Annotated in this window: 50 protein-coding genes (2 of these 50 only partly in view); 26 read left to right on the top strand and 24 right to left on the bottom strand. The window is 71.7% G+C overall.

Annotated features, from left to right (window positions below; translation table 11 throughout):
• From ctaD to AMK26_RS15245, 5 genes are all read left to right on the top strand, one after another.
• A protein-coding gene (gene ctaD, locus AMK26_RS15225) for an aa3-type cytochrome oxidase subunit I (RefSeq protein ID WP_073755155.1) crosses the window boundary here: on the top strand, window positions 1–375 show its end. It extends 1,353 nt beyond the left edge of the window; the window shows 375 of its 1,728 coding nt (coding positions 1,354–1,728); its start codon lies off the left edge, out of view; its stop codon occupies window positions 373–375.
• On the top strand, window positions 375–728 hold the full coding sequence (locus AMK26_RS15230) for a hypothetical protein (RefSeq protein WP_073755156.1): 354 nt from the start codon (window positions 375–377) through the stop codon (window positions 726–728). The genes ctaD and AMK26_RS15230 overlap by 1 nt, the downstream gene beginning before the upstream one ends.
• A 225-nt stretch (window positions 729–953) precedes the next feature.
• Window positions 954–1,769, top strand: coding sequence for a hypothetical protein (locus AMK26_RS15235; RefSeq protein WP_073755157.1), 816 nt, complete (start codon window positions 954–956; stop codon window positions 1,767–1,769).
• Window positions 1,756–2,679, top strand: coding sequence for a phosphorothioated DNA-binding restriction endonuclease (locus tag AMK26_RS15240; RefSeq protein ID WP_443333161.1), 924 nt, complete (start codon window positions 1,756–1,758; stop codon window positions 2,677–2,679). The genes AMK26_RS15235 and AMK26_RS15240 overlap by 14 nt, the downstream gene beginning before the upstream one ends.
• Before the next feature lie 100 nt (window positions 2,680–2,779).
• Complete coding sequence (locus AMK26_RS15245; RefSeq protein WP_241837905.1) at window positions 2,780–3,241, top strand: hypothetical protein; 462 nt, start codon at window positions 2,780–2,782, stop codon at window positions 3,239–3,241.
• Between the two features lie 17 nt (window positions 3,242–3,258).
• Here AMK26_RS15245 and AMK26_RS15250 read toward each other — a convergent pair whose 3' ends face one another.
• Entirely contained in the window at window positions 3,259–3,498 is a 240-nt protein-coding gene (locus tag AMK26_RS15250) for a hypothetical protein (protein ID WP_073755159.1), read from the bottom strand.
• Window positions 3,499–3,737: 239 nt separating this feature from the next.
• On the opposite strand from AMK26_RS15250, the gene AMK26_RS15255 reads away from it, so the two are divergent.
• The 3 genes from AMK26_RS15255 (at window position 3,738) to AMK26_RS15265 (ending at window position 11,372) form a co-directional block, all read left to right on the top strand.
• On the top strand, window positions 3,738–4,343 hold the full coding sequence (locus AMK26_RS15255) for a hypothetical protein (RefSeq protein WP_073755160.1): 606 nt from the start codon (window positions 3,738–3,740) through the stop codon (window positions 4,341–4,343).
• Window positions 4,344–4,392: 49 nt separating this feature from the next.
• On the top strand, window positions 4,393–6,408 hold the full coding sequence (locus tag AMK26_RS15260; RefSeq protein ID WP_073755161.1) for an SPFH domain-containing protein: 2,016 nt from the start codon (window positions 4,393–4,395) through the stop codon (window positions 6,406–6,408).
• Window positions 6,409–6,491: 83 nt separating this feature from the next.
• Entirely contained in the window at window positions 6,492–11,372 is a 4,881-nt protein-coding gene (locus AMK26_RS15265) for a DNA repair ATPase (protein WP_073755162.1), read from the top strand.
• 111 nt (window positions 11,373–11,483) lie between these two features.
• Here the strand turns inward: AMK26_RS15265 and AMK26_RS36985 are convergent, their stop codons facing one another.
• The 7 genes from AMK26_RS36985 to AMK26_RS15295 all read right to left on the bottom strand — a co-directional run bounded on the left by AMK26_RS36985 (window position 11,484) and on the right by AMK26_RS15295 (window position 16,954).
• Entirely contained in the window at window positions 11,484–11,627 is a 144-nt protein-coding gene (locus AMK26_RS36985; RefSeq protein WP_158071119.1) for a hypothetical protein, read from the bottom strand.
• A 306-nt stretch (window positions 11,628–11,933) separates the two neighbouring features.
• On the bottom strand, window positions 11,934–12,128 hold the full coding sequence (locus tag AMK26_RS15270) for a hypothetical protein (RefSeq protein ID WP_073755163.1): 195 nt from the start codon (window positions 12,126–12,128) through the stop codon (window positions 11,934–11,936).
• 46 nt (window positions 12,129–12,174) lie between these two features.
• Entirely contained in the window at window positions 12,175–13,155 is a 981-nt protein-coding gene (locus tag AMK26_RS15275) for a TIGR03557 family F420-dependent LLM class oxidoreductase (RefSeq protein WP_073755164.1), read from the bottom strand.
• A 579-nt stretch (window positions 13,156–13,734) separates the two neighbouring features.
• Window positions 13,735–14,142, bottom strand: coding sequence for a peptide-methionine (R)-S-oxide reductase MsrB (gene msrB / locus AMK26_RS15280; RefSeq protein WP_073755165.1), 408 nt, complete (start codon window positions 14,140–14,142; stop codon window positions 13,735–13,737).
• A 10-nt stretch (window positions 14,143–14,152) separates the two neighbouring features.
• Complete coding sequence (gene murC, locus AMK26_RS15285; protein WP_073755166.1) at window positions 14,153–15,559, bottom strand: UDP-N-acetylmuramate--L-alanine ligase; 1,407 nt, start codon at window positions 15,557–15,559, stop codon at window positions 14,153–14,155.
• 44 nt (window positions 15,560–15,603) lie between these two features.
• Window positions 15,604–16,086, bottom strand: coding sequence for an indole-3-glycerol phosphate synthase (locus AMK26_RS15290; RefSeq protein ID WP_073755167.1), 483 nt, complete (start codon window positions 16,084–16,086; stop codon window positions 15,604–15,606).
• A gap of 106 nt (window positions 16,087–16,192) precedes the next feature.
• The gene (locus AMK26_RS15295) at window positions 16,193–16,954 is read right to left on the bottom strand and encodes a pyrimidine reductase family protein (RefSeq protein WP_073755168.1); all 762 of its coding nucleotides are present in this window, start codon (window positions 16,952–16,954) and stop codon (window positions 16,193–16,195) included.
• A gap of 52 nt (window positions 16,955–17,006) precedes the next feature.
• On the opposite strand from AMK26_RS15295, the gene zapE reads away from it, so the two are divergent.
• The 3 genes from zapE (at window position 17,007) to AMK26_RS15310 (ending at window position 20,024) form a co-directional block, all read left to right on the top strand.
• Complete coding sequence (gene zapE, locus AMK26_RS15300) at window positions 17,007–18,062, top strand: cell division protein ZapE (protein WP_073755169.1); 1,056 nt, start codon at window positions 17,007–17,009, stop codon at window positions 18,060–18,062.
• A 53-nt stretch (window positions 18,063–18,115) separates the two neighbouring features.
• A complete protein-coding gene (locus AMK26_RS15305) occupies window positions 18,116–18,541 on the top strand; it encodes an OsmC family protein (RefSeq protein WP_073755170.1) in 426 nt (141 codons plus the stop codon).
• A gap of 124 nt (window positions 18,542–18,665) precedes the next feature.
• Window positions 18,666–20,024, top strand: a complete 1,359-nt coding sequence (locus tag AMK26_RS15310; protein ID WP_198944084.1) for an alkaline phosphatase PhoX — start codon at window positions 18,666–18,668, stop codon at window positions 20,022–20,024.
• 45 nt (window positions 20,025–20,069) lie between these two features.
• Here the strand turns inward: AMK26_RS15310 and AMK26_RS15315 are convergent, their stop codons facing one another.
• Window positions 20,070–21,293: a cytochrome P450 gene (locus tag AMK26_RS15315; RefSeq protein ID WP_073755172.1), complete on the bottom strand. Its 1,224-nt coding sequence runs from the start codon at window positions 21,291–21,293 to the stop codon at window positions 20,070–20,072.
• Window positions 21,294–21,405: 112 nt separating this feature from the next.
• Between AMK26_RS15315 and AMK26_RS15320 the strand changes: the two genes are divergently transcribed.
• Both AMK26_RS15320 and AMK26_RS15325 read left to right on the top strand, forming a co-directional pair.
• Window positions 21,406–22,293: a polysaccharide deacetylase family protein gene (locus AMK26_RS15320; protein ID WP_079277597.1), complete on the top strand. Its 888-nt coding sequence runs from the start codon at window positions 21,406–21,408 to the stop codon at window positions 22,291–22,293.
• A gap of 67 nt (window positions 22,294–22,360) precedes the next feature.
• On the top strand, window positions 22,361–23,395 hold the full coding sequence (locus AMK26_RS15325; protein WP_073755174.1) for an aldo/keto reductase: 1,035 nt from the start codon (window positions 22,361–22,363) through the stop codon (window positions 23,393–23,395).
• On the opposite strand, the gene AMK26_RS15330 is transcribed toward AMK26_RS15325, so the two are convergent.
• Both AMK26_RS15330 and AMK26_RS15335 read right to left on the bottom strand, forming a co-directional pair.
• Window positions 23,392–23,592, bottom strand: a complete 201-nt coding sequence (locus AMK26_RS15330) for a hypothetical protein (RefSeq protein ID WP_073755525.1) — start codon at window positions 23,590–23,592, stop codon at window positions 23,392–23,394. The two genes, AMK26_RS15325 and AMK26_RS15330, sit on opposite strands and share 4 nt — an antisense overlap.
• Before the next feature lie 55 nt (window positions 23,593–23,647).
• Window positions 23,648–24,325, bottom strand: a complete 678-nt coding sequence (locus AMK26_RS15335) for an AIM24 family protein (RefSeq protein ID WP_073755175.1) — start codon at window positions 24,323–24,325, stop codon at window positions 23,648–23,650.
• 70 nt (window positions 24,326–24,395) lie between these two features.
• Here AMK26_RS15335 and AMK26_RS15340 point away from each other — a divergent pair, with 70 nt between their 5' ends.
• From AMK26_RS15340 to AMK26_RS15365, 6 genes are all read left to right on the top strand, one after another.
• A complete protein-coding gene (locus AMK26_RS15340) occupies window positions 24,396–25,064 on the top strand; it encodes a peptidyl-tRNA hydrolase (protein ID WP_241837906.1) in 669 nt (222 codons plus the stop codon).
• 66 nt (window positions 25,065–25,130) lie between these two features.
• Window positions 25,131–25,895 carry a DUF4142 domain-containing protein gene (locus AMK26_RS15345; protein WP_179166825.1) on the top strand — a complete coding sequence of 255 codons (765 nt, stop codon included), beginning with the start codon at window positions 25,131–25,133 and terminating at the stop codon, window positions 25,893–25,895.
• Between the two features lie 107 nt (window positions 25,896–26,002).
• On the top strand, window positions 26,003–27,478 hold the full coding sequence (locus tag AMK26_RS15350; RefSeq protein WP_073755178.1) for a DUF692 domain-containing protein: 1,476 nt from the start codon (window positions 26,003–26,005) through the stop codon (window positions 27,476–27,478).
• Window positions 27,475–28,458, top strand: coding sequence for a TIGR04222 domain-containing membrane protein (locus AMK26_RS15355; protein WP_241837907.1), 984 nt, complete (start codon window positions 27,475–27,477; stop codon window positions 28,456–28,458). Before AMK26_RS15350 ends, AMK26_RS15355 begins: the two co-directional genes overlap by 4 nt.
• Before the next feature lie 104 nt (window positions 28,459–28,562).
• Window positions 28,563–29,138 (top strand): DUF4142 domain-containing protein, encoded by a 576-nt coding sequence (locus tag AMK26_RS15360; RefSeq protein WP_073755179.1) that lies wholly within the window; start codon window positions 28,563–28,565, stop codon window positions 29,136–29,138.
• A gap of 44 nt (window positions 29,139–29,182) precedes the next feature.
• Entirely contained in the window at window positions 29,183–29,941 is a 759-nt protein-coding gene (locus tag AMK26_RS15365; RefSeq protein WP_073755180.1) for a TIGR04222 domain-containing membrane protein, read from the top strand.
• Between the two features lie 175 nt (window positions 29,942–30,116).
• Here the strand turns inward: AMK26_RS15365 and hemQ are convergent, their stop codons facing one another.
• Window positions 30,117–30,830 carry a hydrogen peroxide-dependent heme synthase gene (gene hemQ, locus AMK26_RS15370; RefSeq protein WP_073755181.1) on the bottom strand — a complete coding sequence of 238 codons (714 nt, stop codon included), beginning with the start codon at window positions 30,828–30,830 and terminating at the stop codon, window positions 30,117–30,119.
• Between the two features lie 4 nt (window positions 30,831–30,834).
• Window positions 30,835–32,283 (bottom strand): protoporphyrinogen oxidase, encoded by a 1,449-nt coding sequence (gene hemG / locus AMK26_RS15375; RefSeq protein WP_073755182.1) that lies wholly within the window; start codon window positions 32,281–32,283, stop codon window positions 30,835–30,837.
• Between the two features lie 139 nt (window positions 32,284–32,422).
• On the opposite strand from hemG, the gene AMK26_RS15380 reads away from it, so the two are divergent.
• Complete coding sequence (locus tag AMK26_RS15380) at window positions 32,423–33,340, top strand: DUF4349 domain-containing protein (protein ID WP_073755183.1); 918 nt, start codon at window positions 32,423–32,425, stop codon at window positions 33,338–33,340.
• Between the two features lie 10 nt (window positions 33,341–33,350).
• A complete protein-coding gene (locus AMK26_RS15385; RefSeq protein ID WP_073755527.1) occupies window positions 33,351–34,745 on the top strand; it encodes an FAD-dependent oxidoreductase in 1,395 nt (464 codons plus the stop codon).
• A 2-nt stretch (window positions 34,746–34,747) separates the two neighbouring features.
• Here the strand turns inward: AMK26_RS15385 and hemE are convergent, their stop codons facing one another.
• On the bottom strand, window positions 34,748–35,812 hold the full coding sequence (gene hemE / locus AMK26_RS15390) for a uroporphyrinogen decarboxylase (RefSeq protein WP_073755184.1): 1,065 nt from the start codon (window positions 35,810–35,812) through the stop codon (window positions 34,748–34,750).
• A gap of 91 nt (window positions 35,813–35,903) precedes the next feature.
• On the opposite strand from hemE, the gene AMK26_RS15395 reads away from it, so the two are divergent.
• The 5 genes from AMK26_RS15395 (at window position 35,904) to AMK26_RS15415 (ending at window position 43,089) form a co-directional block, all read left to right on the top strand.
• Entirely contained in the window at window positions 35,904–36,581 is a 678-nt protein-coding gene (locus AMK26_RS15395; protein WP_073755185.1) for a DUF3000 domain-containing protein, read from the top strand.
• Window positions 36,582–37,520: 939 nt separating this feature from the next.
• Window positions 37,521–38,183 (top strand): helix-turn-helix transcriptional regulator, encoded by a 663-nt coding sequence (locus tag AMK26_RS15400; protein ID WP_073755186.1) that lies wholly within the window; start codon window positions 37,521–37,523, stop codon window positions 38,181–38,183.
• Between the two features lie 78 nt (window positions 38,184–38,261).
• Window positions 38,262–39,557 carry a ribonuclease D gene (locus tag AMK26_RS15405; RefSeq protein ID WP_073755187.1) on the top strand — a complete coding sequence of 432 codons (1,296 nt, stop codon included), beginning with the start codon at window positions 38,262–38,264 and terminating at the stop codon, window positions 39,555–39,557.
• A 191-nt stretch (window positions 39,558–39,748) separates the two neighbouring features.
• A complete protein-coding gene (locus AMK26_RS15410) occupies window positions 39,749–40,963 on the top strand; it encodes a thiolase family protein (RefSeq protein WP_073755188.1) in 1,215 nt (404 codons plus the stop codon).
• On the top strand, window positions 40,960–43,089 hold the full coding sequence (locus AMK26_RS15415) for a 3-hydroxyacyl-CoA dehydrogenase NAD-binding domain-containing protein (protein WP_073755189.1): 2,130 nt from the start codon (window positions 40,960–40,962) through the stop codon (window positions 43,087–43,089). Before AMK26_RS15410 ends, AMK26_RS15415 begins: the two co-directional genes overlap by 4 nt.
• Window positions 43,090–43,655: 566 nt before the next feature.
• Here the strand turns inward: AMK26_RS15415 and recQ are convergent.
• The 10 genes from recQ to ngcE all read right to left on the bottom strand — a co-directional run.
• Window positions 43,656–45,512 (bottom strand): DNA helicase RecQ, encoded by a 1,857-nt coding sequence (recQ, locus tag AMK26_RS15420; protein WP_073755190.1) that lies wholly within the window; start codon window positions 45,510–45,512, stop codon window positions 43,656–43,658.
• Between the two features lie 82 nt (window positions 45,513–45,594).
• Window positions 45,595–47,079: an amino acid permease gene (locus AMK26_RS15425; RefSeq protein WP_198944073.1), complete on the bottom strand. Its 1,485-nt coding sequence runs from the start codon at window positions 47,077–47,079 to the stop codon at window positions 45,595–45,597.
• Window positions 47,080–47,261: 182 nt separating this feature from the next.
• On the bottom strand, window positions 47,262–49,181 hold the full coding sequence (dxs, locus tag AMK26_RS15430) for a 1-deoxy-D-xylulose-5-phosphate synthase (protein ID WP_073755192.1): 1,920 nt from the start codon (window positions 49,179–49,181) through the stop codon (window positions 47,262–47,264).
• A gap of 163 nt (window positions 49,182–49,344) precedes the next feature.
• The gene (locus tag AMK26_RS15435) at window positions 49,345–50,628 is read right to left on the bottom strand and encodes a sugar ABC transporter permease (protein WP_073755193.1); all 1,284 of its coding nucleotides are present in this window, start codon (window positions 50,626–50,628) and stop codon (window positions 49,345–49,347) included.
• Window positions 50,625–51,419: an ATP-binding cassette domain-containing protein gene (locus AMK26_RS15440; RefSeq protein WP_073755194.1), complete on the bottom strand. Its 795-nt coding sequence runs from the start codon at window positions 51,417–51,419 to the stop codon at window positions 50,625–50,627. The genes AMK26_RS15435 and AMK26_RS15440 overlap by 4 nt, the downstream gene beginning before the upstream one ends.
• A gap of 713 nt (window positions 51,420–52,132) precedes the next feature.
• Window positions 52,133–53,236, bottom strand: a complete 1,104-nt coding sequence (locus AMK26_RS15445) for a substrate-binding domain-containing protein (RefSeq protein ID WP_073755195.1) — start codon at window positions 53,234–53,236, stop codon at window positions 52,133–52,135.
• 122 nt (window positions 53,237–53,358) lie between these two features.
• A complete protein-coding gene (locus AMK26_RS15450) occupies window positions 53,359–54,558 on the bottom strand; it encodes an ROK family transcriptional regulator (protein WP_073755196.1) in 1,200 nt (399 codons plus the stop codon).
• A gap of 206 nt (window positions 54,559–54,764) precedes the next feature.
• On the bottom strand, window positions 54,765–55,700 hold the full coding sequence (locus AMK26_RS15455) for a carbohydrate ABC transporter permease (RefSeq protein WP_073755197.1): 936 nt from the start codon (window positions 55,698–55,700) through the stop codon (window positions 54,765–54,767).
• An 11-nt stretch (window positions 55,701–55,711) separates the two neighbouring features.
• The gene (locus AMK26_RS15460; protein ID WP_073755198.1) at window positions 55,712–56,635 is read right to left on the bottom strand and encodes a carbohydrate ABC transporter permease; all 924 of its coding nucleotides are present in this window, start codon (window positions 56,633–56,635) and stop codon (window positions 55,712–55,714) included.
• 58 nt (window positions 56,636–56,693) lie between these two features.
• Window positions 56,694–57,671 carry the 3' portion of an N-acetylglucosamine/diacetylchitobiose ABC transporter substrate-binding protein gene (ngcE, locus tag AMK26_RS15465; protein WP_073755199.1) on the bottom strand. It continues 474 nt past the right edge of the window, so 978 of the gene's 1,452 nt are visible here — the last part of the coding sequence; its start codon lies off the right edge, out of view; its stop codon occupies window positions 56,694–56,696.

Genomic DNA, 57,671 nt, shown 5'->3' on the forward strand with positions numbered 1-57,671 from the left:
CCGCGCCGGTACGCCGACTACCTCGAGGCCGACGGATTCACCGCGCTCAACACCCTGTCGTCGATCGGCTCGTTCCTCCTCGGCCTTTCCACACTGCCGTTCCTCTACAACGTCTGGAAGACCGCCAAGGTCGGGAAGCGGATCGACGTCGACGATCCGTGGGGCTACGGGCGCTCCCTCGAGTGGGCCACGTCGTGCCCGCCGCCACGGCACAACTTCCTCGAAATGCCGCAGATCCGCTCCGAGTCCCCCGCCTTCGACCTGCACCACCCGGCGATCAGCGCCTACGACCAGGCCGTGAGCGCCGGCCGCCGGGACGTCGTCGAACCGGGCAAGGGTGCGGCCCCGATGCCCGGAGGCAGGGACGACACCTGATGGAGGCACCCTTTCCCACCGAGCGGGAGACCGCGGCCGGGATCAACCGCATCGAGGGCTACCTGCTCTGCCAGGCGGAGCTGCGCAGGGCCCGCATCGAAGGTGAGGCTTTCGCCAGCCGCATGCCCTGGCTGACCCGAGCCCAGCACGAAGAGGTGGCGCACCTCTACGCCCAGGACCGGATCGAGCTTTCCCAGAAGGTCCTGCGCGCGATCGCCGACCGCTGCGTCGAACTGCAGGAGCAGTACACGGCCCGGTACGAGTCCCTCCGCCAACGGCTGGTCTGCCTGAGCGTCGCCGCCCTGGCGACCTCGGCCTGCCTGTACGCGGGCGCCTGGCTCGCCTTCCGGTGAAGCGCCCGTGGTGACGGGGGGCCACGCCCGTGAAGGAGGCGAGGGCCGCCACGACGTGTCCGTGCACGGCGAGCGCACCGGAACAGCCCTGTCAGGCAAAGCGGTTGGGCCACCGTGGTGGATCTGCGGGAGACTGGGTCCGGCAGGTTCGGCAGCGTTCGACGGGGGCGAGGGACCATGGTCGTATCCCGCTGGGGACAGTACCGTCCCCTAGGGGGCCCGAGTGTGCTCGGTTGCTTCCCGTGGACGGTCCTCGCGGTCGTGATCGCCCTCGCCTCCGGGCTGGTGTTTCTCAGCCGCAGCAGCGACGAACCCCGTAGCCAGGAGACCTACGCCGAGGAGATCGGCCAGGCCCGCCGGCAGCTCTTCACGGGCCGGCTCATCCACACGGACGCGAGATCGCTCGGGCTTGTGGCGGGTGCGGAGCCGCGCCCGTTCAGAGTCGAGGTCATGGGCAGTTGGGGCCGCGCCGGCAGGCCGGGTGAAACCCAGTCCCCGGTGAGCGCGGGCGCGCAGATCGGGGCGAAGCTGCACTGCTCAGGGGCGGGAGTGACGTGCACGCCGCTGTCGTCCGAGCGCCAGAACGTCCTGTCCAGGAACGACCGGGCGACCTGGGTGTGGGACGTGAGCGCGCAGCGTGCCGGGAAGGTCGGCATCGCCCTCACCGTGACCGCGTACATGGGTGAGGGCGACACGGTGCTGGTCGAGAAGCCGCCTGTGACGTCGCGCGTCGACGTGGCGGCGCCGCCCGGCGACCACGGCCCGCTCTCCTGGGCCAAAGGCCTGTGGCGGTGGCTGAACGGTGTGGCCACGAGCCTGGGCGGACTCGCCTTGTCCGTGAGCGCCGTCATCGCCCTGGTCCTCACGGTGATCCGCTGGAGGTCCCCGGCTGCCGACGCCGACCGGGTGGGCACCACCGAGGGCGTACGCGGCGCCGGCCGGCGGATCCGGGAACGGCCGGTGCGGCACAGCCGTTCCGTACTCGGCCGCCGCACGCGACTGGCCGTGGTAAGACGTCGGAGATCCCGTGACACGAGATGAACTGATGAGCACGCTGTCCGCGCTGCGCCGGGCACAGACGGGCGGGCGGCGGGCGCCGCACAAGCCGCTGCTCGTGCTCTGGCTCCTGGGCCGGTTCGCCGCCTCGGGCAGCACCGCGGTGGCGTACGAGGAAGCGGAAGAGCCCGTCAGCAGGCTGATCAACGACTTCGGCCCTGCGGTGACGAGCCGTACCCGGGCGCGCGAGCGCGCCGCGATGCCCTTCGTCCATCTGGAGCGCGAGCTGTGGGACCCGCGCGACATGGCGGGATGCCCCATCGGCCCCGACGCCCCCGAGCGGGGCACCTGGCTGCGGGCCCGGGGCGCCCACGGGCGCCTTCGCCCCGAGGTGGAGACGCTGCTCACCGACCCGGTCACGCTCGCGGACGCGGCCCGCCTTCTGCTGGAGCAGCATTTCACCGCGGTGCTCGAGGCGCCCATCTGCGACGCCGCCGGGCTGGACCTGACCGCCCTCGACGAGGCGGCGTACTCGCCGGCGCGGCGCAAGCGGCGCGCACGGCGTGCCGGGTTCGCGGAGGAAGTGCTGCAGGCGTACGCGTACGCCTGTGCCTTCTGCGGGTTCGACGGGGCACTGGGCAGGAATCCCGTGGGGCTGGAGGCCGCACACGTGCGCTGGCACAGTCAGGACGGCCCGGACGAGGTGGACAACGGACTGGCCCTGTGCTCCCTCCACCACACCCTCTTCGACCTCGGAGTGCTGGGACTCCTGCCCGATCTGCGTATCCAGGTCTCCCAGTTGTACGTCGCCCGAAGCCGGTCGGGACGGGCCGTCGACGCCCTCCACGGGCAGCAGGCCTCACCGCCCAGGCCCGGACGGCCCACCATCGACCCGCAGTTCGTCCTCTGGCACGGCCGACAGGTCTTCAAACGCCCTGGGGCCCGCGTGCCGTAGCCTCCACCGGGATCGCACGAGCGTCCTGCCGGCTGGGAGCCGGTCGTCCCCGGTGCAGGGCCCCTCACGAGCGATCCGCCCCGCGCACTACCGTGTCCGCATGCCATCACAGCCACCACCCAGCGCCACTCCTGTCCCACCGGGCACTCCCCCGGCCTCCGCCCCGGCCCCACATCGCCGTACCGGCAGGGTCATCGCGGCACTGCTGCTCGGGCTCGTACTCGGAGGCGGTGGTGTGGGGGCCGCCTGGGCACTGAACGACGAGAGTGACTCGCCTGCCGCGGGAGCCGGGCCGGCAGCGGACGCCCGCGCCGCGTGCCAGGCGCTCGACGGGTTCGACGAGTCGAAGTACGTCACGAAGGGGCCGGATGGCGACATCGCCATCAACCGCTATGCCGCGGCGGGGGCGCTTTCCGCAGCGGCGGCCGCGGGGGACGCCACGTACAAGCCGCTCGCGCAGGCAATACGCCGGTCGCAGGACCTCCATGCCCAGGTCTTCGACTTCAATGAGGAAGTGAAGAGCCACCTGCGCGAGGCCCGCGGGATCTGCGAGGACCTGTAACGCCCGTTGAGCCCGCGTCACAGCTCCTGGGCGGGCCAGTCCAGCAGCCGGGCTGCGGCGACCGCGGTCCGGAACGCGCAGCCGGTGTCGAAGTACGCGGTGGGACGCAGCCCGATGCCGGTCTCCGCGGCCCGCTCTCCCTGTTCCCGCGGTTGTTCCAGCTCGTCCCGCGTCAGCTTCCGGCCGCTGGCGCGGGCACCGGTCAGGATCCGGGCGTACCCCGTCAGATGCTGCTCGACCGTGTCCGGCTCCGCCATGGCTCCTCCCCTTTCCTGATACGCCGTTGTCGCCTTCTTGACGTGTGGACGCCGAGGGTGGCACGCGAGGGGCGAGGGGCCGCCACCGGCATCAACGAAGCGTGAAGATTGCCGGTGGACGGCAATGCGAACAGGCGTGTTGCCCTGCCAGCATGGCCAGGCCGGGGCCGGTGCACGGATTCGATGCCGTAGCCCGGAAACCACCGTGCCATGCCGACGATGACGCAAGGGGGCGCACCATGGCCGAGTTCCTGCGGGCCACCACCACGTTCCCCACCGTGTTGTTCACCGCCGCCCTGGTGGTGGTCATCGGTTTCTGGCTGCTGGTGCTGGCCGGGGTGGCCGGAACGGACGGTTTCGACGCGGACCTGGACGCCGACGCGCTGCACCTGGGTGGTGTCCCCGTCTCGGTGTCCATCTCCCTGCTGGCCGTCCTGTCCTGGTTCTTCAGCCTCTCCGGATCCGTCCTCCTCACCGGTACGGGATGGCCCGGCTCCCTGCTCGCTCTGCTGGGCGCTGCCTTGCCGTTCGCCTCGCTGCTCGGCTCCTGGTGGCTGACGCGCGTGGTCGTACGCCCGCTGGCCAAGCTCTTCCCCGATGAACCCGGGCCGTCCCGGCAGGAGTTCGTCGGCCTGACCTGCACGATCCGCACCGGGCGGGTCGACGCGGAGTTCGGCCAGGCGGAGGTCGCCGCCCGGGACGGTTCCACCGCCGTCGTACAGGTCCGCCAGAACGACGGCAGCCGGCTGGAACTCGGCAGCACCGGACTGCTGTACGCGTACGACGACGCCGGCGAGTTCTTCTGGGTCGCGCCCTTCGACAAGGCGCTCGACCCCCGCGGCTGACCCGCCGCTCCTCCCACTTCGCTCCCACTCTTCGATCCGGGGATCGCTCATGGATGCCATCACCGCAGGTCTCGGCGTGCTCATCGCCGTGGTCCTGCTCATCGCCGTCGCCATGCTGTTCGTGATCAGCCGGCTGTTCCGCAAGGTGGAACAGGGCAAGGCGCTGATCGTGTCGAAGATGCGGAAGGTGGACGTCACCTTCACCGGGCAGGTCGTCCTCCCGGTTCTGCACAAGGCCGAGGTCATGGACATCTCGGTGAAGACCATCGACATCTCCCGCACCGGCCGGGACGGCCTGATCTGCCGCGACAACATCCGCGCGGACATCCGCATCTCGTTCTTCGTACGGGTCAACAAGACCGTCGAGGACGTCATCAAGGTCGCCCAGGCCATCGGCACGGCCCGCGCCAGCGACCAGGCCACCTTGCAGGAGCTGTTCAACGCCAAGTTCTCCGAGGCGCTGAAGACGGTCGGCAAGCAGCTCGACTTCACCGACCTCTACACCAAGCGCGATGAGTTCCGCGACCGGATCATCCAGGTCATCGGCACCGATCTGAACGGCTACAGCCTGGAGGACGCGGCCATCGATTACCTGGAGCAGACGCCGCTCGCGCAGCTGGACGCCTCCAACATCCTCGACGCGCAGGGCATCCGGAAGATCACCGAGCTGACGGCCGTCGAGCACGTGCGCACCAACGAGTTCCGGCGCACGGAGGAGAAGGAGATCACCCGGCAGAACGTCGACGCCCGGGAATCCATCCTGGAGCTGGAGCGCCGCCAGGCCGACGCCGAGATCAAGCAGAAGCGGGAGATCGACACCGTACGGGCCCGGGAGGAGGCCGAGACCGCCCGGGTGGTCGAGGAGGAGCGGCTGCGCGCGCAGAGCGCCTTCCTCAGGACCGAGGAACAGCTGGGCATCCAGCGGGAGAACCAGGCCCGCGAGGTCGCCGTCGCGCAGAAGAACCGCGAGCGGGTCATCGCCATCGAGAACGAGCGCATCGAGAAGGACCGCCTCCTCGAAGTCATCGCCCGCGACCGGGAGACGGAACTGACCCGCATCTCCGCCGAGAAGGAGGTCGAGGCCGAGCGCCGCGAGATCGCCGAGGTCATCCGCGAGCGCGTCGCGGTGGACCGTACGGTCGCCGAGCAGGAGGAGTCCATCAAGAAGCTCCGCACCGTCGAGGAGGCCGAGCGCAAGCGGCAGGCCGTGGTCATCGCCGCCGAGGCGGAGGCGCAGGAGCGGCTGGTCAAGGACATCAAGGCCGCCGAGGCCGCCGAGCAGGCCGCGGTCCACCGGGCGGCGGAGGAGCTGACCCTGGCGGAGGCGCGCCACAAGGCCGCCGACATGGACGCGCTGGCGAAGGTCCGGCTCGCCGAGGGCGTCCAGGCGGAAGCGGCGGCCGAGGGCCTGGCCGCCGTCCAGGTACGGGAGAAGGAGGCCGACGCCATCGAGAAGGCCGGCCGTGCGGAGGCTGAGGCGGCAGAGGCGCGGCTGCGCGCCGAAGCGGTCGGTACCCGCGAGAAGTTCAGGGCCGAGGCGGCGGGGCTCACCGAGAAGGCGGCGGCCATGGCCGCGCTGGACGAGGCTTCCCGTACCCACGAGGAGTTCCGGCTGCGCCTGGAGGCGGAGAAGGACATCCGGCTGGCCGGCCTGGACGTCCAGCGGCAGGTCGCCGAGGCGCAGGCGACGGTGCTGGCCACCGGGCTGGAGAGCGCCGACATCACCATCGTCGGCGGGGAGTCCGCCTTCTTCGACCGGATCGTCGGGGCGATGTCGCTCGGCAAGGGCCTCGACGGCTTCGTCCAGCACTCGCAGACCGCTCAGGCGCTGGCCGGACCGTGGCTGGACGGCTCGGCCTCCTTCACGGAGGACCTGACGAAGGTGCTGGGCTCGGTGTCCACCGCCGACGTACAGAACCTGACCGTGTCCGCCCTGCTGATGAAGCTCATGCCGGAGGGGTCCGGGCAGCTGGACGAGCTGATCGGCAAGGCGCGGCAGCTGGGCCTGGCCGACATGCCGGTGGCCGAGCCGGCGGGGCTCAACGGCGTCGCCGCGACGAGCTGACCGAACGGTCCCAAAAGTTTCCGGAGCTGCCGCGCGGGGGGCGGCGGCTCCGGAATTCACCACATACGTGAGGGAGTTGCACAGTGACAGGGACCGGGACGGGAAGCGGCCTGGACGCCGGTACGTACGAGGTGCTGCGCGACCGGCTCGATGCCCGGGCCGGCGAGCTGGCCCGCCGTACCGAGGCCCTCAACACCGCCCGGATCGCGGCCTTCGGCGCCACCGGGCTCACCCTCGCCGCCACCGACCACCTCCGCACGGAACGGGACCTCCTCGCCCGCGACATCGTCGCGGTCGGTGATGTCCTGCTCGTCGGATACGAAGCGCCGTCGGCCGATGACGTCTTCGCGCTGTACGACCGTGACCTGAACCGTCTGAGGGACGACGCGGTGCCCGGACTGCTCGACGACCCCGCGTTCGTCAGCGAGTTCGCCGCGCTGCACCGCTACTTCCAGGGGGCGCGGCTGCTGCGGCTGCGCCACGTGGACGGCAAGCTGCTGGCCGTGTTCCGGACAGGGGCCCGGGCCGAGGACATCCGTGTCCTGCGCTGGTCCCTCGCCCCGTCCGGCGACGTGCGGTTCCTCGACGCCCACGGCGAGCGCGACCACGTCCTCCCCGCGCCGTACGACGTCCACTGGACGGAGACGACCCGGGACGACCACGTCCTCGGGCGCCACCCGCACATCGCCGTCGCCGGCGGTACGGTCTTCGTGTCGACGGTGGGCGGCATGCTCACCGTCAAGACGGAGAACGACACGGAGACCGGCGAGGGCGTCTTCAGCGAGCCGGTCGACGAGCCCCTGCAGTCGCCGGCGGACGCGGAGGTGGCGTACGCGGTCGTCGGCGTCCTCGTCCTGCTGCGGGTGCGGCCCTACAAGGAGGAGACCTGGCGTCACCTGGTCTTCCACACCCTCACCAAGTCGGTGGTCCGGCTGGACGGCATCGGGCTGTCCTGCCGCCGCCTGCCCGACGACCAGGGCATCGTCTTCCCCGGCGGCCACTGCCTGGCCAGCGGCACCGTGAAGACCTTCGACGCCGACACCTCCGGCATGGCGTTCGAGCGGGCCGTCCGCTCGCCCAACGGCGAGGACGTGCTGTACGCGTTCCACGCCGGCGCGGCGGGCCGCACGCTCCTCCTCTCGTACAACCTCATCCGCAAGGAGGTCGCCGCCCCGATCACGTGCCGGGGCTACGCGCTCCTCGACGACGGCACGCTCGCGGCGCTGCGCGACGCGGAGTCCGACGAGCCCGCGCGCGTGCACCCGGTGCGGCTGTGGCGGACGCCGTACGTCTCCGGGGCCGTCCCGCAGGGGGACGGGCCGCTCGCCCGCATCGGCAACGCCGACCTCGTCCGCGGCATCTCCGACTGCCTGGGCATCGCCCGCCAGGTCGCCGAGACCACCGCCACCGGCGAGATGTACGCCGCGCTGGTCGCCGCCTGCACCCGCACGGCCGACCGCTTCCCCTGGCTGGGTGACGCGGAGACGGGCGATCTGCGCACCCCGCTGGAGGAGGTACGGGCCGCCGCCGAGCAGGTGCTGAGCGAGTTCGAGACCGTACAGGCCCTGTCCGCCCAGGCCGCACAGGCCCTGGCCGAGGCCGCGGAGGACCTGCGGCGGCTGGTGCGGCGGATCCGTGGTGAGGCACCGGTCACCGCCGAGGAGTGGATCGAGCGCATCACCGAACTGCGCCGGGCCCGGGGCCGTCTGGTGACCGTGAAGGAGATGGGGTACGCGGACACGGATGCCGTCGACGCGCTCGCCGAGGAGGCCGGGACCCACATCGCCTCCACCGCTCGGCGGGCGGTCGACTTCCTCCGGCGCGACGACGCCTTCACCACCCAGCACGAGCAGGTGGAGCGGCTCACCACCGACGCCGGGGCGATCGCCACGACCGCCGAAGCCGCGACGGTCACCGAGAGGCTGGACGCACAGGTCCTCGGCCTCCAGGCCCTGACCGAGGTGGTCACCGGACTGGACGTCGGCGACGCGACCGTACGCACCACCATCCTGGAGCGGATCTCCGAGGTGCTGGGCGGCCTGAACCGGGTCCGCGCGATCCTCGCCGCCCGGCGGCGGGAGCTGCTCGACCAGGAGGGGCGGGCGGAGTTCGCGGCCGAGTTCGCGCTCCTCGCCCAGTCCGTCACCGGAGCGCTGGCGGCGGCCGACACCCCGGAGGCCTGTGACGCGCAACTCGCGCGGCTGCTGCTCCAGCTGGACAACCTGGAGTCGCGGTTCGCCGACCACGACGGCTTCCTCACGGAAATCGCCGACAAGCGCGCCGAGGTCCAGGACGCCTTCGCCGGCCGCAAGCAGACGCTCCAGGACGCCCGGGCCCGGCGCGCCGAGCGGCTCGCCGCCTCGGCCGGACGGGTCCTGGAGACGATCGCCCGCCGGGCGGCCGGCCTGGACAGCGCCGACGAGGTCACCACGTACTTCACCTCCGACCCGATGGTCGCCAAGGTCCGCCGTACCACCGGTGAACTGCGCGAACTCGGCGACCAGGTACGGGCGGAGGAGTTGGAGGGCCGGCTGAAGGCCGCCTGCCAGGAGGCCGGGCGGGCCCTGCGGGACCGTACCGAGCTGTACGCGGACGGCGGTGACACGATCCGGCTGGGCGCGCACCGGTTCGCCGTCAACACCCGGCACCCGGAGCTCACGCTCGTACCGGACGCCGACGGGGGGATGGCGTTCGCGCTCACCGGCACGGACTACCGGCGCCCCGTCACCGACCCCGGCTTCGCGGACACCCGCCCCTACTGGGACCAGCTCCTGCCGTCCGAGAACGCCGACGTCTACCGTGCCGAACACCTCGCCGCGCGGCTCCTGGCCGAGCACGGCGCGGCAGCCCTCGCCGGGGCGGACCTTCCCGGCCTCGCCCGGCGGGCCGCCGAGGCGTCGTACGACGAGGGGTACGAGCGCGGCGTCCACGACCACGACGCGGCTGCCGTTCTCGCCGTGGCGCTGGAGCTGTACGAGCGGGCGGGGCTGCTGCGCCACCCGGCCGCGGACCGTGCGGCGGCCCAGCTGTTCTGGGCGCACGGGACGACACCCGGCCGGCGTGCGGCGTGGGCGCGCGAGGCCGTGTCGCTGGTGCGGGCCAGGGAGACCTTCGGGACGGCACCGGCGCTGGACGCGCTGCGGGGCGAGCTGGCCGACGCCGGGGCACTGAGTGGTTCCGCGGCCGAGTACCTGGTGGAGGAGCTGGCGACCGGGGAGTCCTTCGCGACCGGCCCGGCGGCCCGCACGCTGCTGGAGAAGTTCCGCCGGGCGGTGGGCTCGTCGCCGTACGCCGAGGACGTACGTGCCCGGCTCGCCGACGGGGACGTGGCCGGCGCGCGGCGGCTGGTGGAGGGCTGGCTGGTCTCGTACGCCGCCTCCTGCGGCGACGACGCCGACGCCGGCGATGTGGCCGAGGCCGTGGCGATCGAGGTGTGCCCGGACGTGGACCGCTACGAGGTCGACGGCGCGGTCGCCGCCCGGGTGGAGGGCCTGCTGGGCACGCACCCGCGTATCGAGCGGGGCACCTTGACGCTGCGGCTCGACGAATTCCTGGCCAGGACGGGTGACTTCGCCCGCCGGGTGGTGCCCGGCTTCCGCGCGTACCAGCGGCGCCGGGCCGCCCTCGTGGCCGCCGAGCGGCGACGGCTGCGCCTGGACGAGTACCGTCCGCGCGTCATGTCCTCCTTCGTACGGGGCCGCCTCGTCGACGAGGTCTACCTGCCGCTCATCGGCGACAGCCTCGCCCGGCAGATCGGAGCCGCCGGCGACGCCAAGCGGACCGACACCGGCGGTCTGCTGCTCCTCGTCTCACCGCCCGGCTACGGCAAGACGACGCTCATGGAGTACGTCGCCGACCGCCTGGGCCTGCTGTTGGTGAAGGTCGACGGACCGGCGCTGGGGCACGGCGTCACGTCCCTCGACCCGGCGGAGGCGCCCGACGCCACCGCCCGCCGCGAGCTGGAGAAGATCGACTTCGCACTGGCGGCCGGCAACAACGTGCTGCTGTACCTGGACGACATCCAGCACACCTCGCCCGAACTGCTCCAGAGGTTCGTGCCCCTGTGCGACGCCACCCGCACCCTGGGCGGCCACGACCTGCGCGGCAAGCGCTTCGCCGTCTGCATGGCCGGGAACCCCTACACCGGGTCCGGGCAGCGCTTCCGCATCCCCGACATGCTCGCCAACCGCGCCGACGTATGGAACCTCGGTGACGTCCTGACCGGCAAGGAGGACGCCTTCGCGCTGAGCTTCATCGACAACGCCCTCACCTCGAACCCGGTCCTCGCGCCGCTGGCCGGTCGGGACCGTGCCGACCTGGACCTGCTGCTGCGCCTCGCCGCCGGGGACCCCACCGCCCGCCGCGACCGGCTCGGCCACCCCTACGCGCCCGCCGAGCTCGACCGGATCCTCGCGGTGCTGCGCCACCTGCTCGCCGCCCGGGAGACGGTCCTCGCAGTCAACGAGGCGTACATCGCCTCCGCCGCCCAGTCGGACGCCGACCGCACGGAGCCACCGTTCCGGCTCCAGGGCTCGTACCGCACCATGAACAAGATCGCCGCCCGGGTCTCCCCCGCCATGAACGCGGCCGAACTGGGTGCCGTGATCGACGACCACTACACGGCCGAGGCCCAGACCCTCACCACCGGTGCCGAGGCCAACCTGCTCAAGCTCGCCGCCCTGCGCGGCACGCTCACCGCGGAGCAGCACGCCCGATGGGCGGCCGTCACCTCGGCGTACGTCCGCGCCCAGGCCCTCGGCGGGCCCGGCGACGACAGCCTCGGCCGGGCGGTGGCCGCGCTGGGCCTGCTGGCCGACCGGGTGGCGGCCGTCGAGACCGCGATCACCCGCGCCGCGGACCCCCGCCACCTGCTCAGCCGCCCCGCCGCCCACCACCCGGCCGGCCCCCGAGCCGTTCAGCCGTCGTCCGGAAGCAGCCGCGGCGGCAGCGAGCCGCCGCCGTGACGGGCGGACCGCGTCAGCGGGGCGAGGTCGGTCGGGGCAGCCGGAACATCAGCGCCCACATCACGGCCAGGGCGGCGATGACGTACCAGATGCTGCCTGCGAAGGCGCTGGTCACGGTGGCAGTGCGGTGTGGACGATGGAACCGTCGAGCGCATTCATCAGCTCGGCGACCAGCACCACGACCAGGGTGATGGTGGCAGCACGGCCGGCCCTTGTGGGGCGTGGACGACCGTGGGCATGGGTGTCGGTTGACACGAAGGGGATTCCTGTTCGCGTACGGAGGAAAGGGCAGGGGCAGGCCTGGGCATGCCCCGTACGCCCACAGCGCGACAGGGGAAAGCAGGGTGCGACGAGCCCAGGCCATCGGGAGCACCGCCGTCGAGGCATACGTCAGAAGCCCGCCGTGGCGGACAACCGGAAAGAGCGCCTCAGAACGAGCGGCTACTTGGCCTGGGAGGTACGTCACCACCTCGAAGCACAGCGCCGGACCCCGGAATGGGCACCGACGGAACGGCAACAGGCTAGACGATGCTTCCGCGTTTCCTCAGCCTTCATCGGGGATCAGCCGCGGTGAGACCGAGGGTACGCCGCGACGTCCTTCGGGTCTCTGGCCGAGATCACCGCGCTGCCGTGCTTGGCCGCGGCCAGCTCGCCCCAGGCGTCCACCGCGTCGGGCTTCTTCTCCGGCGTGGGGGCGGCGTGGCCCAGCACGGTACCGATGCGGCGCCAGTCGGTGATCTCAGAGCCGTCTCGCACCCGATGCGCTCCAGCCCGACCCGTCCGACTCGAGTATCCCGTGGTGTCAGCCCGCTGTGCCGTTTGGCGTCAGTTGTCGCACGCGACGGTCGAGCTCGCGCCGGTAGAAGTCGATGAACCCGTCGGGGTCGGGCCCGGCGTTCTGCATGACGAGCCGGTCGAAGCCCGCGTCGACGAACTGCTGCGCCACCTCGATGTACCGGTCCGGTTCGGTACCGCATGCGAACTTCTCGAGGATGTCCTCCTCGCGCACAGTCGTGGTGGCCGCGTCGAAGTTCACCGGATTGGGCAGTTCGCTCATCACCTTCCATCCGGTCACGGCCCAGCGTGATGTCTCCAGGGCGGCCTTCGCGGCCGTGCGTTCGTCTTGGGCCCAGGCCATGGGCACCTCCGCGTAGCGGGGCCCACTGCCGCCGGCCGCACGGTACTGCTGCACGATTTCCAGCTTGTCCTCGGTGGCGAACAGGCCGTCGCCCAGCTCCGCGGCGATACGGGCCGATGCCTTGCCGCTCGCGGCAACGGCGATGAGGGGAAGTTCCTCGGGCAGGTCGAACACCCGGGCGTCCTCCAGGCGCAGGTGCTTGCCCTCGTACGAGCGATATCCGCCTTGCCACAGCAGCCGGATGATCTCCACTGCTTCCCTGAGCATTTCGTGCCGCGTGCTGACGGCATCAGGGAAACCGCGGCCCACGACGTGCTCATTGAGACGCTCCCCGGACCCCAGGCCGAGCACGAAACGGCCGTCCGACACCAAGGCCAGAGTCGCGGCCGCCTGAGCGATGACGGCCGGGTGGTAGCGCACCGTGGGGCAGGTCACGCCGGTCGCCAGGCCGATACGGGAGGTTTTCGCCGCGATACTGCCCAGGACGGTCCAGGCGAACGGGGAGTGCCCCTGGTTGTCGAGCCACGGGTGGAAGTGGTCGCTGATCTCGATGAAGTCGAACCCCGCCTCCTCGGCCAGAACCGCCTGACGCACCAGTTCAGCCGGCTCGAAGGCCTCTGCGGCCAGCTTGTAGCCAATCTGCATCATGTTCTCCTCTGCATCGACCTTCGGTCCGCGCAGAGGTACCCGGAACGACGATCCGCATAACGGAGCCAAACCGGTCGGACATGGGCTCCCGCACCCGGCGGCGGGCGTAGGGGCGCGTTCTTCCGCGGGTTCTTCGTGCCGCTGCGCCACCGCGACTTCCGGTGGGTGTGGTTCTCACGGATCCTGCTGACCTTCGGTTACACCGTGTCGACCACCTTCGGCCTGTTCATGACGCGGAGCGAGCTACATCACGCCGGTCCTCGACATCACCGAGGCCACCCGGCTGTTTCCGCTGCTCACCGTCGCCTCGATGCCGGGCACCGTGGTGGCCATGCCGCTCGCCGGGCGTGCCTCCGACAGCCTCGGCCGCCGCAGGCCGCGACCTCGGCGTAGCCGCCCTCGGCACGAACCTCGGACAGGGCCCTCGGTCCGGTACTGGCCGGTCAGCTGATCGCGCTCAGCGTCTGATCAGCGAGCAGCCCTTCCGTGTCCGCTCGTGATCGCTGCCGAGGCATCGCGAGAAGAGTGAGGTGGAGCAGCGCGTGCTGCCGACGCTGACTCGGGCGAGGGAAACGATCAGTCCCCGTCCGGGATCAGCCGCAGCGAGACCGAGTTGATGCAGTAGCGCTGGTCCGTCGGCGTCGGGTAGCCCTCGCCCTCGAAGACGTGCCCGAGGTGCGAGCCGCAGCGGGCGCAGCGGACCTCGGTGCGCACCATGCCGTGGGAGCGGTCCTGGATCAGTTCGACGGCGTCGGTGTCCTTCGGATCGTAGAAGGACGGCCAGCCGCAGTGGGACGCGAACTTCGTGGTGGAGGTGAACAGCTCGGCGCCGCAGGCGCGGCAGGAGTAGACGCCCTCCGTCTTGGTGTCGGTGTACTCACCGGTGAAGGGGCGCTCGGTGCCGGCCTCACGGAGGACGTGGTACTCCTCCGGGGACAGCTCCGCACGCCACTGCTCGTCCGGCTTCTCGACCTCGTACGCCATCTGCTGCTCCTCAGTTCGACAGGCGGGCGAGGATCTGGGGACCGAGGTCCGTGACGTCGCCCGCGCCCATCGTGAGAACGAGATCGCCGGGCCTGGCCATTCCCGCGACGACGTCCGGGACGGTGTCCTTGTCGGACACGGCGGTGACGTCGGCGCCGGCGGCGCGGGCCGCGTCGATGATCAGGGCGCTGGTGACGCCGGGGATCGGGTCCTCGCGGGCCGGGTAGATGTCGAGGACGGCCGAGGCGTCGGCGAGGGCGAGGGCCTGGCCCATCTCCTTGCCCAGCTCCTGGGTGCGGGAGAAGAGGTGCGGCTGGAAGACGACGAGGAGGCGGGAGTCTCCGGCGGCGCCGCGCATGGCCTCCAGGTCGGCGGTCATCTCGGTGGGGTGGTGCGCGTACGAGTCGATGACCTGGACGCCCGCGGCCTCGCCCTTGAGCTGGAGGCGGCGGCCGACGCCGGTGTACGCGGTCAGGGCCTGGGCCAGGGCGGCGGGGTCGATGCCGGTGCGGGCGCCGGCGGCGAGGGCGGCGGCGGCGTTGTGGGCGTAGTGGCGGCCGGGCACGGAGACGGTGAAGGTGTGCTCGGTCCCGTCGAGGGCGACGGTGACCTCGCTGGTCATGCCCTTGGGCGTGATGGCGAGGATCCGGGCGTCGGAGTCGGCCGACTCGCCGACGCGGATGATCGTCAGGTCGTCGCGGCCGGCGACCCGGCGGGCCAGTTCGCGGGCGCCGGCGTGCTCGCCGACGACCAGGGTGCCGCCCGGGCGGATCTTGGCGACGAACGCCTCGAAGGACTCGTAGATCTCGTCCATGGAGGCGTAGTTGGCGTGGTGGTCCAGCTCGACGTTGAGGACGATGGCGACCTCGGGGTCGTACTTCTGGAAGCTGCGGTCGCTCTCGTCCGCCTCGGCGACGAAGATCTCGCCGTCGCCGTGCAGGGCGTTGGTCCCGGGCCCGGCGAGGTCGCCGCCGATGGCGTACGACGGGGCGAGGCCCAGCTCGGTGAGGGCGACGGCGAGCATCGAGGTGGTGGTGGTCTTGCCGTGCGTGCCGGCCACGGCGATGGCGCGCAGCCCGGTCATCAGGGCGGCCAGCGCGTCGGAGCGGTGGACGACGGGGATGCCCAGCTCGGTGGCGCGGGCCAGCTCGGGGTTGTCGGCGCGGATGGCGCTGGAGACGACGACACAGCTCGTCGTCGCGGCGACGTGGTCCGCGGCGTGGCCGATGTGGACGGTCGCGCCGAGGGCCCGCAGGGACGCGGCGGTCTCGGACTCGCGCGCGTCACTGCCTGCGACCTCGGCCCCGCGCTGGGCGAGGATCTTGGCGATGCCCGACATTCCGGCGCCGCCGATGCCGATGAAGTGCGGCCGTTCCATGGCAACGGGAATGGCGGCGGCTGGGATGGCGGGTGCCATGCGTGTGTCTCCCCGGGTGTGACGTCGTACGTGAGGGGCCCAGCCTATTCGGTGTCCGGCTCGTCGTTGTGCGCGAAGAGCTTGAGCACCGGTACGCCGACCTTGTGGCGGGCGCGGGAGGCCCAGTCCCGGTGGAAGAACTCCTCCACGTAGTGGGGCTTGGTCAGCACGATCACCTCGTCCGCGCCTGACTCGTCCACGACGGCCTTCAGCTTGTCCAGCGGGTGGTCCTCGACGACCTGTCCGACGGCGTCGCAGCCGGCGTCGCGCAGGGCGAGCAAGGAGTGTTCCAGCCCTTGCTGGGCGGTGAGCCTGGCGGCCTTGCCCTCGGGCTCCTCACCCTCCTTGACCGCCTCTCTCAGCTCGCCGAGGGCGACGTCGTCGATGGCCCGCAGCAGCACGACCTGGTCGCCGCGCGGCTGCATCAGAACGATGAAGGACATCCTCTCGTCCCCGTGGAGGGTGGTGACGAACTCCACGTCCACGGACGACAGCGGCTTCTCGATCATCAGAACGCTTGTGAACACCTGGGAGCCCTTCTGCGGAAACCATCCTTCCCCGTGTCCGCACGGGGACTGCGAGAGTAAGTCTGCCCACCGGAAGCTAACCGGAACGGATAATTCCGCCGATTGGTCAGGTCCGGGTGTAACGGGTGAAAAGGAATCCGTCCTCCTCCAGTACGGAGGCGAGCGCGAACCGCTCCGGAACCGCGAGGGACGGCCCGCCCGTGATCCGCTGGGCGTCCCCGGCGGTCAGCAGCGGCGCCACCGTCAGGCACAGCTCGTCCAGCACACCGGCCGCCACCAGCCGTCCCAGCAGGCGCGGCCCGCCCTCCGTCAGCTGGCGCGTCAGCCCGCGCCCGGCCAGCGCCGCGAGCGCCCGCCCTGGCTCCACACCCGGCCCGTCGCCGGCCACGATCACCACCGCGCCGGCCTCCTCGGCCGCCCGGACACGGTCCGGCGGCGCCGCCGCGCCGGTCAGCAGCAGCGTCGGGACGAGGGGCGCGGTGAACAGCGGGGCGGCGAAGTCCAGCTCCAGCGAGGCGCTGACCACCGCGATCGCGGGCGCCGGGCTCTGTCCGGCCGCCGCCCGCCGGGCCGCGAAGGCCGCACGCGCGCGTGCCGGGCGGTATCCCTCCCGCCGTACCGTTTCGGCACCGACGATCACCACATCGGCCAGGGCGCGCAGGGTGCCGAAGATCCGCATGTCGGTGTCGGACGAGAGGGGCTGGGACCGGCCCTCGTGATGGGCCGCCCCGTCCAGGGACGACACCATGTTGGCGCGCAGCCAGGGACCGTCCTGGGGGTACGCGTAGGCCTCCGCCAGCTCGTCGAGGGACCACTCGCGGTCCCCGGTGGTGCGTGTCTGGTCGGTCACAGGAAGCAGGCGTCGCATGCCGTGCAGTCTGGCACGGCGATTAGAGTGAGTGACTGTGTCGACCAGTGCCATGACCGAAGCGGCCCCGCTGTCCCTGTGCGCCCGCGAGCCGCACGTCCCGGCCGACCGTCTGGTCGCCGAGATGGTGCCGCCGCCGCGCTTCGACGCGGTGCGCTTCGACACGTACATCCCGGACCCGAACCAGCCGAGCCAGACCCAGGCGGTCGAGGTGCTCAGCGCGTTCGCCGCCGGGCTGGGCGGCGCGCACGCGACCGGCGCGGGGCGGCGCCGCTGGTTCCAGAGGAAGGCGGCCGCGCCCACCGCGCCGCGCGGGGTGTACCTGGACGGCGGGTACGGCGTCGGCAAGACCCACCTGCTGGCCTCCCTGTGGCACGCCACACCCGCCGAGCCGTCCCTGAAGGCGTTCGGCACGTTCGTGGAGCTGACGAACCTGGTCGGCGCGCTCGGCTTCCAGCAGACGGTGGCCACCCTCGGCGGGCACCGGCTGCTGTGCATCGACGAATTCGAGCTGGACGACCCGGGCGACACCGTCCTGGTGTCGACGCTGCTCGGCAAGCTGGTCGACGCGGGCGTGGCCCTGGCCGCCACCTCCAACACGCTGCCGGGCAAGCTCGGCGAGGGCCGGTTCGCCGCGGCCGACTTCCTCCGGGAGATCCAGGGCCTGTCCGCCCACTTCCGCCCGCTGCGCATCGACGGCGAGGACTACCGCCACCGCGGCCTGCCCGAGGCCCCGCCGCCGTACGCCGACGAGCAGGTGACGCAGGCGGCGTACGCCACCCCGGGCGCGTCGCTCGACGACTTCCCGCACCTGCTGGAGCACCTGGCTCGGGTGCACCCGAGCCGGTACGGCGCCCTGACGGACGACGTGCGGGCGGTGTGCCTCACCGGCGTACAGCCCGTGCCGGACCAGTCGACGGCGCTGCGCCTGGTGGTGCTGGCGGACCGGCTGTACGACCGGGAGATCCCGGTGCTCGCCTCGGGGCTGCCGTTCGACAGGCTGTTCAGTGACGAGATGCTGAACGGCGGGTACAGGAAGAAGTACTTCCGGGCGATCTCGCGGCTCACCGCGCTGGCGCGCGACGCGAAGGGGCTGGTGGCGCAGTAGGTTTGGGTGGCATAACCCATTTGGGGTTGTTCATCGTCCGAAGGGAATTCGGCATGGCCACCACGCGTCACGCGCACACCGTCTGGGAAGGCAATCTCACCGAGGGCTCGGGGACGGTGTCCCTCGACTCCTCCGGCATCGGCACGTACCCGGTCTCCTGGCCCGCCCGCGCCGAGGAGCCGAACGGCAAGACCAGCCCGGAGGAGTTGATCGCGGCCGCCCACTCCAGCTGCTTCTCGATGTTCCTCTCCGGCTCCCTCACCAAGGCCGGGAACCCGCCCGCGCGCCTGAACACCAAGGCCGACGTGACCTTCCAGCCCGGCAAGGGCATCACCGGCATCCACATCACCGTGGAGGGCGAGGTCCCGGGCCTGGACGAGGCGGGCTTCTCCAAGGCCGCCGAGGAGGCCAAGGCGGGGTGCCCGGTCAGCCAGGCGCTCACGGGCACCGAGATCACCCTCACCGCCAAGCTCGTCTGACGCACGGGTCGCATGAGGCGGCGTGGCCCGCACTGTTCACGTGTAACCACACCCCGTGATACACACGTGCGGGTCACGTCACACCTGTCTTCCAACAGGGAGTTGTTGCCTCGTGTCCGAACGGCTGTCCGCAACACGACGTCAAGTCCTGGCCCGTACCGGCGCGTCCGTCGCCGGGATCGCCTTCACCGGCGCCTTCTCCGAACTCTTCGCCGGTACGGCGGCCGCCCGCGGCCACGCCGGCTACGGCCCCCTCGTCCCCGACCCGGCCGGCCTGCTGGACCTGCCGGAAGGTTTCCGCTACACGGTGCTCTCCCGCGAGGGCACCCCGCTCCGCTCCGGCGAGGGCACGGTACCGGGCAACCACGACGGCATGGGCGCCTTCGCCGGCCGCCGCGGCCGCGTCCACCTCGTCCGCAACCACGAGAACCGCGCCTCCGCCCGCCTCGGCGTCCCCACCGTCCGGGGCCTGACCTACGACCCGGCGGCCAAGGGCGGCTGTACGGCGATCGAACTGGACGCCCACAACAACGTCCTCGGCGAACGCGTCGCCATAGCCGGCACCGCCGTCAACTGCTCGGGCGGGCTCACCCCCTGGGGTACCTGGCTCACCTGCGAGGAGACGGAGGACAAGGCCGGCACCAACGGCTACACCAAGGACCACGGCTTCGTCTTCGAGGTCCACCCCGCCGACCCGCTGCGCACCGGGGCCGTACCGCTCACCGCGATGGGCCGCTTTCAGCACGAGGCCATAGCCGTCGACCCGCGCACCGGGATCGTGTACGAGACCGAGGACGCCTTCCAGAGACCGTTCGGGCTCTTCTACCGCTTCCTGCCCGACCGACCGCTCGCCGGCACCGGTTCGCTGCGCGCGGGCGGCGTGCTGGAGGCCATGCGCGTGCCCGGCGTACCGGACCTGTCGGCCGTCCAGGAGACGGGCGCGACGTTCGAGGGCGTCGAGTGGGTCCCCGTACCCGACAGTCAGGCGCGCCAGACGCCCATCCGGCTCCAGGACTTCGGTCCCAAGGGCATCACCCACGCCCAGAAGCTGGAGGGCTGCTACTGGGGCGGGCGCTCGGTCTACTTCGTCTCCAGCTTCGCCCGCGCCGCCGAGGGCTCGGCCGCCGACCACTACGGCCAGGTGTGGAAGTACGAGCCGCACCGGCGCCGCCTCACGCTGGTCATCGTGTTCGGTCCCAGCACCGACATCCAGTTGCCGGGCGAGTCCCCCGACAACATCTGCCTGGCGCCCAGCGGCGGCCTGATGGTGTGCGAGGACGGCAACGGGGCGCAGCACGTGTACGGGCTCACCAAGCGGGGCGAGGTGTACGAGATGGCGCGCAACAGGCAGAACATCGGCACCCCGGAGGAGCCCGAGTGGGGCGAGTTCGCGGGCGCCGCCTTCTCCCCGGACGGGGAGACGATGTACGTCAACTGCTACACCCCGGGTACGACGTTCGCGGTGACCGGGCCGTGGCATTGAGACAGTGACGGGCGACGGCGTCTCCCGTGGGCGACGCCGTCGCGCTCACCAGGTGACGGGCAGGGCCTCCGGGCCGCGGATGAGCGTGCTGCGCCGCCAGGGGACCTTGTCGGCGGGGACCGCGAGGCGCAGCCCCGGCAGGCGGTCGATCACGGTGTCGATCAGCAGCTCGGTCTGCATCCGCGCGAGCAGCCCGCCCACGCAGTAGTGCGGCCCGTGCCCGAAGGCGAGGTGCGGGTTGGGGGTGCGGTCGACGTCGATCCGCTCCGGGTCGGGGAAGACGTCCGGGTCGCGGTTGGCGGCGAGGTACGAGACGTAGACGGGCTCTCCCGCGCTGATCCGTACCCCCCGGATCTCCACGTCCTCCAGGGCGATCCGGGCCAGGCCGACGGCGCTGCGGTGCGGGATGTAGCGCAGCAGCTCGTCGATGGCCCGCGGCCGGACGGACGGCTCGGTGCGGAGCCGTTCGAGGAGCTTCGGGCGGGTCAGCAGGAGGAAGAACATCTGGCCGGTGTTGGCGGTGACGGCCTCCCCGCCGATCTGGAGGGGGCCGGCCAGGCCGATCGCCTCGTCCTCGCTGATGTCGCCCCGGCCCACCGCCGCGCCCAGCAAGGAGATGACGTCCTCCTCCGTGCTGCCGTACCGCGACCGGATCGTCTCCGCGATCCAGCCGTACATGCCGTCCTTGGCCCGCGCACTGGCCTCGGCGCCGCCGGACGAGGAGACGATCTGCCGGGTCCAGGCGTGCACCCGTTCGCGGTCGGCGGCGGGTACGCCCATGACCTCGCTGACCACGGCGATGGGGAACGGTTCCAGGACCCGCTCGGTGAGGTCCGCCGGGGGGCCGTCGGCGAGCAGTTCGTCGACCATCTCGCCGAGCATGTCCTGGGCGCGCGAGCGCAGCCGTTCCACCCCGCGCACGGTGAACGCCGCCGCCACCGCGCCGCGCAGCCGGTTGTGGTCGGACTGGTCGGCGAAGGCCAGCGAGCCGCGCTTGGGCTTGAAGTGGGGGGCGAGCCGGGTGACCTGGCGGTCGACGACCGGCGCGCGGGCGAAGCGCGGGTCGTTGGTGACCATCCGGACGTCGTCGTACCGGGTGACCAGCCACGCCCAGCCCTCGCCGTGGGGCAGCTGGACGCGGCTGACCGGTCCTTCGCGCATCAGCTCGGCGAGCACCGGGTCGAACTCCGTCCCGGTGATGTCCAGCGCAGGCCAGTGCCGTACGGGCGGCGGACCCAGGATGGGCCGTGTCGCGGTGTCCTCGATCATGGGTCCGTCCGTCCCTTCGAGCGGTGGGGTTCCCCCTCACGATCACCCGGGCGGGGCCGGACATCGCGCTGGACTACTCCGGACGGAAGCGGCATGGACGTCCCCCATTGCGATGATCATATATTTTCCGCCTGTGACTACTTTTGTACGGAATGTGTCGGCCGTGGCTGCCTTGTGTGCCGTCCTCGCCGGCTGCGGCAGCTCCACCGGCACCCGCCCCGCCGCGCCGCCCGCGCAGCCGCCCGCCGTGGCGAGCCTCTCACCGGCCCGGGTGCCCGCCCGGATGCCGCCGACCATGGCGCCCGGCCCCGGCGGGCTCACGCCCGTGTTCGAACGGGGCCCCTCAGCCGGGGGTGACAAGACCGTGGCGCTCACCTTCGACGCCGACATGACGGCCGACCAGGGCCCCAGGGCCGCGCGCGGCGAGCGGTTCGACAACCCGGCCCTGATCGACACCCTCCGGCGCCTGAAGGTCGACGCCACCGTCTTCATGACCGGACGCTGGGCGGAGCAGTACCCCGGCCAGGCGCGGGCCATCGGCGACGACCCGCGCTTCGAGATCGCCAACCACTCCTACAGCCACCACGCCTTCAAGGCCCCCTGCTACGGGCTGCCCGCCCTCGACCGGCACGACATGGCGGCCGACGTACGCCGGGCCTTCGACGCGTTCCGCACGGCCGGGGTGCGCAACGTCGTGCCCTACTTCCGCTTCCCCGGCGGCTGTTACGACGACGACGCGCTGCGCGCGCTGGCCTCGGCCCGGGTGACGGCCGTGCAGTGGGACGTGGTCGGCGGCGACGCCTTCGCCACCGACGCCGACGCGGTCGCCGAACAGGTCCTGGCGGGCGTACGGCCGGGCTCGCTGGTGGTGCTGCACTGCACCCGCAGCGCCGCCCCCGTCACCGAGCAGGCCATCCGCCGCATCGTCCCGGAGCTGCGCGAGCGCGGCTACCGCTTCGTCAAGGTCTCGGAGCTGATGGCCGCCGCACGCGGCACGTAAACGCAGTTGCGCCGCGGTGCGCTCCACCCCCTACCGTCACGGGTACGACCTGACGAGGGGACACACCGTGCGTTACACACTGTTCGGCCGGACCGGTCTGCGCGTGAGCGAGCTGGCGCTGGGGGCCATGACCATGGGACACGGCGGCGACGACGCCATGAGCCGCCGCATCCTCGACGCGTACGCGGACGCGGGCGGCAACTTCGTCGACACGGCCGACAGCTACTCCGCCGGCGGCTCCGAGACCGTCCTCGGCACGCTGCTGGAGGGCCGCCGGGACCGGTTCGTCCTGGCCTCCAAGTACACCTGCGCCAGCCGCGAGGGCGATGTGAACTCCGGCGGCAACCACCGCAAGAACCTCGTGCAGTCGGTGGAGGAGAGCCTCACCCGGCTGCGCACCGACCGCCTGGACGTGCTGTGGGTGCACGCCCGGGACGAGTTCACCCCGGTCGAGGAGGTCATGCGCGCCCTGAACGATCTCGTACGCGCCGGAAAGGTGCTCTACCTCGGCGTGTCCGACTGGCCCGCCTGGGAGATCGCCCAGGCGAACACCCTCGCGGAGCTGCGCGGCTGGACCTGCTTCGCCGGTTCGCAGCTGCGCTACAACCTGCTGGAGCGCACGCCCGAGCGGGAGTTGCTGCCCCAGGCCCGCGGCTTCGACCAGACCGTCATGGCGTGGGCCCCGCTGGCCTCCGGCAAGCTCACCGGCAAGTACCGCCGTGGTGAGCCGGGCCGGCTGTCCGACGGCGTACGGGAGAACGACCGGGAGGCCGAGGTGATCACCACCGTCCTGGAGATCGCCGAGCAGGGCGGCTGGAGCCCGGCCCAGGTGGCGCTGGCCTGGCTGCGCGGCCGCCCCGGCAACATCGTCCCCCTCATCGGTGCCAGCCGCCCCGAGCAGCTCGCCGACAACCTCGCGTGCCTGGGCGTGGAGCTGGACGCCGGGGCCGTCGAGCGGCTCGACCGGGTGAGCGCGGTGCCGCTCGGCTTCCCGCACGACTTCCTGCGGGACCCCGGCGTCGTGCGCAACGTCCACGGCGACCGGCACGCGGACATCGACGACCGGCGCACCTGGCGCGCCTCCCGGTCAGTACGTCGCTAGCCGGAGCAGGCGGTGCGCTCCGCCTCCCGCCACTCGCAGACCGGGCACAGCGTGATGCCCTTCGTCGACTCCGGGTACTCGGTCGGCTCCTGGCACAGGACACACGCTGCGTACGGCGGCCCGCCCGGGGCCTCCGTCACGGCCGGCGTCTCGCAGTACGAATCGTCCCTCTCGTCCACGTCGCCCATGTCGTCCATGTCGTCCATGTATACGAGCGTACGCACTCCCGCACGGCCGGTGCCGCTCCACGGCTCAGCTCTGCTTCGCCTTCTCCGGGGTGAGCTCGCTGGGCCGTACGATCACGAAGCCCTCGCCCTGGAGCATCAGCTGCACGGCCTCGCCGGAGCCGCCGCGGATCATCGAGCCGAGGGACTGCGAGCGGTGCAGCGAGGTGTTCAGCTGGGCGCTCCAGCCGACGACGGCGTCGGTGTCGACGTACACCGGCTGGTGGGTGGTGACCGGGATGACCACGGGGTTGCCGTCGCAGATCACGGCGAGCTTGCCGTACCCGGTGAAGACGCTGTTGAAGAGGCCGCCACCGGTCATCCCGGCGCCCTTCACGGTCTTGATGTCGTACGAGAGGGTCGCGTCGAAGCACAGCACGTTGCGGCCGTTGACGGTGAGCGCGTCGCCCTGCTCGATGTCGACGATGAAGCAGTTCTGGGCCTCGTGCGCGAACCACGCCTCGCCCTGACCGCGGACGGCCATCAGCGGCAGGCCCTCGCCGGTGACGGCGCGCTTGAGCATGCCGCCCAGGCCCTGCCCCTTGCGCTCGAACTGGAGGTTGCCGCGGTAGGCGATCATCGATCCCTGCCGGGCGTGCATCTCACCGTTGACGGCGTACTTGACCGACTTCGCGTTCTGGAGGGTCATGCCGGGCACTGTCGCCTGCTGCGCCATGTTCTCGGACGCGAAAAGATCGCTTTTCATGCGGGCATCGTGTCCCGGAACGACCCGTTCCGCCAAGAACGGGACCGTGACCGGCTGGCAAACTGTCCCGATGAGCAGCAACGACGCACCCCAGTTCGTCCTCCCCCTGGTCGTACGGATGGAACGGGCGGAGCCCCCGGCCCGTACCGACGCCCTGGAGACCGCCGCGCGCGCGGTGCTCGTGATGCTGTCCGACGACCGGTCGCTCGGCGACGGCGAGTGGGCCGAGGCGATGCGCGCCTGGCAGGACGCGCGGATCCGCAAGGTGGTGCGCCGGGCGCGCGGCGCGGAGTGGCGCAAGGCCTGCCTGCTGCCGGGCATCACGGTCACGGGCGATGCCGCGGAGGTACGGGTCTTCCCGCCCGTCCCCCTCGACGGCTGGCCCAAGGAGCTGGCCAAGCTCCAGGTCTCGGGCACGGAACTGGACGACACCGCCGAACCGCCGCCGCCCGCGCCGGGTCAGGCGGTGCTGTGGCTCAACCCGGACCTGCGCATGTCGACCGGCAAGGAGATGGCCCAGGTGGGCCACGGCGCCCAGCTGCTGTGGTGGGCGATGCCGGACGCGGACCGCAAGGCCTGGCGGGAAGCCGGGTTCCCGCTCGCGGTCCGTACCGCCGACCCGGCCCGGTGGGCCGAACTGACCGCCTCGGGGCTGCCGTTGGTGCGTGACGCGGGCTTCACGGAGATCGCTCCGGGGTCGTGCACGGTGGTCTCCGAGTTTCCGCCGCGGGACGACTGAACGCTCCCGCGCGTGTATACGTACCTCCCAGTAATGCCATCAGGTTCGGGAGGCACCACCTTGTTGTTGCGACGCATCAACGGCACGGCACTCATCATCGCGGCCCTCGTCGTCACGGTCGGCGCGCTGGCGTTTCCGGTCTGGTCGTACGCCGACCGCTCCGGAACGGGGCAGGCCAACCTCAACGCGTCCACCGTGGCGACGCAGTGGGGACCGCTGTCGGCGACGGACCGTGACTTCCTGGTGAAGGTGCGGCTGGCGGGGCTGTGGGAGCTGCCGGCCGGGCAGCAGGCGATCGAGCGGGCGCCGAGCCAGGCCATCAAGGACGCGGGCGACCACCTCGTCGTCGGCCACACCGACCTCGACCAGCGGGCGCGTGACGTGGCGGCGAAGCTGGGCGTGGAGCTGCCGAACCAGCCGACGGAGCAGCAACAGGGCTGGCTGCGGGAGCTGTCGGCGGCGAGCGGCGAGGAGTACGAGCGGAAGTTCGCCAACCTGCTCCGCAACGCGCACGGCAAGGTCTTCGCGCTGGTCGCGCAGGTGCGGCACACCACGCGCAACACGCTGATACGGCAGCTGGCGAGCGACGCCAACCAGACGGTGCTGGACCACATCACGATGCTGGAGGCGACCGGCAAGGTCGACTTCGACGCGATCGCCGACGAGGCGGCGGGGAACGCGACGGCGAGCCCGTCCGGTCCGCCGGCGCCCAACGGCAACCTGCCGCCGGCGCCGTCACCGGCCGTGCCGACGGGGACGGACCAGTCGTTCACGTCCCGGCCCTCGACGCAGCCGGGTCCGCCGACGGCCATCAACACGACCCGCCCGTAACCTCACCCGTAACCTCAAATGTAGCTCTGAACAGCACCTCTTCTGGATTGGCCGCGCTCCGGCGGGGCCATCACCCCTCCGACCGACGCAGGAGGAGGGGGACGGACATGGTGAAGCCGGAACTGGGCATCGGGATCGGTTGGCGCCCGGAGATCGCGGAAGCGGTGGAGGCGCTGCCCGGGGTGGACTGGGTGGAGGTGGTCGCGGAGAACATCTGCGCCGGCCCGGGTGGGGGCCACCTCCCCGACTCGCTGCTGCGGCTGCGCGAGCGGGGCGTCACCGTCGTCCCGCACGGCGTGTCGCTGGGGCTGGGCGGCGCGGACCGGCCCGACGAGGGGCGGCTCGCGGAACTGGCGGCGAAGGCCTCGGCGCTGGGGGCGCCGCTGGTCACGGAGCACATCGCCTTCGTACGGGCCGGGGGGCCGCTCACCGCGTCGCCCGCGCTGGAGGCGGGCCACCTGCTTCCGGTGCCGCGTACGTGGGAGGCGCTGGACGTGCTGTGCGAAAACGTCCGTATCGCGCAGGACGCGCTGCCGGTGCCGCTGGCGCTGGAGAACATAGCGGCGCTGTTCGCCTGGCCGGGCGAGGAACTGACGGAGGGGCAGTTCCTGGCCGAGCTGGTGGAGCGTACCGGCGTCCGCCTCCTGATCGACGTGGCGAACCTGCACACCAACCACGTCAACCGGGGCGAGGACCCGGCGAAGGCGCTGGCGGAGCTGCCGGTCGAGGCGATCGCGTACGTCCACGTCGCAGGCGGCGTCGAACGGGACGGTGTCTGGCACGACAGCCACGCACACCCGGTCCCGCGCCCGGTCCTCGACATCCTGGCGGACCTCGCCTCCCGGGTCAGCCCGCCGGGCGTCCTGCTGGAGCGCGACGACGACTTCCCCCCGGCGGAGGAGCTGGCCGCCGAACTGGCCTCGATCCGCGCGACGCTGCGGCGGGCGGGCGCCGAGGCCCCGGCGCCCCCCGGCGCCCGCGAACCGTCGCCGGCGGCAGGCACCGGGGCCGAGACAAGCGCGGCGCCCATGACCGGCACGGGGGCGGCCACGAGCGCAAGGCCGGTCGCGGGCGCAGGGCCGGTCACGGGCGCCGGGGCCGCCACAGGCACGGGGCCGCCGGTCACGGGCGCGAGGCCGGCGGTACGGGCGGGTGCGGCGGCCGGGGGTGCCCGGCAGCGGGTGGGGATCACGCAGGCCGCGCTGCTGTCCGCGCTGGTGGCCGGGACGCCCGTGCCCGAGGGGTTCGATCACGCGCGGCTACGCGTACAGAGCCGGGCGCTGGCCGGCAAGCGGGCCGGGGTGGTGGCCAAGGTCGCGCCCGAGCTGCCGGAGATCCTCGGCGGCGGTTACCGTGCCGCGTTCCTCGCGTACGCCGCATCCCGCCCCATGCGCGGCGGCTACCGGCGCGACGCGCTCGACTTCGCGGAGCACCTGCTGATCGCCGGGCGGCCGGAGGATCCCGCCGCCCGCCGGAGGCTCACCCTGTGGTGGCGGGACCGCGCCGGAGCCCGCCCGCCCGGCCGGGCCGCCCGGCTGGTGCGCGCCGCCCGCGCCGCGCTGGTGGGGAGGCGCGCCGCGTGAACGTCCTCGCCCTCCTTCTGTACGTCGCCGTCGCCGTCTCGTCGGCCCTGCTCATCAACGGGGTGGCCGCCTCCCGTCGCGGCCCCGGCGGCTCCCTCCACCACCGAGTGGAGGCCGCGTTCCTGAACGGCGGGCCCGCCCGGGTCGTCGACTCCGCGCTCGCCGCACTCGCCGCGGACGGCCGCGTGGCCGTCGGCGGGCCGGGCATCGTGCACGTGGTACGCCCGGTCGGCCACGACCCCGTCGAGCGCGCCGTGCTGCACGAGCTCGCCGCCGCGCCCAGCGGCGCGCTGCACCTCGTACGGCTCACCGCCATGCGCAACCCCGCCGTGCAGGAGATCGGCGACCGGCTCGCCGCCCGCGGGCTGATCGTGCCGCGCCGCGCGGGGCGCACCTGGCGCCGGTGGGCCACCATCCAGGCAGGTGCCTGCTTCCTGCTCATCTTCGGCTCCATCGCCGCGACCGTCGCCGAGTACGCCACCGCCGAGTTCGGTGACATGCCGTTCCCCTTCGTCATCAAGGTGCTGCCTGCCCTGCTGGCCGGCCTGGTCATCGGGATGGTCTGCGGCGGCGTCAGCAGCCGCCGGGTCACCGGCGCGGGCCGCCGGGCCCTCGCCGCGTACCGCAGGGCCCACGCCCACCTGATCGAGCCGGGGGACCTGGTGGCGCTGCACGGACTGCGCGCGCTGCCCGACCCGGTGCTGCAGGGCCAACTGCTCGCGGCGGCGCGGATGTACGACCGGAGACGCGACGGAGGAGGCACTCAGCCGGACGAGCTGTTCGCGACCACGACGGTCACCGTGTGGTGCGCGAGCGCCGACACGGGCGGTTCGAGCTGCGGGGGCGGCGGTGGAGGCGGCGGGGGCGGCGGAGGCTCGGCCTGCAGCGGCGGGTCGAGCTGCGGAAGCGGCGGCGGAGGGGGCGGAGGCGGAGGCGGCGGCTCCAGCTGCGGCGGCGGAGGGGGCGGAGGCGGCGACTGATGGCGCCCGTAACCCACCAACGTACCAACTCGGCAAGGGAGTTGGGGGAGGGTCCGGCAACCGTCCCTTCGAGCGCCGCGCCGCCCGCTAGCGTGCGGCGCATCATGCGACCGCTCACCGGCACCGTCCTGGTCGTCGTCGCCCTGACGGCGACCATCGCCGCCCTCGTCTTCCCCGTCTGGTCCTACGCCGACCGCGCCGGCACACCCCCCGCCCGCCTGGCGGCCGGTTCCGTACCCACCCGGTGGGGCCCGCTGTCCGCCGCCGACCGCGACTTCGTCGTCCGCGTCCGGCTGACCGGCCTCTGGGCGCTGCCTGCCGCCCAGCAGGCCACCGGCCGCGCGCCCAGCCGCGCCGTCGAGGCCGCCGGGCGGCACCTGGCGACCGACCACACCTACCTCGGCGTCCGCGTCCGTGACGTCGCCGCCCGGCTCCGGCTGGCGCTGCCGAGCCGGCCCACCGCCGAGCAGCGGACCTGGCTCGACCGGTTGACGGAGGCGCAGGGACGCGCGTACGAGGAGCTGTTCGCCACCGTCCTGCGCCGGGACCACGGCACCCTCTTCTCCGTCGCCGCCGAGATCCGGGCCACCACCCGCAACACCCTCGTCCGGGCGCTCGCCGACGACGCCGTACGACTCCTCCTGGCCGACCTCAACGCCCTGGAAACGTCCGTATCGTGAAAACCCTGTGGCGCCGCACCCGCCGCTTCGCATAGAACTCGGGCATGTTCTGGGTGCCCTTCCTGCTGGTGACCTGGGCCGCGGCGGCCGTCAGCTGTGCGCGGCTGTGCCTGGCCGCCGTCGAGGCCGCCCAGCCGGTTCCCCCTGCCGCACAGGACGGTGACCGCGAACTGAACCTGTACGAGGCCGCGTTCCTGGCCGGCGGCCCGCAGCGGGTCACCGAGCTGACCCTGGTGTCGATGCACCGGCGGCGACGGCTGTGGCTCGCCCACACCGGCTGGGCGACGCTCGTCGACCCGGATCCGGAGGGGGCGGACGACCTGGAGCGTTCCGTGATCGGCGCGATCGGGCCCGAGGGGCAGTCGCGGATAGCGGCGGTACGCGCCGCGGCGTCGGCCGCCGACGCGGTACGGGCGCTCGCCGACCGGCTCGTCGCGGCGGGCCTCGCCGTGCCCGACGCCGCCCGGTCCGGCATCGTCGCCGCACTGCGGGCCGTGCGCCGCTCCGCCGCCCTGACCGTGGCGCTCGCGGCGGCCACCGTGCTGCTGCTGCCCGCCGGACACGCGCCGGACGCACGTGCCATGGCCTGGTTCGCGCTCCCGCTCGTCCTCACGCTCGGCTGCCTCGTCATCGCGCGCATCGAGGTCCACCCGTACACGCGGTGGGCCTCCCCCGCCGGGCAGAGCCTGCTGACGAAGGTGAGGGTGGGCCCGTGCGACCCGCTCGCCGCCGTCGCCATCGGCGGGGTCCGCGCCCTGGACGACCCGGCGCTGCGCGCGGCGCTCGCACCGGGGCAGCGGTAGGGACGCCTGAAAGGACGCGGGTGCGGCGCGCGTTCACGCGCGCCGCACCCGGAGCCGGACCCGGTGTCGCTGGAGCGGCGGGCGCGCGGGCCCGCCGTCTGATCTTCCGGGTCGGTGGGTGACGCGCGGGGGCGGTTCCCCCCGCACCGTCACCAGGTCGGTCAGGTCAGGGCCCTCAGGCGAGACCCGCGACCAGATCCGCGACCGACTTGCGCCGGCCGGTGTAGAACGGGACCTCCTCGCGGACGTGCATCCGCGCCTCGGAGCCGCGCAGGTGACGCATCAGGTCCACGATCCGGTACAGCTCGTCCGCCTCGAAGGCGAGGAGCCACTCGTAGTCGCCCAGCGAGAACGAGGCGACCGTGTTGGCGCGCACGTCCGGGAAGCCGCGGGCCATCTTGCCGTGGTCGGCGAGCATCCGCCGCCGGTCCTCGTCCGGCAGCAGGTACCAGTCGTAGGAGCGCACGAACGGATACACCGACACGTAGTCGCGCGGCGTCTCGTCGGCGAGGAAGGCCGGGATGTGGGACCGGTTGAACTCGGCGGGGCGGTGCAGCGCCATGTTGGACCACACCGGCTCCAGCGCGCGGCCCAGCTTGGTGCGGCGGAAGAGGTTGTACGCCTCCTGGAGCGCGTCCGAGGTCTCGGCGTGCCACCAGATCATCAGGTCGGCGTCGGCGCGCAGACCCGACACGTCGTACGTGCCACGGACGGTGATGTCCTTGGCGGCGAGCTGGTCGAACAGCTCCTGGACCTCGTCGGCGTAGCCGGTCCGGTCCTCGGGCAGGACGTCGCGCAGCTTGAAGACGGACCACAGGGTGTAGCGGATGACCTCGTTGAGGTCCTTCGCCTTCTTACCGGCGTTCGGGATCTTTTCGGGCGCACTCATAGGGCTATTCTCGCTCGTCACTCAGGGTGCCGTGCGCCAGGGTCGGCGTGGCGAGGATCTCGTCCGCCGCGCGCCACGCGCTCGCGATGGTCGCGGGGATGCCGACACCGTCATACACCGCCCCGCAGACGCGCAGGCGGGGGAGCTTGGCGACGGCGTCGCGGATGCGGGCGACCCGGGCGAGGTGGCCCACGGGGTACTGCGGCAGGCCGCCTATCCACCGGGTGACCTCTGTGGCGACGGGCCGGGCGGCCAGCCCGGTGGCGTCGGCGAGGTCCTTCAGGGATACGGAGACGAGGTCGGCGTCCTCGCGGTGCAGGTGCTCCTCCTCGCCGTACCGGCCGACGGAGGTGCGCAGCACGACGAGGTCCCCGGATCCCTCGTCGGTCCACTTCCACTTCTGGGAGGAGAACGTGGACGCCTTGATGGTGCGGCCGTCGACGGGCGGGACGAGGAACCCGGAGCCGGCGGGCAGAACGCCTGCCAGGTCGGAGCGCCGGAAGGCGAGGGTGACCAGGGCCATCGACGCGTACTCCACGGCGGCCAGCTCGGCGGCGGCGGCCGGGGACTCGGCGGCGAGCAGCTCGGAGGCGGACCAGGCGGGGGTCGCGACGATCACCGCGTCGGCGTGCAGGACCCGGTCGCCGGTACGGATGTCCCAGCCTCCCCGGGCCGCTCGGGTCAGGGCGTGGACGGGCGTGTCGGTGAGGACCTCGCCGCCCTGGGCGGTGATGGCGTCGGCGACGGCGCCGGGAAGCGTGCCGATGCCGCCCGCGATGCCCATGAAGGCGGGCCCGGTCTGCTGCTGGGCGCCCTGCTGGAGGGAGCGCACCGCCTCGGTGAGCGTGCCGTGGGCGCGGGCGGCCTCGAAGAGCTTGGGCACGGCGGCGCGCATCGAGATGGCGTACGCGTCGCCCGCGTACACCCCGCCGAGGAGCGGTTCGACGAGCCGGTCGACGACCTCTCGGCCGAGGCGGTCGGCGACATACCGGCCGACGGCGACGTCGTCCCCGAGGGCGGCGGGGTCGGCGGGGGGCAGGTCCCGCTCGTGCTCGATACGGGCGAGGCCCTCGGCGGTCAGGAGGCCCGCGACGGCGGCCGCGTCGCCGGGAACGCCCATGACGTGCCCCTTGGGCATCGGCCGGAGCGCGTCACGGGTCCAGACGGCGGCGCTGGTGGTGGCGGGCGGCTGGAGCCGGTCGCCGAGGCCGACGGCGCGGGCGAGGACGATCGCCTCGGGGCGGCGGGCGAGCATCGACTCGGCGCCGAGGTCGACGGGGGCGCCGGCGATCTCCCCGGCGTGGAGCTTGCCGCCGAGCCGGGTGGTGGCCTCCAGCAAGGTCACGCGCCGCCCGGCGGTGATCAGCCGGTGGGCGGCGGCGAGGCCCGCGATACCGCCGCCGATGACGACGACATGGCCGCTCTCGGGTGTGTCCCCAGTGTCCGCGTTCATGCCCCCTACTCTCTCAAACGCCTCTGACACACCGTTCCGAGTCCTGACCGTGACCGGTTCGTGAGCCGCTCACCGGCAACCGGTCCCCTCCCCCACACGTCCAACAGGCACACCATTCGCCATGTGGACCGGGGGGATCATGCGCGCACGTCGTCACAGATTCGCGGCCGTACTTCTGCTCACCGCCTCGCTCGCGCTCGCCGGGTGCGGCGCGTCGGGCGAGAACAGCGCCGCCGACCAGAAGGCCGTCGGCAGTCCGGAGGCGGACTCGGGGTACGCGGCGGACAAGCCGGCCGCCGGCGGCGCCAAGGCACGTCCGTCCGCGCCGCCGAAGCAACCCCAGCACGTGATCCGTACCGCGGAGCTCTCCGTCGAGGTCGAGGACGCCACGGCGGCACTGACGAAGGCCCGCTCGGTCGTCGGGACCTCGGGCGGGCATGTCGAGAACGAGACGACCGAGCGCGTCGACGACGACCACGTGACCTCGCGGATCGTGCTGCGCGTGCCGCAGTCGGCGTACGACTCGGTGCTGAAGGAGCTGGCCGGTACCGGCAAACTCCTCTCGCGCAAGGCGGACGCCAAGGACGTCACCGACCAGGTCGTCGACGTGGAGAGCCGGATCGCCACGCAGCGGGCGAGCGTCGCGCGGGTGCGGGAGCTGATGGACCGGGCGACGAAGCTGAGCGACGTGGTGACCCTGGAGGCGCAGCTCAGCAGCCGTCAGGCGGACCTGGAGTCGCTGCTGGCCCAGCAGGCGGCCCTGAAGGACCGTACGTCGATGGCGACGATCACGCTGAACCTCAGCGAGCCGGAGAAACCGGCCGAGGAGCCGGCCGACGACGGCCCGGGCTTCGGGGACGCGCTGAGCGGCGGCTGGAACGCGCTGGTGACGACCGCGAAGTGGGTGGGGATCGTGCTGCTCGCGGTGGCGCCGTGGGCGGTGGTGTTCCTCGTGGCGTACGCCGTGTGGCGGTGGCTGGTGCGGCCGTGGATGGCGAGGCGTACGGCCTTCCCGGACGCCACGGACGTCAGGGACTCGGACACCGCCTCGTCGTAGCGTGTCCCGCATGGGACAGCTGGGACGAGAACGACTGGTGATCATCGGCGGGGACGCGGCGGGCATGTCCGCCGCGTCGCAGGCCCGGCGGCTGAAGGGCCCGGACGAGCTGGAGATCCTCGCGTTCGAGCGCGGGCACTTCACCTCGTACTCGGCGTGCGGGATTCCGTACTGGGTCGGCGGTGACGTCGACGGGCCGGAGCGGCTCATCGCGCGTACGCCCGAGGCGCACCGGGAGCGCGGTATCGACCTGCGGCTGCGGACGGAGGTGACCGAACTCGACGTGGACGGCGGCCGGGTGCGCACCCGGGACGCGGAGTCGGGCGCCGAGGAGTGGACGGGCTACGACAAGCTGGTGATCGCGACCGGCGCCCGCCCGGTGCGGCCGCCGCTGCCGGGCATCGACGCGGCGGGCGTCCACGGGGTGCAGACCCTGGACGACGGGCAGGCGCTGCTGTCCACGCTGACCGCGCTGAACGGCACGCCAGGGCGGCGCGCGGTGGTCGTCGGCGCCGGGTACATCGGCGTGGAGATGGCGGAGGCGCTGCTGAAGCGCGGCTACGAGGTGACCGTCCTCAACCGGGGCGAACAGCCGATGTCGACGCTCGACCCGGACATGGGGCGGCTGGTGCACGAGGCGATGGACGGCCTCGGCATCACCACGGTCGGCGGCGCGGAGGTCACCAAGATCCTCACCGGTGGCGACGGGCGGGTACGGGCGGTGGCGACGGAGGACGCCGAGTACCCGGCCGATGTGGTCGTGCTGGGCCTGGGCGTGGAACCCGAGACGACCCTGGCGCGCGCGGCGGGGCTGCCGCTCGGCGCGTACGGCGGGCTGCTCACCGACCTGTCGATGCGGGTGCGCGGCCGGGAGAACGTCTGGGCCGGCGGCGACTGCGTCGAGGTGCTGGACCTGGTCTCCGGCCGCGAGCGGCACATGCCGCTGGGCACGCACGCCAACAAGCACGGCCAGGTCATCGGCGCCAACGTGGGCGGCGGGTACGGCACGTTCCCGGGCGTGGTCGGTACAGCGGTCAGCAAGGTCTGCTCGCTGGAGATCGCCCGCACGGGCCTGCGCGAGCGGGACGCTCTCGCCGTGGGGCTCCGGTTCGTCACGGTGACGGTCGAGTCGACGAGCCGCGCCGGGTACTACCCGGGCGCGGCGCCGATGACGGTCAAGATGCTCGCCGAGCGCCGTACGGGCCGGCTGCTGGGCTGCCAGATCGTGGGCCGCGAGGGCGCGGCGAAGCGGGTGGACATCGCGGCGGTGGCCCTGACTGCCGGGATGACGGTCGAGCAGATCACCGCCCTGGACCTGGGCTACGCCCCGCCGTTCTCCCCGGTCTGGGACCCGGTCCAGGTGGCTGCCCGCAAGGCCGTGACGGCGGTGCGGGCAGCCGGCTGAGGTCAGCGCGCGGTCTGGGTGTGGACGTACTCGACCAGGCGGGTCAGGGCGTCCGGGTGGGTGGTCGGCAGGACGCCGTGGCCGAGGTTGAAGACATGGCCCTCCAGCCCGGCGGCGGCGTCCAGGACCTCGCGGGTCTTGGTCTCGACCGCCTCGGGGGTGGAGAAGAGGACGGCCGGGTCGAGGTTGCCCTGCAGCGCCTTGCCGGGGCCCACCCGGCGGGCGGCCTCGTCCAGCGGGACGCGCCAGTCGACGCCCACCACGTCGGCGCCCGCCTCGCCCATCAGGCCGAGCAGCTCGCCCGTGCCGACACCGAAGTGGATGCGCGGTACGCCGTACCCCTCGACCGCCCGGAACACCTTCGCCGAGGCCGGCATGACCGAGCGGCGGTAGTCGGCCGGGGCGAGGGCGCCGACCCAGGAGTCGAAGACCTGGATCGCGGAGGCGCCGGCCTCGATCTGGACCTTCAGGAAGGCGGCGGTGATGTCGGCCAGGCGGTCCAGCAGGTCGGCCCACAGCTCGGGGTCGCCGTACATCAGGGCCTTGGTGTGCTCGTGGTTGCGCGACGGGCCGCCCTCGACGAGGTAGCTCGCGAGGGTGAAGGGCGCGCCGGCGAAGCCGATCAGCGGGGTGGTGCCGAGTTCGCCGGTCAGCATGCCGATCGCCTCAGTGACGTACCGGACGTCGTCGGGCGTGAGGGCGCGTAGCCGGTCGAGGTCGGCGCGGCGGCGGATCGGTTCGGCGACGACGGGGCCGACGCCCGGCTTGATGTCGAGGTCGATGCCGATGGCCTTCAGCGGGACGACGATGTCGCTGAAGAAGATCGCGGCGTCGACCTTGTGCCGCCGTACCGGCTGCAGGGTGATCTCGGTGACCAGCTCGGGCCGCATGCACGACTCGAGCATGGGGATGCCTTCCCGGACCTTCAGGTACTCGGGCAGCGACCGTCCCGCCTGCCGCATGAACCACACGGGCGTGTGCGGCACGGGCTCGCGCCTGCACGCTTTCAGGAACGCGGAGTCGTAGGTCTTCGTCTGCTGGCCCGAAGGGCTGTCAATGGCACTCACGCCCCGAATCTTCGCATGTGCGGCCAAGCGGCTCGCGTGGTGAGGGTGTCCCTCCCTGCGCGAGGCCGTCCTTCCGCCTACTCTTCCCCGCATGGCTGCGGCTCAGGGACAGTTCTCCGATCACTCCGACGACGCCGAAGGAACGAACGACAGGGAGGGTACGTCCGTGCCGCCCGCCTTCCGGCTGGCGGTCGACGCGCTGCGCGGGGCGCGGCTGCGGCCGGAGATCGAGATCGAACCGTCCCGGCCGCCGCAGCGGCTCGCCCCGTACGCGTACGCCCTGGAGGCGGCGGTCGTCGACGGCGAGGAGGACCTGGCGGACGGCCGCCTCGTGCTGCTGCACGACCCGGCCGGTCACGAGGCCTGGCAGGGCACCTTCCGGCTGGTGACGCTGGTACGGGCGGAGCTGGAGCCCGAGATGGCGGCCGACCCGCTGCTGCCGGAGGTGTCCTGGTCGTGGCTGACGGGCGCGCTGGAGGCGCGGGGCCTGTCGTACGAGGAGGCTTCGGGCACCGTCACCCGTGCGGGGTCTCACTACTTCGGTGGACTCGCGGAACGCCGCCCGGCGACGCAGATCGAGATCCGGGCGTCCTGGACGCCGCGCGAGGGCCGGGGCGGGGTGCCGGACACGGCGGCGCACCTGGCGGCCTGGTGCGACCTGCTGTGCCAGATCGCGGGCCTGCCGCCGTCGGTGCCGGGCGGCCCGCTGGACCAGAGCTCGGCGGCCGTGGTCTCCCTCCCCCAGCGCCGCGGCCCCCAACACCCGTAGGGCCCCACCCTCCGCGCCACCCGGTCCCGCCCCACGGCACCCCCGCGCCCTGCGGGCCCCGCCGGGGCGGCTCCTGCCCCCGCGGGGCACCTGCCCGGGACGGCTCCCCCCGTTGTGGGCAGTCGTCCGCAGGGGGACGCACTGCGGGGGCCCGCGCCCTGGACGGCTCCCCCCTCGTTGTGGGCAGTCGTCCCGCTGGGGCGGGACGGGTGGGCACAACGGGACCGGGGCGGTGCCCTGCCGGCGGTTCCACCCGGTGCGGTGACCGTTCCCGGTACGCCCCGGGGGCGGTGCCGCTCCCGCCGGTGGCGCCGGTGCGGGTCGGTGCCTGCCGGTGGGTGGGGGGCGGGGCCCCTCCGGGCTCACCTCCTCGAGGCCGGCGGCCTTGGGTCCCGGCATAGGGAGCCGTTCCAGCGCCGCCAACCTCTGCGGGGGCGACCCTGCACGGCCCCACCCCGGCCGGTGGCCATCTGCGGGCCGGTGGGAGGCGGGGGCACGGCCCCCCGGGCGGTGGCCGGCTGCGGGCCGGGGGGACGGGGGCACGGGCCCGACCCGGGCGGTGGGCGTCTGCGGGCCGGGGGGAGACGGGCATGGGCCCGGCTCGGACGGCGCCGGGCCGGGCGTCAAGGCGACGCCCCGATGCCCGCCGGGCGCGCCACGAGCGGGCCGCCAGGCGCGTAGGCTGCGCGGCCTGCCGCTGGGGCCGTACCGGCGCTCGGGGCGCGGCCGGCCGGTCACGGCGGGCGCCCCGCGTGGGATGGGGCGCTCGTAGGATGATCGATCGCCCGTCCGAATTGCCCCAATTGTTACTCACTAAATCGTGATCTTCCCCTAAAGGCGGACGGTCGGGCTGCCGAAGAGGTCTGTGACCCTTCAAACACGGTTCGCCCCGGCTTCTTCCCCGAGCCGGCTGTGTCCCGCACCTTCCCAGGAGGCCTGGTGTCCGTTCTCCTCGAGCAGCCCGCAAGCCTGGTCGCCTACCGCCCGAACAAGCCGACGGCCATGGTCGTCGTGGCCGACCCGCGCGTCCGCTCCACCGTCACCCGCCACCTGTGGGCCCTCGGAGTGCGTGACGTCATCGAGGCGTCGTCCATCGCGGAGGCTCGTCCCCGCGTCGGCAGCCCGCGCGACATCTGCGTTGCCGACGTCCACCTGCCCGATGGCTCCGGGCTCACCCTGCTGTCCGAGACCCGTGCCGCCGGCTGGCCCAACGGGCTCGCCCTTTCGGCGGCCGACGACATCGGCGCCGTACGCAACGCGCTCGCCGGTGGCGTCAAGGGCTACGTCGTCACCGGTACGCGGACGAACATCGGCCACCCGACCCGTCCCGGCGCCGCCCCCATCGGCGCCGCGGCCGCCCGGCTGCACCGCCGCCCCCCGGGTGCCCCGAGCCACCCGGGCGGCTACCGGGAGCTCTCCGGCCGCGAGGTCGAGGTGCTGCGACTGGTCGCCGAGGGCCAGTCGAACAAGGCGATCGGCGTATCGATGGGCCTGTCCGCGCTGACCGTAAAGAGCCACCTGGCCCGTATCGCCCGCAAGCTCGGCACCGGCGACCGGGCCGGAATGGTCGCCGTGGCACTTCGTACGGGAATCATCCACTGACCGGTTCACCTCACCCCCGCGCCCGTCGACGGAACGTTCCGTCGACGGGCGCTTGCCGTTCACAGATACCCTTGACAGGTGACCGACGCCCAAGAGACCGCAGCAGAGACAGCACTGCGCACCACCGGGGGCGGCCCTCCGGACGACGGCGTCGCAGACGGCGTAGTCGAAGAGACGCCGATCCCCTTGCTCGAGCCCCGCGAGGGCATCCCGCCCGTGGTGGCCGACGAGCATGCCCTCTCCGAGGTGATCGCCGCCTTCGCGCGCGGCACCGGCCCCGTCGCCGTCGACGCCGAGCGCGCGTCGGGTTACCGCTACGGCCAGCGGGCCTACCTCGTACAGCTGCGCCGCGAGGGCGCGGGCAGCGCGCTGATCGACCCGGTCGGCTGCCCGGACCTGTCCGCCCTCGGCGAGGCCCTGGACGGCGCCGAGTGGATCCTGCACGCCGCGACCCAGGACCTGCCGTGCCTGCGCGAAATAGGCATGGTTCCCAGCCGGCTGTTCGACACCGAGCTGGCCGGCCGGCTCGCCGGCTTCCCGCGCGTCGGTCTCGGCGCGATGGTCGAGTCGGTGCTGGGGTACGCCCTGGAGAAGGGCCACTCGGCGGTGGACTGGTCCACCCGCCCGCTGCCCGAGCCCTGGCTCCGGTACGCCGCGCTGGACGTCGAGCTGCTCGTCGACCTGCGTGACGCACTGGAGAAGGAGCTGGACCGGCAGGGCAAGCTGGAGTGGGCGTACCAGGAGTTCGACGCGATCGCCTCCGCCCCGCCGCCCCCGCCCCGCAAGGACCCCTGGCGCCGGACGTCCGGCATGCACAAGGTCCGCCGACGCCGCCAGCTGGCGGTCGTACGGGAGCTGTGGACCGCCCGCGACCGGATCGCCCAGCGGCGTGATGTGTCGCCGGGCAAGGTGCTCAGCGACGCCGCGATCGTCGAGGCCGCCCTCGCCCTGCCGCCCCATGTGCAGGCGCTGACCGCGCTGCCCGGCTTCGGGCACCGCATGGGGCGCCGCCAGCTGGAGCAGTGGCAGGCGGCGGTGGACCGGGCGAAGGCGCTGCCGGACGCCGAGCTGCCGCAGCCGGGCCAGACGGTGCAGGGCCCGCCCCCGCCGCGCGCCTGGGCGGACAAGGACCCGGCGGCCGCGGCGCGCCTGTCGGCCGCCCGTACGGCCGTGTCGGCGCTCGCCGAGTCGCTGAACCTGCCGCCCGAGAACCTGATCACGCCCGACACGGTGCGCCGGGTGTGCTGGGAGCCGCCTGCCGAGGTCACCACGGAGACGGTGACGGGCGTGCTCGCCGGGTACGGGGCGCGACCCTGGCAGATCGAGCAGGTCACGCCGGTGCTGGTCACCGCCCTGAACGGCGCGAAGGCGTAGACGGAGAGAAAGAAGGGTGCCCCCTCCGGCGGAGGGGGCACCCTTCTTCTGTAGCCACGCGGTGTGACGTTCACCGCTCCGGGCGGGGGGACTGTGCAGCATGGTTACCCGCAAGTAGCATGGGCTGTGCAAGCGCGCGCTTAGCCGCGTGCCCGCAGCAGTGCCATCCCGCACCCTGGAGGAGAGCCATCGTGCCTCGTACCGTCAGGGACGTCGTCTTCGTCGACGGCGTCCGCACCCCGTTCGGCAAGGCGGGCCCGAAGGGCATCTACCACGAGACCCGCGCCGACGATCTCGTCGTGAAGGCCATCCGGGAGCTGCTGCGCCGCAACCCCGGTCTGGACCCGGCGAAGATCGACGAGGTCGCCATCGCCGCGACCACGCAGATCGGCGACCAGGGCCTGACCCTGGGCCGCACGGCGGGCATCCTCGCGGGTCTGCCGCAGTCCGTGCCCGGCTACTCCATCGACCGCATGTGCGCGGGCGCGCTGACCGCCGTGACCTCGGTCGCCGGCTCGATCGCCTTCGGCGCGTACGACGCCGTCATCGCCGGTGGTGTCGAGCACATGGGCCGCCACCCGATGGGCGAGGGCGTCGACCCCAACCCGCGGTTCGTCAGCGAGAAGCTGGTCGACGAGTCCGCCCTGTTCATGGGCATGACCGCCGAGAACCTGCACGACCGCTACCCGCACATCACCAAGCAGCGCGCCGACGAGTACGCGGTGCGCAGCCAGGAGAAGGCCGCCAAGGCGTACGCCAACGGCAAGATCCAGCAGGACCTGGTGCCGATCTCGGTGCGCCGCACCAACGCGGAGGCCGGCGAGACCGGCTGGGGCCTGGTCACCGCCGACGAGCCGATGCGCCCGGGCACCACCCTGGAGAGCCTGGCCGGCCTGAAGACGCCGTTCCGTACGCACGGCCGCGTCACCGCCGGTAACGCCGCGGGTCTCAACGACGGCGCCACCGCGTCGATCATCGCGTCCGAGGACTTCGCCCGCGAGAACGGCCTGCCGGTCAAGATGCGCCTCGTCTCGTACGCCTTCGCCGGCGTCGAGCCGGAGGTCATGGGCTACGGCCCGATCCCGGCGACCGAGAAGGCCCTGGCCAAGGCCGGCCTGTCGATCGAGGACATCAACCTCTTCGAGATCAACGAGGCCTTCGCCGTCCAGGTCCTGGCCTTCCTCGACCACTACGGCATCGCCGACGACGACGCGCGCGTCAACCAGTACGGCGGCGCCATCGCCTTCGGCCACCCGCTCGCCTCCTCCGGCGTACGTCTGATGACGCAGCTGGCGCGGCAGTTCGAGGAGCAGCCGGAGGTCCGTTACGGCCTCACCACGATGTGCGTCGGCTTCGGCATGGGCGCCACGGTCATCTGGGAAAACCCCCACTGGGAGGGCAAGTGAGCACCACCGCTGAGCTGTTGAAGGGTGCGGCCGAGCTGTTCCCGGACGAGGTCGTCACCAGCGCCCACGTACGCCACTTCGACCTGCCCTTCGGGGCGGGCCGGTTCGCGCTGATCACGCTGGACAACGGCTTCGACCACACCAAGCCGACCACCTTCGGCCCGCAGTCGCTGGCGAACCTCAACACCGCCATCGACCAGGTCGAGAAGGAGGCGGCCGAGGGCACCATCGTCGGTGTCGGCATCACCGGCAAGCCGTTCATCTTCGCCGTCGGCGCCGACCTCAAGGGCGTCGAGCTGCTGAAGCGCCACGAGGACGCGCTCGCCATCGGCAAGGGCGGCCACGACGTCTTCAAGCGGCTGTCGGCGCTGGCCGTGCCGACCTTCGCGTACTACAACGGCGCGGCGATGGGCGGCGGTGTCGAGGTCGGTCTGCACTGCACCTACCGCACCGTGTCGGCCGCGCTGCCGGCGTTCTCGCTTCCCGAGGTCTTCCTCGGCCTGGTTCCCGGCTGGGGCGGCTGCACGATCCTGCCGAACCTGATCGGCGCGGACCGCGCGGTCTCGGTGATCATCGAGAACTCGCTCAACCAGAACAAGCAGCTCAAGGGCGCGCAGGTCTACGAGCTCGGGATCGCCGACGCGATCTTCGAGGGCGCGGACTTCCTGGAGCAGTCGCTGCTGTGGACGGCGTCCGTCCTCAAGGGCGAGATCGTGGTCGAGCGCGCGGACGTCGACCGCGGCGAGGGCTGGGACGCGGCGGTCGCGCGTGGCCGGTTCATCGCGGACTCCAAGGTGCACGGCGCGGCCCCGGCCGCGTACCGCGCCCTGGACATCATCGAGGCGGCCAAGGACGGCGATCTGCAGAAGGGCTTCGACGCCGAGGACACCGCGCTCGCCGACCTCATCATGGGCGGCGAACTGCGCGCCGGCATCTACGCCTTCAACCTGGTCCAGAAGCGCGCCAAGCGCCCGGCGGGCGCGCCGGACAAGAGCCTTGCCCGCCCGGTCACCAAGGTCGGCGTCGTCGGCGCGGGCCTGATGGCCTCGCAGCTGGCGCTGCTGTTCCTGCGCCGCCTGGAGGTGCCGGTCGTCCTGACCGACATCGACCAGGAGCGTGTCGACAAGGGTGTGGGGTACGTCCACGCCGAGATCGACAAGCTGCTCGGCAAGGGCCGCGTCAACCAGGACAAGGCCAACCGCCTCAAGGGCCTGGTCTCCGGCGTGCTGGACAAGGCCGAGGGCTTCGCGGACGCGGACTTCATCATCGAGGCCGTGTTCGAGGAGATGTCGGTCAAGCAGAAGGTGTTCGCGGAGGTCGAGGCGGTCGCCCCGGCGCACGCGATCCTCGCCACCAACACCTCGTCGCTGTCGGTGTCGGAGATGGCCTCCAAGCTCCAGCACCCGGAGCGCGTGGTCGGCTTCCACTTCTTCAACCCGGTCGCGATCCTCCCGCTCCTGGAGATCGTGCGCGGCGAGAAGACGGACGACGCCTCGCTCGCCACCGCCTTCGGCGTGGCGAAGAAGCTGAAGAAGACCGCGGTCCTCACCAAGGACGCCCCGGCGTTCGTCGTGAACCGCATCCTCACCCGCTTCATGGGCGAGATCCAGAACGTCATCGACGAGGGCACCCCGGTCGAGACCGCCGAGAAGGCGATCGAGCCGCTCGGCCTGCCGATGTCGCCGCTGGTCCTCCTGGAGCTGGTCGGCCCGGCGATCGGTCTGCACGTCTCGGAGACCCTGAACCGCGCCTTCCCGGACCGCTTCAAGGTCTCCCCGAACCTCAAGGCCGTCGTCGAGGCCGGCAAGCGCGGCTTCTACGTCTACGACTCGGGCAAGCCCGAGCTCGACCCCGAGGTCGCGGCGCTGCTGAAGCAGGGCGATGTCGTCCTGACCGAGCAGCAGGTGCGGGACCGCGTCCTGGACGCGGTGGCGCAGGAGATCGGCCTGATGCTGGACGAGGGCGTCGTCTCCGAGGCCCAGGACATCGACCTCTGCCTGATCACGGGCGCCGGCTGGCCCTTCCACCTGGGCGGCATCACGCCGTACCTGGACCGCGAGGGTGTCTCGGAGCGCGTGAACGGCAAGCGTTTCCTGGCGCAGGGCGTGGCGAGCGTCCCGGCGTAACCGCACGGGGTGACGGGCCGCAGGGGCTTCCCCTGCGGCCCGTCCGCCGTTTCTGCCCCCCACCGGCCCGCAGATCGCCACCGGCCGGGGTGGGGCCGTGCAGGGTCGCCCCCGCAGAGGCTGGCGGCTCCGTGACGGCTCCCTTGCCCGTACCTGAGGCCGCCGGCCTCGAGGAGGTGAGCCCGGAGGGGCCACGCCCCCCACGCCCCGGCAGGCCACCGACCCGCACGGCACCGGGGCGAACCGGGAACGGGCACCGCCCCGGGAGGAGCCGCCGCAAGGGCACCGCCCCGTCCCGTTGTGCCCACCCTCCCCCAAGCTCTCGGCTTCGGTCGAGCAGGGGGGACCCCCATCGCCCCAGCGGGACGAATGCCCACAACGGGGGGGGGAGCCGCCCAGCGGGGCGACCGCCCACAACGGGGAGGCACCGCCCCACCGGACGACGCCCCACAACGGGGAGGGCCAGGCACCGCCCAGCGGGGCGACTGCCCGCAACGGGGCGGGAGGCACGACGGGGTGGCCGCCCCGTGTGGAGTGGGGGACGGCGCGGGGGCGAACCGGGGCGGTCAGGGCTCGGGGTTCGCGAGCGCGGCGAGGAGGGCCTCGCCGTACTTGGCCAGTTTGTTCTCGCCCACGCCGCTGACGCCGCCCAGCTCCGCGAGGGTCGCGGGCGGGGCGGCGGCGATCTGGCGGAGGGTGGCGTCGTGGAAGATGACGTACGCGGGGACGCCCTGCTCCTTGGCGGTCGCCGCGCGCCAGGCGCGGAGCCGTTCGAAGACGGGGAGCGCCTCCTCGGGGAGGTCGGCGACCGGGGCGCGCTTGGCGGCGCCGCCCGACTTGGCCGCGCGGGCCGGGCGTTCCGGCTCGCTGCGCAGCAGCACCTCGCGGCGGCCGCCGAGGACGTCGGCGGAGGTGTCGGTCAGGACGAGCGTGCCGTAGTCGCCCTCGACGGCGAGGAGCCCTTGGGCGAGGAGCTGGCGTACGACGCCGCGCCACTGGGACTCGTTCAGTTCGGTGCCGATGCCGAAGACGCTCAGGGCGTCGTGGTCGAACTGGATGACCTTCGCCGTCTTGCGGCCGAGCAGGATGTCGATGATCTGGCCCGCGCCGAACTTCTGGTTCCGCTCCCGCTTCAGGCGTACGACCGTCGACAGCAGCTTCTGCGCGGCGATCGTGCCGTCCCACGACTTCGGGGGTGACAGGCAGGTGTCGCAGTTGCCGCACGCGGTGGACTCCTGGCCGAAGTACGCCAGCAGCCGTACCCGGCGGCACTCGACCGTCTCGCACAGGGCGAGCATGGCGTCGAGGTGCGCGGCGAGCCGGCGGCGGTGCTCGGCGTCGCCCTCGGAGCCGTCGATCATCTTGCGCTGCTGGACGACGTCCTGGAGCCCGTACGCCAGCCAGGCCGTGGACGGCAGGCCGTCGCGCCCGGCGCGGCCGGTCTCCTGGTAGTAGCCCTCCACCGACTTCGGCAGGTCGAGGTGGGCGACGAAGCGTACGTCGGGCTTGTCGATGCCCATGCCGAAGGCGATCGTCGCGACGACGACGAGCCCGTCCTCGCGGAGGAACCGGGCCTGGTTCTCGGCGCGGGTGCGGGCGTCGAGGCCCGCGTGGTAGGGGACGGCGTCGATGCCGTTCTCCACCAGGAACGCCGCGGTCTTCTCGACGGACGCCCGGGACAGGCAGTACACGATGCCCGCGTCGCCCGGGTGCTCGCCGCGGATCAGCTCCAGCAGCTGCCGCTTGGGCTCGTTCTTGGGGGCGATGCGGTACTGGATGTTGGGGCGGTCGAAGCTGGCCACGAAGTGCCGGGCGCCGGTGAGGTTCAGCCGGGTGGCGATCTCGGCGTGGGTGGCCCGGGTTGCGGTCGCCGTCAGGGCGATGCGCGGCACGTCCGGCCACCGCTCGTGGAGCGTGGACAGCTGGAGGTAGTCGGGGCGGAAGTCGTGGCCCCACTGGGCGACGCAGTGCGCCTCGTCGATGGCGAACAGCGAGATCGTGCCGCGCTGGAGCAGCTGGAGCGTCGACTCGACCCGCAGCCGCTCCGGCGCCAGGTACAGCAGGTCCAGCTCACCGGCGGCGAACTCGGCCTCGACCAGCCGCCGTTCGTCCAGGTCCTGGGTGGAGTTGAGGAACCCGGCCCGTACTCCGGCCGCCCGCAGCGCGTCGACCTGGTCCTGCATGAGGGCGATGAGGGGCGAGACGACGACCCCGACGCCCGGGCGGACCAGCGCGGGGATCTGGTAGCACAGCGACTTGCCGCCACCGGTCGGCATGAGGACCAGGGCGTCACCGCCGCCCACGACGTGCTCGATGATCTCCCGCTGCTCGCCGCGGAAGGAGTCGTAGCCGAAGACCTTGCCCAGTACCCGCAGGGCGTCGTCGGTCTCGTGGTCCACGTGGTCGTCGCCGGGGGAAGTCATCCGGCGATTCTACGAGCGACCGCCCCGAACGGCCCAAACGGCGAACGGGGCGGCCGGCTGTCTGGTAGGGCTACGGCCGACGCTACGGGGCCTTCGTGCCCGCCGCGCGCACGCGAGCGCCCAGGCGGCTGCGGGGGCGTCCGTACACGAAGTAGACGACGATGCCGGCGGCCATCCAGACCGCGAAGCGGAACCACGTCTCGCCGGGCAGGTTGAGCATCAGCCACACCGACGCGGCGACCGAGAGGATCGGGATGAACGGCACCCACGGGGTGCGGAACGCGCGGTGCAGGTCGGGACGGGTGCGGCGCAGGATGATCACGCCGAGGGCGACGACGACGAACGCGAAGAGCGTGCCGATGTTCACCAGGGTCGCCAGCTCGTTGATGCTGGTGAAGCCGGCGATGATGGCGATCAGCACGCCGAGGAGGATGGTGGGGCGGTAGGGGGTGCGGAACTTGGGGTGTGTGACGGAGAAGAACCGCGGCAGCAGCCCGTCGCGGCTCATCGCGAAGAACACCCGTGTCTGGCCGAGGAGCAGGATCAGGCACACGGTGGTGAGGCCGACGGCGGCACCGAAGCTGATCACACCGGCGTAGAAGGGGTGCCCGGTCGCCTTGAAGGCGTCGGCCAGCGGGGCGCTCACCGACAGCTGGCTGTAGTGCTGCATGCCGGTGACGACGAGCGAGACGGCGACGTACAGCACGGTGCAGATGAAGAGCGAGCCGAGGATGCCGCGCGGCATGTCGCGCTGCGGCAGCTTGGTCTCCTCGGCGGCGGTGGCCACCACGTCGAAGCCGATGAAGGCGAAGAAGACGACGGACGCGGCGGTGAAGATGCCCATGACGCCGAAGTTCGTCGGCTCGTAGCCGAAGATCGTCTGGACCAGCGGCGCGTCCCAGCCGGAGGAGGCCGGCGGGGTGACGGGGTCGGGGATGAACGGCGAGTAGTTGTCGCCGACGATGAAGAACAGGCCGGCGATGATCACGATCATGACCACGGTGACCTTGATGGCCACGACGAGGGCGGTGATGTTGGCGGACAGCTTCATGCCGAGCACCAGGATCACCGTGAGGACCAGCACCAGCAGGAAGGCCAGGAGGTCGAAGGTGCCGCCTTCCACGTCCGGGCCTTGCAGACCGGCGGGCAGGTGCCAGTCCACGTTGTCCATCAGTGAGCGTACGTAGCCGGACCAGCCGACGGCGACCACCGCGGTGCCGAGGGCGAACTCCAGGACGAGGTCCCAGCCGATGATCCAGGCCGGCAGCTCGCCGAGGGAGGCGTACGCGAAGGTGTACGCGGACCCGGCGACCGGGACGGTCGAGGCGAACTCCGCGTAACAGAGGGCGGCCAGCGCGCAGACGATGCCCGCCGTGACGAAGGCGAGGGCTGTGGCGGGGCCGGCGGTCTCCTTGGCCACTTTTCCGGTGAGGACGAAGATGCCCGTGCCGATGATGACGCCGACGCCGAAGACCGTCAGGTCCCAGGCGGACAGCGACTTCTTGAGTGCGTGCTCGGGCTCCTCGGTGTCCTGGATCGACTGCTCGATGCTCTTTGTCCGGAACATCCCGGTATCGCGTGATTTCTGGCCCATACTCACCGGCGTACCTCCGTAGCCATCGGCCTCTGTCGCCCATGATCGAGAGGGGTGCTGGACGGCGCCCGTCCTGAGGGGGCCTTTCACACGAAAGGACCGGCCGGAAACCCCTCGGGGTACTCCGACCGGTCCAATGGCGGGACGCGCGGACGTCAGTCGCGGGCGGCTTCGATCTCGGCGTCCTCGTCCTCGTACCGGCCGTCCAGCTTGGAGACCAGGCCGGTGACCTGGCGGGCGATGTCGGGGGCGGTGAGCCCGATCTCGGCCATGACCTCCTTGCGGGAGGCGTGGTCGAGGAAGCGCGGCGGGATGCCGAAGTCGCGCAGCGGTACGTCGACGCCCGCGTCGCGCAGCGCCTGGGCGACCGCGCAGCCGACGCCGCCGACGCGGCCGTTGTCCTCCACGGTGACGACGACCCGGTGGCGGTCGGCGAGCGGCGCCATGGCCTCGTCGACCGGCTTGACCCAGCGCGGGTCGACGACGGTGGTGGAGATGCCCTGCTTGTCGAGCAGGTCGGCGATCTCCAGGCACATGGGCGCGAGCGCGCCGACGGAGACCAGGAGGACGTCGGGCCGGTCCGTGCCGGCCTCGCGCAGCACGTCCATGCCGCCGATGCGGCCCACGGCCTCGACGGCCGGGCCGACCGCGCCCTTGGAGTAGCGCACGACGGTCGGCGCGTCGTCGACCTCGACGGCCTCGCGCAGCTGGGCGCGGACCTGGTCGGCGTCGCGCGGGGCGGCGATGCGGAGGCCGGGGACGACCTGGAGGATCGACATGTCCCACATGCCGTTGTGGGAGGCGCCGTCGGTGCCGGTGATGCCGGCCCGGTCGAGGACGAACGTCACTCCGCAGTTGTGCAGGGCGACGTCCATGAGGACCTGGTCGAAGGCGCGGTTGAGGAACGTGGCGTACACCGCGAAGACCGGGTGGAGCCCGCCGGTGGCGAGGCCGGCCGCGGAGACGGCGCCGTGCTGCTCGGCGATGCCGACGTCGTACACCCGGTCGGGGAAGGCCTTGGCGAACTTGTCGAGGCCCACCGGCTGCAGCATGGCGGCGGTGATGGCGACGATGTCCTCGCGCTCGTGGCCGAGCTTGACCATCTCGTCGGCGAAGACGCCGGTCCAGTCGGCGCCGGAGGAGGAGATCGGCAGGCCGGTGTCCGGGTGGATCTTGCCGACGGCGTGGAAGCGGTCGGCCTCGTCGGCGAGGGCGGGCTGGTAGCCGCGGCCCTTCTCGGTGAGGCAGTGCACGATGACCGGGCCGCCGAACCGCTTGGCGCGGGTCAGGGCGGACTCCAGGGCCTCGATGTCGTGGCCGTCGATGGGGCCGACGTACTTCAGGCCGAGGTCCTCGAACATGCCCTGCGGGGCGATGAAGTCCTTCAGGCCCTTCTTCGCGCCGTGCAGCGTCTCGTACAGCGGCTTTCCGACGACCGGCGTGCGGTCGAGGATCTCCTTGGTACGGGCGAGGAAGCGCTCGTAGCCGTCGGTGGTACGAAGCGTGGCGAGGTGGTTGGCGAGGCCGCCGATGGTCGGGGCGTAGGAGCGCTCGTTGTCGTTGACGACGATGACGAGCGGGCGGTCCTTGGCCTCGGCGATGTTGTTGAGCGCCTCCCAGGCCATACCGCCGGTGAGGGCTCCGTCACCGATGACGGCGACGACGTGGTCGTCCTTCTCCAGGACCTCGTTGGCCTTGGCGAGGCCGTCGGCCCAGCCGAGGACGGTGGAGGCGTGGCTGTTCTCGATGACGTCGTGCTCGGACTCGGCGCGCGCGGGGTAGCCGGACAGGCCGCCCTTCATCTTCAGCTTGGAGAAGTCCTGGCGGCCGGTGAGCAGCTTGTGGACGTAGGACTGGTGGCCGGTGTCCCAGAGGATCTTGTCCTTCGGGGACTCGAAGACGCGGTGCAGGGCGATGGTCAGCTCGACCACGCCGAGGTTCGGGCCGAGGTGCCCGCCGGTCTTGGAGACGGCGTCCACCAGGAAGGACCGGATCTCCGCGGCCAGCTGGTCCAGCTGCTCCTGGGAGAGCCGGTCGAGATCGCGCGGGCCCGTGATACGGGTCAGCAGAGCCACCCGTGCCTCCTTGCGTGTTGAGCTGGTCGAGCTGCCGATTTTGTCGAGTCTAATGTTCCGCCCGTGACGATGGTCATCGGGCGGTGCGTAATACGTCAGCCATTGGTTCAGACGCAGCAATGCCCGGCGCCGGTTGTCGGCGCCGGGCATTGCGATGGTCACACTATGCGCGACCAGCGGTCTTCTGCGTACGGCGGGAGACCGAGTCGATCACGACGGCGGCGAGGAGCACCGCGCCGGTGATCATGTACTGGATCTCCGAGGCCATACCCAGCATGTTCAGGCCCTGCTGGATCGACTGGATCACGATCATGCCCAGCAGCGCGGACCAGACCTTGCCGCGGCCGCCGAAGAGGCTGGTGCCGCCGATGACGGCCGCCGCGATGACGAGCATCAGGGTGTTGCCGCCACCCAGGCTCTTGGTGGCGCCGCCGGAGAGGCTGGCCACGAAGAGGCCGCCGAAGGCGGCGAGCAGGCCGGAGAGGCCGAAGACCAGGATCCGGACGCGGTCGACGTTGATACCGGCGCGGCGGGCCGCCTCGGCGTTGCCGCCGACCGCGAAGACCTGCCGGCCGAAGGTGGTGCGGCGGGCGACGAAGTCGGCGACGACCAGGACGGCGAGGAAGAGCACCAGGGCAAGCGGCAGGCCGCGGGCGCCTGCGGGCTCGTTCAGGACGTACGCGACGACGAAGCAGAGCACCGCGACGACCCCGGCGCGCAGGCCGATCTCGCTGACCGGGCGAGCCGGCAGCGCGGCGGCCTTGCGGCGCTTGCTGTCCAGCAGCAGCGACGCGGCGTAGGCGAGGACGGCGACCAGGGCGAGGCCGTAGGCGGCGGCCTTGTCCTCGAAGTAGTAGCCGGTCAGGTGCTCGACGACGCTGCCGGTGGGGGCGTTGATGGAGCCTTCCTGGCCCATGAGCCAGATCTGCAGGCCGCTCCAGCCGAGGAAGCCGGCGAGGGTGACGACGAACGCCGGTACGCCGATCTTGGCGAAGAAGAAGCCGTGGAGCAGGCCGAGCGCGAGGCCGGAGAGGACGGCGATCGCGACGGCGAGCCAGTCGTTCATGCCGTTGCTCACGTTGAGCACGGCCCAGACGGCGGCGCCGACGCCCGCGACGGAACCGACCGACAGGTCGATCTCGCCGAGGATCAGGACGAAGACGATGCCGACCGCCATGATGCCGAGGCCGGAGGTGTAGACGGCGATGTTGGCGACGGAGCTGGCGGACAGGAAGTTGCTGTTCTGCGACTGGAAGACGATCGCGATGACGATCAGGCCGATGAAGACCGGGAGGGAGCCCAGCTCACCGCCACGCACCTTGCGGGTGAACTCGGTCCAGTAGCCCTTGAGGCCCTCCTCGCGTACGAGGAGACGGGGGTCGACGGCCGGGATGGGGGCGGCGGAGCCCTGGGTCTCGTTCTCGGGGGTCTTGGTGAGGTCGCTCACTTCGCGTCCTCCTTCGTGGCCGTACGCGCCTGGCGGCGGGTCACGGCGTTGTCCGTGGCGCCGGTGATCGCGGCGATGATCGTTTCGTGGGTGGTGTCCTTGACGTCGAAGACACCGTTGTTGCGGCCCAGGCGGAGGACGGCGACCTTGTCGGCGACGGCGCGGACGTCGGCCATGTTGTGGCTGATGAGGATGACGCCATGGCCGCGCTCGCGCAGCCGCTCGACCAGGTCGAGCACCTGGGCGGTCTGCTCGACGCCCAGGGCGGCGGTCGGCTCGTCCAGGATGACGATCTTGGGGTCACCGATCAGGGCGCGGGCGATGGCCACGACCTGGCGCTGACCGCCGGAGAGGGAGGCGACGGGGATGCGGACGCTGGGGATGCGGATGGACAGGGTGTCCAGCAGCTCCTTGGCGCGCTTCTCCATCGCGATCTCGTCGAGGACGGAGAGGCTCTTCAGCTCGCTGCCGAGGAAGAGGTTGGCGACGACGTCGAGGTTGTCGCAGAGGGCCAGGTCCTGGTAGACGGTGGCGACCCCGAGGTCCTGGGCGTCGTTCGGCCGGTTGATCCTGACCGCGTTGCCCTCCCATTCGATGGCGCCTTCATCGATGGGGTGGACCCCCGAGATGGTCTTGACGAGCGTCGACTTGCCGGCGCCGTTGTCGCCGACCAGGGCGACGACCTCACCGGCGTGGATCTCCAGGTCTACGTCGGTCAGCGCCTGGACGGCGCCGAACCGCTTGGAGACTCCGCGCAACGCCAGCACGGGCGTAGCGGACACGTGAATCATCTCCTTCGCCGCCTGTCCGGCGGGGATGGTGGTACGTGGAGCTTGGGGGGTGGACGGAAGTCTGGACTGCCACCGGCCGCCGGCCCGGCCGGTGGCCGAATGTTCGTGGCCGGAAGGCCGGGTGTTCGTGGCCGGTGGCCGTGGGCCGGTGGCCCTGGCCGGAAGGCCGGTGGCCCTGGCCGTGGCCGTGGGCCGGTGGGGAAGGCCGGTAGCCATGACCGCTGGCCCTGGACCGGTAGCCGTGGCCCGAAGGCCGGTGGCCGTAGCCGGTGGCCGTGGGCCGGTAGCCCTGGCCGGAAGGCCGGTAGCCGTAGCCGGAAGGCCGTAGCCGCTGGCCCTGGGCCGGTCGCCATGACCGCCGACCGTGAGCCGGTGGCCATAACCGCTGGCCCTGGTCCGGTGGCCATGACCGCCGACCGAAAGCCGGTGGCCGTAACCGCCGACCGCTGGCCCTGGGGCCGAGCCGCTGGCCGCAGTCGTGGCCGGTGGCCGTCGGCCGGGGCCAGTGGTCCGAGTCGTCGGTCGGTGCCCGCGAGGGTGGTTCGACCCGATTCCCGGGCCGGGACCGGCGACCGGCCGTCGGCCGGGGCACTGGTCCCGCCCGCGGGCCGGTGACCGAGGGCCGCCGGGGCGGGAGGCCCCGGGAGGGAGTCCGGCGCCCGGCCGTGCTTGCGGGGCGTGGGGCGCGGGCGCCGGACCGGTACGGGGGCGGGCTACTTGATGCCGGCCGCGGCGCAGGCCGCCTTGTACTCGGCCGTGCAGATGTCCGCGGCCTTGTAGACCTTGTCCGCGATGATCGTGGAGGCGATGTTCTCCTTGGTCACGATCTGCGCGTCGTACAGCTTGGCCGGGATGTCCTTGAACTCGCCGGTGAGGCTGGTGACCTTCGTCGGGGTCAGGTCGTCGATCTTCTCGCCCTTGAGCAGGCGGACCGCGATCTCCGCCGTGGTCTCGGCCTCCGGCTTGATCTGCTTGTAGATCGTGAAGGCCTGGTCACCCGTCAGGATGCGCTGGAGGCCGGCGAGCTCGGCGTCCTGGCCGCCGACCGGGACCTTGATGCCCTGCTTCTTCAGGGCCGTGATGATGCCGCCGGCCATGCCGTCGTTGGCCGAGTAGACGCCCTGGAAGCCGTCCTTGCCCAGGGAGTCGATGGCGGCGCCCATCTTCTTGTTGGCCTCGTCCGGGGACCAGTCCGGGATGTCCTGCTCGTAGACGACCTTCTTGACGCCGGTGTCCAGGACGCTGTGCGCGCCCTTCTTGAACAGCGGGGCGTTCGGGTCGGTCGGCGAGCCGTTGATCATGACGACGTTGCTGTCCTTGGCCTTGGCGCCGAGCGCCTTGACCAGGCCCTCGCCCTGCAGGCGGCCGATCTTCTCGTTGTCGTACGACACGTACGCGGAGATCGGGCCCTCGGCGAGACGGTCGTACGCGACGACCTTGACGCCCTGCTTCTCCGCGCCCTGGACCCAGGACTTGGTGGCCTTGTAGTCGACCGAGTCGAGGATGATCACCTTGACGCCCTGCGTGACGAGCGCGTCGAACTGCTTCTTCTGGGTCTCGGTGTCCTGCGCGGCGTTGTTGTACTTGACCTCGCAGTCGTCGCACAGTTCCTTGATCTTCGCCTCGATGATCGGGCGGTCGAAGGTCTCGTAGCGGGTCGTCTTGTTCTCCGGCAGCAGCAGACCGATGGTCTTGCTGTCGCCTCCACTGCCGCCGGCGGTGTCGCCGCCGTCGCCCGCCTTGCCACAAGCGACGAGGGAAGCGGCCATGGAAACCGCTGCCGTGCCTATGACGATGCGTCGCGTCATTGCGTTCATGTGGGGTTGCCTCCCTGACGAGGCCGCGACGTTGCGGCCGAGGTGGCTGGAAGTCAACTCGGCCGTAACGTCGTCGTCAAGGAGTAAATTGACAACGAGATGACAACGGTGCCATCCGTTATCTAAGTGAACGCAGGAGCGACCGGCGACAGGGCGCTCTCAAGAAGGGTCGAATCGCCCATTTCGCTCAGCACGAGCGCGAGCGCGCCGAGCACCTCGGCGCGGCCTCCGAGCGCCCCCGGAGCGACCGACAGGTGCCGGGCGGCGCTGGGGATGGCGTACCGGGAGACCGACTCCCGGATGGGCCCGAGGACCAGTTCCCCGGCTTCGGCGAGGTCGCCGCCCAGGACGACGCGACTGGGGTTGAGGAGATTGCACAGGTTGGCCACGCCGCTGCCGATGTGGCGGCCGACGTCCCCGATCACCCGTCGGCACCCCGGGTCGCCCTCGCGGGCCAGCTGCACGACCCGCTCCATGGTCAGGTCCGCCCCGTGGCTGGGCTGGAGCAGCGGCAGGACGTAGCGGGCGGCGGTGAACGTCTCCAGGCAGCCGCGGTTGCCGCAGCGGCACACGGGGCCGGACTCGTCGAGCGTGATGTGGCCGATCTCGCCTGCGGTGCCGCCGGGGCCCCGGTAGATCTGCCCGTCGATCACCAGACCGGCGCCGACACCGCTGGCGACCTTGATGTACGCCAGGTCCTTGACGCCGCGCCCGCCGCCCCAGACCAGCTCGCCGAGCGCACCGAGGTTGGCGTCGTTGTCGACGTACACCGGCACGCCGAGGCGGCCGGAGAGCTCCTCGCTGGGGTTGATGCCGGTCCACCCCGGCAGGATCGAGGTGGAACCGAGGGTCCCGGAGGAGACGTCGATGGGGCCGGGTACGCCGAGGCCGACGCCGACCACCTTGTCCTGGCCGATCCCGGTGGCCGCGATCAGCCGCTTGACCAGCGCTTCCGCCCGGCCGAAGCCCTCCTCGGACGAGGCGTCGACGTCGAGTGGCTCGGACTCCTCGGCGAGCACCTGGTGGGCCAGGTTGCCGACGGCGACCCGCAGGTGGGTGTGGCCGAAGTCGACGCCGATGACGATGCCGGCGTCGCCGCTGAGCGAGACGCTGCGGGCCCGGCGGCCGCCCGCGGAGGTGGGGGTCACCTCGACGGTGCCGCCGTCCTTGAGTTCCCGGACGATGTTGGAGACCGTGGCGGCGGAGAGGCCGGTGGTCCTGGCGATCTCCGCCTGGGTGAGCGAACCGGCCATACGCACCGCGCGCACGACCCGCTCGAGATTGGCCCGATGCAGAGATGTCTGCGACCCCGGAGTCTCCATCGACTCACTCACTCCTGCCGTTTTCTCCAACATGTGAACTCTAAGCTGAGCCTTTTGGGTTGGTCCCCGTCAAGACCTTGAGCGTTGTCGGCCTCTGATGAGCGAAGGAGATGCGGAGGAATCGGATATTTAGGTGCATGACGTAGGGAAACGGCCCGTCGGGAGCGATCGCTCCAGCGACGAGCCGTTTCGGTTTGTGACGTGAACTACTTCAGCGCACCGGCCGTGAGCCCGGACTGCACCTGGCGCTGGAAGACCGAGTAGACGATCAGCACCGGGAGCATGGCAATCATCATTCCGGCCATCAGCGCGCCCCAGTCGTTCTCATAACCCTGCTGCAGGGCGATCATCGCCAGCCCCTGGGTGAGGACGTACTTGTCCTCCTGCTGATTGAGCACCATCGGCAGCAGGTACTGGTTCCACTGCCCCAGGAAGTTGAAGATCCCGATGCTGATCAGGCCGGGCTTGGCCATCGGCAGCATCACCTGGAAGAACGTCCGCGTGTGCGAGGCGCCGTCGATCATCGCCGCCTCGGCCACCGACGTCGGCAGCGTACGGAAGAACGCCGTCATGAAGAAGACGGTGAAGGGCAGCGAGTACGCGATGTAGACCAGGATCAGCCCCTGGTAGGTCGCCAGCAGCGAACTGCCCGGGAAGTCCCGCATGACGAAGAAGAGCGGAATGACCAGCATGAAGACCGGGAAGGACATGCCGGCGACGAACAGATAGTAGATGAACCGGTTGCCGGGGAAGGTGAAGCGCGCCAGGACGTACGCGGCCATCGACCCGAGCACCATCGTGCCGATCACCGACCCGCCGACCACGATCGCCGTGTTGATGAAGTATTGGCCCATGTTCGCGTCGTTCCACGCGTTGGACCAGTTCTCCCAGTGCAGGACGGTCGGCAGGCCCCACGGGTCGGTCAGGATGCCGTTGCTGTCCTTGAAGGCGCTCCACGCCACCCACAGCAGCGGCACGCCGACCATCAGCGCCCACATGACGAGGATGCCGTGGGAGAAGACGTTGAGCACCCCACCCTCGGAGGTGCGGCCGGTCGTCGGGCCGAGGCGCCGGGTGACCTTTACAGGCGTGGTCTCCTGCTTGGTCACCGCGTCGATCTCTTCGATCTCTTCGGTCGTCATCCGCCGTACCCCTAGTACTCGATCCGCTCACGGCGCGCGAAGCGCATCGTGAGCACTGCGAACGTCATGGTGACGATGAGCATCGCGACGCCCATGGCGGAGGCGTAGCCGAACTGGCTGTCCCGGAAGGCCGTCAGGTACAGCCGCAGCGGCATGACGTCCGTGGCGCCGTCCGGGCCGCCCATGTTCACTGACATGATCTGGACCAGCGCGAAGGCGTCCAGGGCGATGATGCCCATGTACACCCAGCCGGTCTGGACCGTGTCCCACAGCAGCGGGAGGGTGATCCGGAAGAAGGTGTCGAAGCGGTTGGCGCCGTCGAGGAGGGCCGCCTCGTACATGTCCCGGGGGATGGAGGCCATCGCGGCGGAGAACAGCACCACGTAGAAACCGACGTGACCCCAGACCATGACCGCGCTGATGCACCACAGCGCGAGGCTCTTCTCCCCCAGCCAGGAATTCTGGAGCCCGTCCAGCCCGACCGCGCCCAGCAGGGAGTTGAGCATGCCGTCGTCCGGGTCCGGGTTGTAGATGTTGGACCAGATGACCGCGATGATCGCGATGGAGATGACCTGTGGGAAGAAGAAGACGAACTTGTAGAACGTGGAGCCGGCGACACCGGTGACGACTTCGTTCTTCCGCCGCCGGCCGCCCACATTGAGCATGAAGGCGAAGAAAAGGCCCAGCGCGAGCGTGACGACGGGGACGAGCGCCAGCATGTAGACGTTGTGGCGCAGCGCGTTCCAGAACTCGTCGCTCTCCCACAGCTTGCTGAAGTTGTCCAGGCCCACGAATTCCGCGGTGCCCACCAGGCCGGACCAGTCGGTCAGGGAGATCTGGAATGCCTGGACGAACGGCGAGATGACGAAAACGCCGTAAATGAGCAGAGGCAGGGCCAGGAAGCCCACGATGAATCGGTATTTGCCGTGTTGCATGGTGCTCCCCGGCCCTTCCCCTCGTCTGTCGAACTGTCAGGTCAGGTGATCCGGCACATCACACGGTGCGCTTGAACTTGGTGACGGAGTCGTCCTTGGCCACCTTGTCGCACTCGGCCTGCGTCTTCTTGATCCAGTCGGCGGCCTTCAGCTCGCCGGCGAGCAGCTGGCCGGTCAGGCCGCCGATCTTCTCGTCGGTGAGCGCCGGGTACCACTCCTGGAGCTGGAGGCTGATCAGGTTGTCCCCCGCCTCCTTGAAGACCTTGCTGGCGGAGGCGAGGCCGGGCGAGAGGGTCATGCCCTGGGTGGCGTCCATGACACAGGTCAGGGACTTCACCTTCGTCGCGAAGTTCTGGGCGTGCTTCTTGGAGAGCATGATGCGCAGCAGTTCCATGCCGCCGGCCGGGTTCTTGCCCTTGGCCGCGACGATGTACGGCTCGCTCGGCTCGGCGCGCAGGGTGCCGTGCGGCATCTTGTCGCCGGTGCCGTCGAAGAGGGCGCCGACCGCCATGCCGAAGTCGGCGGGCGTGGTGGGGGCGGCCTCGTTCTCGACCCAGGAGCCGTTGGGGATGAAGACGGCCTTGCCCTTGTTCCAGGCGGTCTGGGACTGGATGTGGGTCAGGCCCTGGCTGCCTTCGAGGAAGTACTTCTTGGCCGCCAGCTCCTCGTAGTGCTCGACGACCTCCTTGACCGCGTCGTTGGAGGTCCAGGCATTGGGCTCCAGGTTGTCGATCGCGATCCACTTCTCCATGCCGCCGATCTTGGCGATCTGGGCGAAGAGATTGAAGTGTACGTAGTAGGGGAATTTGCCCGCGTACGTCCAGGGGGCGATGCCGGCCTTCTTGATCTCGCCGCAGAGGGTGACCATCTCCGAGAGGGTCTTGGGGTAGGCCCAGCCCTTGTCGGCGAGCAGCTTCTGCGAGTACCAGGTGCCGTAGATGGTGAAGGCGTAGTAGAGCACGTCGAAGGTGTCGCCGTGCTTGCCCTTCTCGACGGTGCTCGGGTGGATCGTGTCGCGGACCTTCTTCGCCGGGTC

This window comes from Streptomyces sp. CB03234, assembly GCF_001905885.1.
In the GTDB taxonomy this organism is placed as follows: Bacteria; Actinomycetota; Actinomycetes; order Streptomycetales; family Streptomycetaceae; genus Streptomyces.

What these genes read in the sequence shown, in the direction of transcription:
- AMK26_RS15335 (WP_073755175.1), bottom strand. Translation starts at nt 24,325, where the DNA reads ATGAAAAGCGATCTTTTCGCGTCCGAGAACATGGCGCAGCAGGCGACA.
- AMK26_RS15330 (WP_073755525.1), bottom strand. Translation starts at nt 23,592, where the DNA reads ATGGACGACATGGGCGACGTGGACGAGAGGGACGATTCGTACTGCGAG.
- AMK26_RS15260 (WP_073755161.1), top strand. Translation starts at nt 4,393, where the DNA reads ATGGATGCCATCACCGCAGGTCTCGGCGTGCTCATCGCCGTGGTCCTG.
- AMK26_RS15305 (WP_073755170.1), top strand. Translation starts at nt 18,116, where the DNA reads ATGGCCACCACGCGTCACGCGCACACCGTCTGGGAAGGCAATCTCACC.
- recQ (WP_073755190.1), bottom strand. Translation starts at nt 45,512, where the DNA reads ATGACTTCCCCCGGCGACGACCACGTGGACCACGAGACCGACGACGCC.
- AMK26_RS15230 (WP_073755156.1), top strand. Translation starts at nt 375, where the DNA reads ATGGAGGCACCCTTTCCCACCGAGCGGGAGACCGCGGCCGGGATCAAC.
- AMK26_RS15245 (WP_241837905.1), top strand. Translation starts at nt 2,780, where the DNA reads ATGCCATCACAGCCACCACCCAGCGCCACTCCTGTCCCACCGGGCACT.
- hemG (WP_073755182.1), bottom strand. Translation starts at nt 32,283, where the DNA reads ATGAACGCGGACACTGGGGACACACCCGAGAGCGGCCATGTCGTCGTC.
- AMK26_RS15360 (WP_073755179.1), top strand. Translation starts at nt 28,563, where the DNA reads ATGCGACCGCTCACCGGCACCGTCCTGGTCGTCGTCGCCCTGACGGCG.
- AMK26_RS15440 (WP_073755194.1), bottom strand. Translation starts at nt 51,419, where the DNA reads ATGATTCACGTGTCCGCTACGCCCGTGCTGGCGTTGCGCGGAGTCTCC.
- AMK26_RS15460 (WP_073755198.1), bottom strand. Translation starts at nt 56,635, where the DNA reads ATGCAACACGGCAAATACCGATTCATCGTGGGCTTCCTGGCCCTGCCT.
- zapE (WP_073755169.1), top strand. Translation starts at nt 17,007, where the DNA reads ATGACCGAAGCGGCCCCGCTGTCCCTGTGCGCCCGCGAGCCGCACGTC.
- AMK26_RS15450 (WP_073755196.1), bottom strand. Translation starts at nt 54,558, where the DNA reads ATGGAGACTCCGGGGTCGCAGACATCTCTGCATCGGGCCAATCTCGAG.
- AMK26_RS15425 (WP_198944073.1), bottom strand. Translation starts at nt 47,079, where the DNA reads ATGTTCCGGACAAAGAGCATCGAGCAGTCGATCCAGGACACCGAGGAG.
- AMK26_RS15255 (WP_073755160.1), top strand. Translation starts at nt 3,738, where the DNA reads ATGGCCGAGTTCCTGCGGGCCACCACCACGTTCCCCACCGTGTTGTTC.
- AMK26_RS15340 (WP_241837906.1), top strand. Translation starts at nt 24,396, where the DNA reads ATGAGCAGCAACGACGCACCCCAGTTCGTCCTCCCCCTGGTCGTACGG.
- AMK26_RS15320 (WP_079277597.1), top strand. Translation starts at nt 21,406, where the DNA reads ATGATCATATATTTTCCGCCTGTGACTACTTTTGTACGGAATGTGTCG.
- murC (WP_073755166.1), bottom strand. Translation starts at nt 15,559, where the DNA reads ATGGCACCCGCCATCCCAGCCGCCGCCATTCCCGTTGCCATGGAACGG.
- hemQ (WP_073755181.1), bottom strand. Translation starts at nt 30,830, where the DNA reads ATGAGTGCGCCCGAAAAGATCCCGAACGCCGGTAAGAAGGCGAAGGAC.
- AMK26_RS15385 (WP_073755527.1), top strand. Translation starts at nt 33,351, where the DNA reads ATGGGACAGCTGGGACGAGAACGACTGGTGATCATCGGCGGGGACGCG.
- AMK26_RS15380 (WP_073755183.1), top strand. Translation starts at nt 32,423, where the DNA reads ATGCGCGCACGTCGTCACAGATTCGCGGCCGTACTTCTGCTCACCGCC.
- AMK26_RS15315 (WP_073755172.1), bottom strand. Translation starts at nt 21,293, where the DNA reads ATGATCGAGGACACCGCGACACGGCCCATCCTGGGTCCGCCGCCCGTA.
- AMK26_RS15365 (WP_073755180.1), top strand. Translation starts at nt 29,183, where the DNA reads ATGTTCTGGGTGCCCTTCCTGCTGGTGACCTGGGCCGCGGCGGCCGTC.
- AMK26_RS15350 (WP_073755178.1), top strand. Translation starts at nt 26,003, where the DNA reads ATGGTGAAGCCGGAACTGGGCATCGGGATCGGTTGGCGCCCGGAGATC.
- msrB (WP_073755165.1), bottom strand. Translation starts at nt 14,142, where the DNA reads ATGGCGTACGAGGTCGAGAAGCCGGACGAGCAGTGGCGTGCGGAGCTG.
- AMK26_RS15445 (WP_073755195.1), bottom strand. Translation starts at nt 53,236, where the DNA reads ATGAACGCAATGACGCGACGCATCGTCATAGGCACGGCAGCGGTTTCC.
- AMK26_RS15295 (WP_073755168.1), bottom strand. Translation starts at nt 16,954, where the DNA reads ATGCGACGCCTGCTTCCTGTGACCGACCAGACACGCACCACCGGGGAC.
- AMK26_RS15275 (WP_073755164.1), bottom strand. Translation starts at nt 13,155, where the DNA reads ATGCAGATTGGCTACAAGCTGGCCGCAGAGGCCTTCGAGCCGGCTGAA.
- AMK26_RS15250 (WP_073755159.1), bottom strand. Translation starts at nt 3,498, where the DNA reads ATGGCGGAGCCGGACACGGTCGAGCAGCATCTGACGGGGTACGCCCGG.
- AMK26_RS15455 (WP_073755197.1), bottom strand. Translation starts at nt 55,700, where the DNA reads ATGACGACCGAAGAGATCGAAGAGATCGACGCGGTGACCAAGCAGGAG.
- AMK26_RS15395 (WP_073755185.1), top strand. Translation starts at nt 35,904, where the DNA reads ATGGCTGCGGCTCAGGGACAGTTCTCCGATCACTCCGACGACGCCGAA.